Origin of the sequence: Variovorax multivorans, from assembly GCF_051216835.1 — a bacterium.
GTDB lineage: Bacteria > Pseudomonadota > Gammaproteobacteria > Burkholderiales > Burkholderiaceae_C > Variovorax.
The window spans coordinates 1-54863 of sequence record NZ_JBPJZL010000013.1; the positions used below are offsets into that span (position 1 = coordinate 1).

Annotated in this window: 55 protein-coding genes; 19 read left to right on the forward strand and 36 right to left on the reverse strand. The window is 65.8% G+C overall.

Features of this window, described 5'->3' with window-relative positions:
* Positions 1-311 precede the first annotated feature (311 nt).
* The 4 genes from ACSFCA_RS27915 to ACSFCA_RS27930 form a co-directional block, all read right to left on the reverse strand.
* Positions 312-1190 carry a DUF6216 family protein gene (locus ACSFCA_RS27915; RefSeq protein ID WP_435461907.1) on the reverse strand — a complete coding sequence of 293 codons (879 nt, stop codon included), beginning with the start codon at positions 1188-1190 and terminating at the stop codon, positions 312-314.
* Positions 1191-1343: 153 nt separating this feature from the next.
* Positions 1344-1685, reverse strand: coding sequence for a ubiquitination-like system serine protease family protein (locus ACSFCA_RS27920; protein ID WP_435461906.1), 342 nt, complete (start codon positions 1683-1685; stop codon positions 1344-1346).
* Complete coding sequence (locus tag ACSFCA_RS27925; RefSeq protein WP_435461905.1) at positions 1682-3076, reverse strand: ThiF family adenylyltransferase; 1395 nt, start codon at positions 3074-3076, stop codon at positions 1682-1684. Before ACSFCA_RS27925 ends, ACSFCA_RS27920 begins: the two co-directional genes overlap by 4 nt.
* Entirely contained in the window at positions 3073-3783 is a 711-nt protein-coding gene (locus ACSFCA_RS27930; RefSeq protein ID WP_435461904.1) for a multiubiquitin domain-containing protein, read from the reverse strand. Before ACSFCA_RS27930 ends, ACSFCA_RS27925 begins: the two co-directional genes overlap by 4 nt.
* Positions 3784-3941: 158 nt before the next feature.
* Between ACSFCA_RS27930 and ACSFCA_RS27935 the strand changes: the two genes are divergently transcribed.
* Together ACSFCA_RS27935 and ACSFCA_RS27940 are read left to right on the forward strand one after the other, a co-directional pair.
* Positions 3942-4283, forward strand: coding sequence for a helix-turn-helix domain-containing protein (locus ACSFCA_RS27935; RefSeq protein WP_435461903.1), 342 nt, complete (start codon positions 3942-3944; stop codon positions 4281-4283).
* 3 nt (positions 4284-4286) lie between these two features.
* Positions 4287-4850 (forward strand): ImmA/IrrE family metallo-endopeptidase, encoded by a 564-nt coding sequence (locus ACSFCA_RS27940; RefSeq protein WP_435461902.1) that lies wholly within the window; start codon positions 4287-4289, stop codon positions 4848-4850.
* Between the two features lie 334 nt (positions 4851-5184).
* Here the strand turns inward: ACSFCA_RS27940 and ACSFCA_RS27945 are convergent, their stop codons facing one another.
* A complete protein-coding gene (locus tag ACSFCA_RS27945; protein WP_435461901.1) occupies positions 5185-6168 on the reverse strand; it encodes an MBL fold metallo-hydrolase in 984 nt (327 codons plus the stop codon).
* Between the two features lie 41 nt (positions 6169-6209).
* Positions 6210-6959 (reverse strand): NADPH-dependent F420 reductase, encoded by a 750-nt coding sequence (locus tag ACSFCA_RS27950; RefSeq protein WP_435461900.1) that lies wholly within the window; start codon positions 6957-6959, stop codon positions 6210-6212.
* A gap of 55 nt (positions 6960-7014) precedes the next feature.
* Here ACSFCA_RS27950 and ACSFCA_RS27955 point away from each other — a divergent pair, with 55 nt between their 5' ends.
* Positions 7015-7917, forward strand: a complete 903-nt coding sequence (locus ACSFCA_RS27955) for a LysR family transcriptional regulator (RefSeq protein ID WP_435461899.1) — start codon at positions 7015-7017, stop codon at positions 7915-7917.
* A gap of 92 nt (positions 7918-8009) precedes the next feature.
* Here ACSFCA_RS27955 and prpR read toward each other — a convergent pair whose 3' ends face one another.
* Entirely contained in the window at positions 8010-9998 is a 1989-nt protein-coding gene (prpR, locus tag ACSFCA_RS27960; RefSeq protein WP_435461898.1) for a propionate catabolism operon regulatory protein PrpR, read from the reverse strand.
* Between the two features lie 222 nt (positions 9999-10220).
* Between prpR and ACSFCA_RS27965 the strand changes: the two genes are divergently transcribed.
* From ACSFCA_RS27965 to ACSFCA_RS27980, 4 genes are all read left to right on the forward strand, one after another.
* Complete coding sequence (locus ACSFCA_RS27965) at positions 10221-11174, forward strand: Bug family tripartite tricarboxylate transporter substrate binding protein (protein WP_435461909.1); 954 nt, start codon at positions 10221-10223, stop codon at positions 11172-11174.
* Between the two features lie 7 nt (positions 11175-11181).
* The gene (locus ACSFCA_RS27970; protein ID WP_258352077.1) at positions 11182-12057 is read left to right on the forward strand and encodes an isocitrate lyase/PEP mutase family protein; all 876 of its coding nucleotides are present in this window, start codon (positions 11182-11184) and stop codon (positions 12055-12057) included.
* Between the two features lie 14 nt (positions 12058-12071).
* Complete coding sequence (locus tag ACSFCA_RS27975; RefSeq protein WP_258352076.1) at positions 12072-12662, forward strand: cysteine hydrolase family protein; 591 nt, start codon at positions 12072-12074, stop codon at positions 12660-12662.
* 121 nt (positions 12663-12783) lie between these two features.
* Positions 12784-12936, forward strand: coding sequence for a hypothetical protein (locus tag ACSFCA_RS27980; RefSeq protein WP_258352075.1), 153 nt, complete (start codon positions 12784-12786; stop codon positions 12934-12936).
* Between the two features lie 160 nt (positions 12937-13096).
* Here the strand turns inward: ACSFCA_RS27980 and ACSFCA_RS27985 are convergent, their stop codons facing one another.
* Positions 13097-13354, reverse strand: a complete 258-nt coding sequence (locus tag ACSFCA_RS27985) for a hypothetical protein (protein WP_258352074.1) — start codon at positions 13352-13354, stop codon at positions 13097-13099.
* A 321-nt stretch (positions 13355-13675) separates the two neighbouring features.
* Between ACSFCA_RS27985 and ACSFCA_RS27990 the strand changes: the two genes are divergently transcribed.
* The 3 genes from ACSFCA_RS27990 (at position 13676) to ACSFCA_RS28000 (ending at position 16189) form a co-directional block, all read left to right on the forward strand.
* Positions 13676-14200: a hypothetical protein gene (locus tag ACSFCA_RS27990; RefSeq protein WP_093057146.1), complete on the forward strand. Its 525-nt coding sequence runs from the start codon at positions 13676-13678 to the stop codon at positions 14198-14200.
* Between the two features lie 115 nt (positions 14201-14315).
* Complete coding sequence (locus ACSFCA_RS27995) at positions 14316-14807, forward strand: hypothetical protein (RefSeq protein WP_435461897.1); 492 nt, start codon at positions 14316-14318, stop codon at positions 14805-14807.
* Between the two features lie 134 nt (positions 14808-14941).
* Positions 14942-16189 carry a metallophosphoesterase gene (locus tag ACSFCA_RS28000; protein WP_435461896.1) on the forward strand — a complete coding sequence of 416 codons (1248 nt, stop codon included), beginning with the start codon at positions 14942-14944 and terminating at the stop codon, positions 16187-16189.
* A gap of 13 nt (positions 16190-16202) precedes the next feature.
* Here ACSFCA_RS28000 and ACSFCA_RS28005 read toward each other — a convergent pair whose 3' ends face one another.
* From ACSFCA_RS28005 to ACSFCA_RS28020, 4 genes are all read right to left on the reverse strand, one after another.
* Positions 16203-16700, reverse strand: a complete 498-nt coding sequence (locus ACSFCA_RS28005; RefSeq protein WP_258352072.1) for a polyhydroxyalkanoate granule-associated phasin — start codon at positions 16698-16700, stop codon at positions 16203-16205.
* A 235-nt stretch (positions 16701-16935) separates the two neighbouring features.
* On the reverse strand, positions 16936-17907 hold the full coding sequence (locus ACSFCA_RS28010) for a lysylphosphatidylglycerol synthase domain-containing protein (RefSeq protein WP_435461895.1): 972 nt from the start codon (positions 17905-17907) through the stop codon (positions 16936-16938).
* A 19-nt stretch (positions 17908-17926) separates the two neighbouring features.
* A complete protein-coding gene (clsB, locus tag ACSFCA_RS28015) occupies positions 17927-19201 on the reverse strand; it encodes a cardiolipin synthase ClsB (RefSeq protein ID WP_435461894.1) in 1275 nt (424 codons plus the stop codon).
* An 11-nt stretch (positions 19202-19212) separates the two neighbouring features.
* Positions 19213-20007, reverse strand: coding sequence for an endonuclease/exonuclease/phosphatase family protein (locus tag ACSFCA_RS28020; protein ID WP_258352069.1), 795 nt, complete (start codon positions 20005-20007; stop codon positions 19213-19215).
* Between the two features lie 251 nt (positions 20008-20258).
* Here ACSFCA_RS28020 and ACSFCA_RS28025 point away from each other — a divergent pair, with 251 nt between their 5' ends.
* A complete protein-coding gene (locus ACSFCA_RS28025; protein ID WP_258352068.1) occupies positions 20259-20693 on the forward strand; it encodes a serine/threonine protein kinase in 435 nt (144 codons plus the stop codon).
* Between the two features lie 95 nt (positions 20694-20788).
* Here the strand turns inward: ACSFCA_RS28025 and ACSFCA_RS28030 are convergent, their stop codons facing one another.
* The 8 genes from ACSFCA_RS28030 to ACSFCA_RS28065 all read right to left on the reverse strand — a co-directional run bounded on the left by ACSFCA_RS28030 (position 20789) and on the right by ACSFCA_RS28065 (position 29243).
* Positions 20789-21355: a Spy/CpxP family protein refolding chaperone gene (locus ACSFCA_RS28030; protein WP_435461893.1), complete on the reverse strand. Its 567-nt coding sequence runs from the start codon at positions 21353-21355 to the stop codon at positions 20789-20791.
* Between the two features lie 179 nt (positions 21356-21534).
* A complete protein-coding gene (locus ACSFCA_RS28035; protein WP_435461892.1) occupies positions 21535-22608 on the reverse strand; it encodes a flavodoxin family protein in 1074 nt (357 codons plus the stop codon).
* A gap of 81 nt (positions 22609-22689) precedes the next feature.
* Complete coding sequence (locus ACSFCA_RS28040) at positions 22690-23586, reverse strand: pirin family protein (RefSeq protein WP_258352065.1); 897 nt, start codon at positions 23584-23586, stop codon at positions 22690-22692.
* Positions 23587-23630: 44 nt separating this feature from the next.
* On the reverse strand, positions 23631-24401 hold the full coding sequence (locus ACSFCA_RS28045) for a GNAT family N-acetyltransferase (protein WP_258352064.1): 771 nt from the start codon (positions 24399-24401) through the stop codon (positions 23631-23633).
* A complete protein-coding gene (locus tag ACSFCA_RS28050; protein WP_435461891.1) occupies positions 24398-25663 on the reverse strand; it encodes a biosynthetic peptidoglycan transglycosylase in 1266 nt (421 codons plus the stop codon). Before ACSFCA_RS28050 ends, ACSFCA_RS28045 begins: the two co-directional genes overlap by 4 nt.
* Positions 25664-25680: 17 nt before the next feature.
* Positions 25681-26250, reverse strand: coding sequence for a hypothetical protein (locus ACSFCA_RS28055; RefSeq protein WP_435461890.1), 570 nt, complete (start codon positions 26248-26250; stop codon positions 25681-25683).
* On the reverse strand, positions 26231-27160 hold the full coding sequence (xrtQ, locus tag ACSFCA_RS28060) for an exosortase Q (protein WP_435461889.1): 930 nt from the start codon (positions 27158-27160) through the stop codon (positions 26231-26233). Before xrtQ ends, ACSFCA_RS28055 begins: the two co-directional genes overlap by 20 nt.
* A gap of 19 nt (positions 27161-27179) precedes the next feature.
* Positions 27180-29243, reverse strand: a complete 2064-nt coding sequence (locus ACSFCA_RS28065) for a VIT and vWA domain-containing protein (protein ID WP_435461888.1) — start codon at positions 29241-29243, stop codon at positions 27180-27182.
* Between the two features lie 202 nt (positions 29244-29445).
* On the opposite strand from ACSFCA_RS28065, the gene creD reads away from it, so the two are divergent.
* The 4 genes from creD to ACSFCA_RS28085 all read left to right on the forward strand — a co-directional run bounded on the left by creD (position 29446) and on the right by ACSFCA_RS28085 (position 35304).
* The gene (gene creD, locus ACSFCA_RS28070) at positions 29446-30891 is read left to right on the forward strand and encodes a cell envelope integrity protein CreD (RefSeq protein WP_435461887.1); all 1446 of its coding nucleotides are present in this window, start codon (positions 29446-29448) and stop codon (positions 30889-30891) included.
* A 95-nt stretch (positions 30892-30986) separates the two neighbouring features.
* Positions 30987-32180: a glycoside hydrolase family 3 N-terminal domain-containing protein gene (locus ACSFCA_RS28075; RefSeq protein WP_435461886.1), complete on the forward strand. Its 1194-nt coding sequence runs from the start codon at positions 30987-30989 to the stop codon at positions 32178-32180.
* Positions 32181-32204: 24 nt separating this feature from the next.
* Positions 32205-34607 carry a penicillin-binding protein 1A gene (locus ACSFCA_RS28080; protein ID WP_435461885.1) on the forward strand — a complete coding sequence of 801 codons (2403 nt, stop codon included), beginning with the start codon at positions 32205-32207 and terminating at the stop codon, positions 34605-34607.
* An 85-nt stretch (positions 34608-34692) separates the two neighbouring features.
* Entirely contained in the window at positions 34693-35304 is a 612-nt protein-coding gene (locus ACSFCA_RS28085; RefSeq protein ID WP_258352057.1) for a hypothetical protein, read from the forward strand.
* On the opposite strand, the gene creC is transcribed toward ACSFCA_RS28085, so the two are convergent.
* Together creC and creB are read right to left on the reverse strand one after the other, a co-directional pair.
* Positions 35298-36737: a two-component system sensor histidine kinase CreC gene (gene creC, locus ACSFCA_RS28090; RefSeq protein WP_435461884.1), complete on the reverse strand. Its 1440-nt coding sequence runs from the start codon at positions 36735-36737 to the stop codon at positions 35298-35300. The two genes, ACSFCA_RS28085 and creC, sit on opposite strands and share 7 nt — an antisense overlap.
* Positions 36734-37528 (reverse strand): two-component system response regulator CreB, encoded by a 795-nt coding sequence (gene creB / locus ACSFCA_RS28095; RefSeq protein WP_258352055.1) that lies wholly within the window; start codon positions 37526-37528, stop codon positions 36734-36736. Before creB ends, creC begins: the two co-directional genes overlap by 4 nt.
* A gap of 564 nt (positions 37529-38092) precedes the next feature.
* Between creB and ACSFCA_RS28100 the strand changes: the two genes are divergently transcribed.
* Positions 38093-39037, forward strand: a complete 945-nt coding sequence (locus ACSFCA_RS28100) for a YcjF family protein (RefSeq protein ID WP_435461883.1) — start codon at positions 38093-38095, stop codon at positions 39035-39037.
* Between the two features lies 1 nt (position 39038).
* On the opposite strand, the gene cueR is transcribed toward ACSFCA_RS28100, so the two are convergent.
* Positions 39039-39443 carry a Cu(I)-responsive transcriptional regulator gene (cueR, locus tag ACSFCA_RS28105; protein ID WP_435461882.1) on the reverse strand — a complete coding sequence of 135 codons (405 nt, stop codon included), beginning with the start codon at positions 39441-39443 and terminating at the stop codon, positions 39039-39041.
* Complete coding sequence (locus ACSFCA_RS28110) at positions 39440-39634, reverse strand: heavy-metal-associated domain-containing protein (protein ID WP_007833622.1); 195 nt, start codon at positions 39632-39634, stop codon at positions 39440-39442. Before ACSFCA_RS28110 ends, cueR begins: the two co-directional genes overlap by 4 nt.
* Before the next feature lie 130 nt (positions 39635-39764).
* On the opposite strand from ACSFCA_RS28110, the gene ACSFCA_RS28115 reads away from it, so the two are divergent.
* Complete coding sequence (locus tag ACSFCA_RS28115; RefSeq protein WP_435461881.1) at positions 39765-42011, forward strand: heavy metal translocating P-type ATPase; 2247 nt, start codon at positions 39765-39767, stop codon at positions 42009-42011.
* Positions 42012-42021: 10 nt separating this feature from the next.
* On the opposite strand, the gene ACSFCA_RS28120 is transcribed toward ACSFCA_RS28115, so the two are convergent.
* Genes ACSFCA_RS28120 through ACSFCA_RS28140 form a run of 5 tightly spaced genes read right to left on the reverse strand, consistent with a single transcriptional unit; the run spans position 42022 to position 46203 of the window.
* Positions 42022-42504: a GNAT family N-acetyltransferase gene (locus tag ACSFCA_RS28120; RefSeq protein ID WP_435461880.1), complete on the reverse strand. Its 483-nt coding sequence runs from the start codon at positions 42502-42504 to the stop codon at positions 42022-42024.
* A 51-nt stretch (positions 42505-42555) separates the two neighbouring features.
* Positions 42556-43683: a sterol desaturase family protein gene (locus ACSFCA_RS28125; RefSeq protein ID WP_435461879.1), complete on the reverse strand. Its 1128-nt coding sequence runs from the start codon at positions 43681-43683 to the stop codon at positions 42556-42558.
* A gap of 41 nt (positions 43684-43724) precedes the next feature.
* A complete protein-coding gene (locus tag ACSFCA_RS28130; RefSeq protein WP_258352049.1) occupies positions 43725-45002 on the reverse strand; it encodes a beta-ketoacyl-[acyl-carrier-protein] synthase family protein in 1278 nt (425 codons plus the stop codon).
* On the reverse strand, positions 44999-45298 hold the full coding sequence (locus ACSFCA_RS28135) for an acyl carrier protein (protein WP_435461878.1): 300 nt from the start codon (positions 45296-45298) through the stop codon (positions 44999-45001). The genes ACSFCA_RS28130 and ACSFCA_RS28135 overlap by 4 nt, the downstream gene beginning before the upstream one ends.
* 44 nt (positions 45299-45342) lie before the next feature.
* The gene (locus tag ACSFCA_RS28140) at positions 45343-46203 is read right to left on the reverse strand and encodes an alpha/beta hydrolase (RefSeq protein WP_258352048.1); all 861 of its coding nucleotides are present in this window, start codon (positions 46201-46203) and stop codon (positions 45343-45345) included.
* Between the two features lie 137 nt (positions 46204-46340).
* Between ACSFCA_RS28140 and ACSFCA_RS28145 the strand changes: the two genes are divergently transcribed.
* Together ACSFCA_RS28145 and ACSFCA_RS28150 are read left to right on the forward strand one after the other, a co-directional pair.
* Positions 46341-47030 carry a response regulator transcription factor gene (locus tag ACSFCA_RS28145; protein WP_258352047.1) on the forward strand — a complete coding sequence of 230 codons (690 nt, stop codon included), beginning with the start codon at positions 46341-46343 and terminating at the stop codon, positions 47028-47030.
* A gap of 7 nt (positions 47031-47037) precedes the next feature.
* A complete protein-coding gene (locus tag ACSFCA_RS28150; RefSeq protein ID WP_258352046.1) occupies positions 47038-48444 on the forward strand; it encodes a sensor histidine kinase in 1407 nt (468 codons plus the stop codon).
* Here ACSFCA_RS28150 and gloA2 read toward each other — a convergent pair.
* From gloA2 to gstA, 7 genes are all read right to left on the reverse strand, one after another.
* The gene (gene gloA2, locus ACSFCA_RS28155) at positions 48441-49211 is read right to left on the reverse strand and encodes an SMU1112c/YaeR family gloxylase I-like metalloprotein (protein ID WP_435461877.1); all 771 of its coding nucleotides are present in this window, start codon (positions 49209-49211) and stop codon (positions 48441-48443) included. The two genes, ACSFCA_RS28150 and gloA2, sit on opposite strands and share 4 nt — an antisense overlap.
* Positions 49208-49663: a GNAT family N-acetyltransferase gene (locus tag ACSFCA_RS28160; protein WP_435461876.1), complete on the reverse strand. Its 456-nt coding sequence runs from the start codon at positions 49661-49663 to the stop codon at positions 49208-49210. The genes gloA2 and ACSFCA_RS28160 overlap by 4 nt, the downstream gene beginning before the upstream one ends.
* Entirely contained in the window at positions 49660-50145 is a 486-nt protein-coding gene (locus tag ACSFCA_RS28165; protein WP_435461875.1) for a RidA family protein, read from the reverse strand. The genes ACSFCA_RS28160 and ACSFCA_RS28165 overlap by 4 nt, the downstream gene beginning before the upstream one ends.
* Before the next feature lie 62 nt (positions 50146-50207).
* Complete coding sequence (locus tag ACSFCA_RS28170; protein ID WP_435461874.1) at positions 50208-51311, reverse strand: alkene reductase; 1104 nt, start codon at positions 51309-51311, stop codon at positions 50208-50210.
* An 85-nt stretch (positions 51312-51396) separates the two neighbouring features.
* Complete coding sequence (locus tag ACSFCA_RS28175) at positions 51397-53211, reverse strand: acyclic terpene utilization AtuA family protein (protein WP_435461873.1); 1815 nt, start codon at positions 53209-53211, stop codon at positions 51397-51399.
* Entirely contained in the window at positions 53208-53990 is a 783-nt protein-coding gene (locus tag ACSFCA_RS28180) for an enoyl-CoA hydratase/isomerase family protein (protein ID WP_435461872.1), read from the reverse strand. Before ACSFCA_RS28180 ends, ACSFCA_RS28175 begins: the two co-directional genes overlap by 4 nt.
* A gap of 155 nt (positions 53991-54145) precedes the next feature.
* The gene (gstA, locus tag ACSFCA_RS28185) at positions 54146-54754 is read right to left on the reverse strand and encodes a glutathione transferase GstA (RefSeq protein ID WP_258352039.1); all 609 of its coding nucleotides are present in this window, start codon (positions 54752-54754) and stop codon (positions 54146-54148) included.
* Positions 54755-54863: the final 109 nt, after the last annotated feature.

Sequence of the window (54863 nt, forward strand, 5' to 3'; positions counted from 1 at the left end):
CAACCTAAAAAGGAGAACACCAAGCACTTATCCACACCGTGAAGCCTTCAAGCTCACAAAGCGGGTGGGTCAGTATTCAATGGAAATCTAGGGTCAGAGATCGGCGGAATTCAACACTTCTTTAGCATACCGCCCGCGCGGCGCCCATTCATCGATGTGATAGTCCTCACCCTCGCGACAGGCGGCAAAAAGGAAGCTTGAATCGGGGCAGGGTAGCCACATCGCCGCGGCCCAATCGTAGACGTCGGCGGTGCACCACCTAAGTCGATATCTCGCGGGACTACGGCTCAACGAATCAGCCTTCCGCGATCCTACTTTTGGGGCAGAACGAGCTTTGAGATAGTCGAGCTTTCGCGCTGAGTAGAGTCCGTCTTCGGTTCTTCAGACGCGTCTTCGACGCTTTTCTTGAGGCGATACGCCGCGCGCAATTCCTGTACTGTTCCAAAGAGAAGAAAGGCGACGATCAGTGTCGCACTCAGGAACATCGCCAACAACAGGCGCTGAGCGCGCAAGCCCTGTTTCACAAACGCGTTCATGGACGTGACACCAACGTCCTCGGTCAGAGCCTTGCAGATAAATTCTCTATCAGTGGGCGAGAACTCGCCTGACACGCGCTTGGCCGAAGTGGAGCTCAGGCAGACGTCACGTGTAAGCACAGGCCCCTGAGGAAAGAGCGGTGTGGCCGTGTCCCGGCTGATCAGGAAGTAGCGCTTGCTCTCCTTGAATTGGGCGAGTACTGAACTTTTAGTTCCGAGAGAAAAAATCCCCAGGGCGCATATGCCAAGGAAGACGACGAAGACTGCCAGTGCCTTCATCTTTCGGGGAGATGGAAGTTTAGGCCGAATCTCGCAACGGATGAAGTCGAAATAGAAGCCGCACGCACCGATGGCTCGCATCGAGATCTCGCGTGGCTTCGCCCAGTTGATCAAACGATGGGCTTGCGACACCGTGTCGATCGGAATGTTGTACCTTGTCCGAAATACGGCTACGACGGTCTCTTCATCGACATGCTTTTTCACCAAAGGGTCTTCGATCTCGCGTGGTCCGTAGATGATCTGCCAGAGCCTGTGCATGAGAAAGGAATGTGAGCGTCGCGTTCGCGTCGCAATGAGAAGAATGGCAAGCACGGGGAATAGCACACCGATGAGGCTTGCAAGACCTGAAAGTGCGGATACTGAAATGGATCCCATGGATGTTCTCCCTTGAACGCTGATTGAAGAAAAATCACAGCCGCCGAATCCAAATCAGCGAGCTCTCTCGAAAAATCCTGTGTTGATGCCTCACTTGCCGGCAACCCGGCTGAGGTTCCATCGCACGTGGGGAACGCGATCCGCGAAGCGCGGTCAGTCCCTTGCCCAGTGCACATATCCCCCTCGAATAAAGAAATGGCTCTTGCAGCCAACCGTTCTCCAAATGGAGGGTTTCAGTGTCGGATTGCCGCCGGCGATCGAAAGCAGCCAGCGCGGGCTTGCGTCCGGTGTCAGGGGAAGCTGAATGAGTGAACCGCAGCCGCATGGACAAAGAAATGCGGCTTGCCAATACGTGCCACTCTCCCCGATGGCGTAGATCGTCCGGGCGCGAAACGCCTCGGGCAAGTCGTCGCACACCGACAGAGTGAAGCGCTCGGGACCGTGCGCAGTGCCGAAGAGGCGCTTGATCCATCGTTTGATTGTCGCCAGCATCATTGGAGGCCCATCACACCGAGGAGCGGCGTACGGTCCCCAAGCCCGACCATCCTGGAGAACGCGGGACATGCGGCGCCATCGTCTTCACGAAAGCTCGCGTCGGGATCGCTCAGAGAGATCCGGATCGCCGCGAAGTCGCTGTTGGGAGTGATTCGATAGGGATGCAACCTCGCGAGCAGCTCGTTGACGCCCGCCGCGGCGGCGACCATGTTCACAGAGATCACCGCCGGCTGATCAACCCGCACGCCGCGTACATACCCCTCTTTTAAGCGGGTTCGATAGAGCTCCGGGTTGGCGCGCAGCATCAAGGCGGCTTCCAGCTGGGCCATGTCATATTGACCGCGGCTCATCAGGCTGGAGCCGCCGGGCTGAAGGGTGTGAATTGCGGCGGTGACCTGATCGACACCGCCTGCGCCGTCCGCGTCGATCCTCACGCCGACGTCAATGTACGGAATGACGTAGTAGGACGAAATCTTATTGAGCAGGTGCCGCCCATCGATGGAGTCCATGCAGCCCATCAAGATGTCGCAACCCGCCAGCGCGCGGATCACTACGGCACTGTTCAGATCCATTGCGTACGATTCGACGCGTGTGCCCAGATCCATGGCGGCGATGGCCCGCGCCAGCACATCGACCTTAGCTGCTTCTACTTCGGCATCCCGTCGTGTGCTGTTGATGATCCGATTGAGGTTCTTCTCCTCAACGGCTTCAGGGTCAACGAGGACCAGTTCGCCGATCCCGTTGCGTGCGAGCTGTTCGACCACGATGCTGCCAGTCCCAGAGCATCCCACCACCCCGACACGAAGCGCGCGCAGCCGTTGATAGGTGGCGTCGCCAAACATCTGGCCCACACGTCGACCATGCTCCGGTGTCGAGACAATATCGAGGTTTCCCCAGAAGCTGAAGTCATCGGCGGCAACACGGACGGTGTGCACTGCGGGACCGAGGCCACGCGGGCTCACGACACGGCCGAACAATCGGCCGCTCGGCAGCATGATCATGCTCGCAAGAGGCTCTTGCGTATCGAGCCAGCCGTAGATCGACTCGAAAAGCGCCGTGTCGGATTGGTCGTCGGTGGCCGAGAAGTCCTCGAAGCCACCAGGGTGGCTGTGAACCTTGACGACCGCCAACCCCATGTTCATCGCCTTGGCCAGCGCCTCGGTCATCGCCACCGGCGACCAGGTCACGCGATCTGGCGTCCGCACGCTGCAGTCCGAGTAGGGCACCGGTACCACCTCATGGACCAGCAGGAACTGCCTGTCAGGCCACATCGCCCTACCGCAAAGCAACAAGGCAACGGCTTCATTTCCGTCGCCGGGGTACAAGTGCCGCTGTAACGCGCGATGATGTGCGCCGCTGATCGCAAGGTCGACCCGGGGCACCGCGGTCATTTGCGAAGTTCCTCGCACAGCCAGTTGTTGACCAGCGCCATGTGCGTCGATAGATTGTCTTCACCGATCCGCCAGGCGCTGCCAGCAGTGCGGTGCCGGGACCAACGCTGCCAGTCCTTGCCATCGAAGTTATCGCTGGAGAGCGCTCCGATGGCCTTCTTGTCCGCGCGCTGCAGGTGCGGCGAAAAATACGCCATGTCGATCTGCGCGTCGGGGTAGCCGGCCTCGAGTCTGACGTTGATGTCGACGTGGTCCTGGCCGTAGCCTTCGGGCAACGGCCAGTTCTTGAGGACGACACGCCTGACACCGGCCTCGAGCACCGCCTCCCAAGGGCGATTCAGCGAGGCCAGATAGGCCTCGTCGTCGGGCATCAGGTCGAAATGGCGCCGCGGCAGCGGCCCCTCGCCTTCAGTGACCTCTTTCGGGATAGTCATGAAGCGCTCGACACCGGGGTGGAGAAAACTCACCGTTTCTGTGGGCTCGACACGGGTGACCTGTGCACCGATCTTCTGCTGCAGGATGAACTTGTCCGGCGTCTTGCCGGCCAATGCCAAGATCTGCGAACCTGTCATGTGATCGACATCGACCACGAACGATGGCTTGTCGATCCGGATGCGGTACTTCTTGCCGGGTGGGACGGGTTTTTTCGACTTGGCGTAGGCTTCGACGTCGATCTCGTCGTCAGGTTGCTGGTTTTCAGTGCTCACTTTTCAATCCTTTGGAACAGGAAAATGAAGACACCCCGTCGGCCACGAATATTGACCTGCGAAGTACCGCGTGAGACACTGTCGTCTTACGCAAGAGACAGTGTGCCGCGAATCGTTTCACATGTCAAACGCTATGTCTTACAGGAGAAACACCCCGCATGGACTCAACTGCCATCGATGCTCTAGGTCGACGGATCCAGGAGCACCGAGCCGGTAAGGGAATCAGAGAAGCAGCCAAGGAAGCCGGCGTAAGCCCGGCGACGCTGTCCAGAGTGGAAAATGGCAAGGTTCCGGACTTGGAAACCTTCGGCAAGATCTGCCAATGGTTGGGCGATGACCCCGCCATCTATTTGGGCATGGCGCCCAAGACTCCCAATGTGACTCGCGCGCAGGTGCACTTCAAGAAGGGTGCCGCCATCAAGAAAGACAGCGCGATGGCGCTCAGCGAGATGATCATGTTGGCCCACCGAGCGCTTCTTGAAGAAGAGTTTCAGGACTGAATCTTGTTTGAGCGCGGTTTCAAAACATGGTGCGAGCGCTACTCTACGGAAGTTCGCAGTACGCTGGGCTTGGGGCCGGGAGCGCCGCTTGACCCTTTCCGGTTGGCTCAACATCTGGGCATCCGGGTGTGGACACCTCATCAGGTCCCAGGTCTTTCGGAAGAGAAGTTGGCAACGTTGCTGCGAAACGACGGCGTCACGCCAAGCTGTTGGTCGGCCGTCACGATCGTTTTCGGCTCCCGCGTGGTGGTGATTCTCAACTCATCGCACTCCCCGGGTCGGCAGGCAAGCGACCTGACGCACGAACTGGCTCACCGCATTCGAGGCCATCAGACCCATGACGTCGACGTCTCTCCGGACGGCATCATGCTGCTGAGCGGGTACGACAAGCTGCAGGAAGAAGAGGCAGACTGGCTTTCCGCTTGTCTGCTGCTTCCACGAGAGGCGCTTATCTCTATCAAGAAACAAGGCCTCGAGTCGAGCATTGCAGCTGAGCGATTTGGAGTGAGCCAACGCATGCTGAACTACCGACTGGCCACCAGCGGTGTGAACCGGCAGTTTTCTTGAGCTGAAACTGATTCACCTATGTGCGACCAGGCTTAGGAGCAACGCGGCGCTGGGAACCCGTCTCAGAAGGTGCAAGCTGTGTTTGGGGCACGATGGCCCGCCTCTCCAAGTGCCGACGCTCATCGTTGCTTGTTGCACGTTGTCGGCGCTGCGGACTCGACGAAAGTACCCGCGAGAAATTCGTCAGATTTTCTGAGAATGCCTTTGCGGCGATTCTCAAAATAGTTGCCTAAGTGGTTGTTCTACCGAGGTACCACTTGGCATGAATTCTGAGAACCTACAGAGCCTGTTCAGGAGGGACACTCGCACTGAAAACTAGCTTGACACGCGCGCATCACGGGAGCGGCGCTGACGAGGGCTGGGAGAACTCCCGGAAGAGGCCGTCGACGCTGTCGCTGACGATGTCCTTTATGCCCGTCGGGTTGGTGTAGGGAAAGCGTGCGTTGATCCGCTGGACAGTCGCCGCCTTTGCCGAGTCAGTGAAGCCCCCGCGAACAATCTCCTCTGCAGCGATCGCGCGGCAAGTCCTTAAATAGAGTCGCTCGTCATCGAACATAGGCTGCTTCGGACCCGAGGCGCCGTGCCCGGGATGCACGATGGTGACGTTGGGGTACATCGCGTCGAGTCGGTCGATGATCCCAAGCCACTGTCCGGTATGTGCTTCTCTAAGCGGACCGTGAAGCCGATTGAAGATCGCGTCACCGGTGAACAGTTCTCGCGTCGAAGGCAGGTAGTACGCCGTTGTGGCAGGCGCCTCCCCCGCGCCCAATTCGCGCGCGATGATCGTCAGCCCGTCGATCTGCAAGGTCGTGTCGCCGTCGAAAGTTATGCCAGGGGCCACAAAGTCGCGCGGCGTGATATCGGGCGCATCGGCCTGCGTTCCCACGTTCGCACCATAGGTGTCGTTGCGGATCGCATCGGCCGTCGCCTTGGACGAATAAGCGGGGACGCCCGGAAAGGCCTGCCGGAACAGGCCGAGCCCGGTGTAGTGATCCGGATGGGCGTGGGTGATGAAGATCGCACGCACCGGCTTGCCCACTGCCTTTACCGCCGCCAGTGCCTGCGCGGCGTGGACCAAATCGCGTTGAACGTCGATGACGACGAGGCCGCCGCCAGGTGTCTCGATCCAATAGGTGTTGACGGTTCCAGTCCCAGGATAAGTCCACACACCGGTCTTGGATTGCAACACTGTTTGAGCCGACGATTCAGGCGTTCGGTCGGGGTCTGAAGGCTGGGTGGAAGTACCCTGCGCTCCGGCGAGGACAGAAGACATCGCCGCGGCAATTGCGACAGCAGCTCGAAGGCGAGTGAGGTTCATGGTGCCTCCATGGGCTTGATGAGGTGAATCTTCATGCCAGGTCACCGTGGCGCGTCGTAGGTTCCGGGGCTGGCGTCCGTCGCCGTCCATTGCGCGGCGCGTTCCGGTCGGGCCTGTTGCAGCGCCGCCCGGACGCCCTCGACGCCTAAATCCTGCAGGTAGCCGGGCGTGCCCGGTTGTTGGCGCCAGGACTGCGCGATCGTGCCCGCATCCACGGCGTCGAATCCAATGTCGTCCAGCAACCTCGCGACGACAGATTTCTGGCCAACGTCGTCGCCTGAGACCGCGAGCGCAATCCGGTCTGGCGAGCCCGCAGGCCGGCCGTTCTCGAGCAGATGCTGCGCGACGATCGAGTTGAACGCCTTCACCACGCGGTGTCCGAGCCGTTGCTGCACCCAACCGCTTTCAGTCAGGCCGGCTTCGATCTCGGCGATGCGACCGTCGCGCTCGCGCGGGTAGTAGTTGCTCGTGTCCACGACGATCAGGCCGGGCGACGCATCGGCGAACAAATGCGCGGGCAGGGACGCGACCTTCATCATAGGAATGGCCACCATCACGAGCTCGGCACCTTGCACTACCTCGTCGATCGTGACCGGACGCGCTCCGGTCTCGCGCGCGAGCTCCTGCAAGGACGCCGGCCCTCGCGAGTTGGCAATGGCCACGTCATGGCCGCTTGCACGGAAGCGGCGCGCCAGGGCGCCGCCGATGTTGCCTGTACCGATGATTCCGATCTTCATTTCTGTTCCTTCGTGGCTTCGACGAACTGTCGATGAAGTCCAGTGTATTAACATCTGTATCGACAATAATGAGCCATCAGAGCATGAATCTCACAATCAGGAGTAGCGAATGGATCGTCTCGCCAGCATGGCCACGTTCGTCCGGGCAGCGGATCTGGGCTCGTTCGCCGCGGCGGCCTCGGCACTGGCGATGTCGCCACAGATGGTCGCCAAGCACGTTGGCTACCTCGAAGCGCGGCTGGGAGCACGCCTGCTGAACCGGACGACGCGGCGCCAGAGCCTCAGCGAGGTCGGCAAGGTCTACTACGAGCGCTGCAAGTTGGTGCTGGCGGAAGCCGATTGGGCCGATGCGGCGGGCAGCGACGCCACGGGCACGCCGCGAGGACGGTTGCGTGTCAACGCCCCAGTGTCATTCGGCACGCACACCCTGATGCCGTTGGTCTCGATGTATCTGCGCCAGAACCCGGGCGTCGAAGTCGAACTCATCCTGAGCGACCGCTTCGTCGACCTGGTGGAAGAAGGCTTCGAAGCCGTCTTTCGCACCGGGCAGCTGGCGGACTCGTTGCTGGCCGCACGCGCGTTGCGTCCCTTCCGTTTGCTCGCCTGCGCTTCGCCCGCGTACCTGAAAGAACGGGGAACGCCACGTCACCCGAAAGACCTTGAGGGCCACGAATGCCTGGCATTCGTGGGCACGCGCTCGCCGTCGACCGATTGGCGGTTCCTGCGCGATGGCCGTGAAATCGCCATCCCAGCGAGCGGCAGACTGCAGGCGAACAACGCCAACGCCCTGCTCGCCGCCGCGCTTGAAGGCGTCGGCATCGCCTTCATCGCCGAGGATCTCGCACGATCCGCGCTGGCCGCTGGACAGCTGGTACAGGTGCTGCCGGACTACGACACGCTGTCCCGGCCGATGCACCTGCTGTTCCAGGCCGATCGGCGGCAGACCACGAAGCTGCGAAGCTTCATCGACCTGGTCGTTCAGGCGATCGGACAGAAGAGCCACGACGCTTGAAAAGCCTCGCCGCCATGGCCCTGGTGCAGCAGCGTGGCACAGCCGCCTGAGCGAGCCACGCGCGGAGTCGCCCCCGGCGATCGCTCGTGACGCTAGGCGCGCGTGTTCTTTGGCGTGGGGCCAGGGTTCTCTTCATCGCGCAGCCGCCGCCACAGCGTGGCTCGGCTGATGCCGAGGACGGCGCAGGCCTTGGCCTGGTCGCCCTGCACCGATTGAAGCACCTCGCGCACGCGACGCAGTTCGGCAGCGCGTCGTGCGCCCTTCAGCAGGCGTTCGCGCACGGGCGCCGGGCGAGCTTGGGTGCATTCGGGAAATACCTCCAGCAGGCGGGCCCGGTCCAGGTTGCCGGCGGGCGCCAGGTAGCTGTGGCACGCCAGCAGGCGCTCGACCAGGTTTTCCAGTTCGCGCACGTTGCCGGGCCAAGCGTAGCCCGCGGCCAGTTCCAGCAAAGCAGCGAGCCAGGCCGATGCCTGCGCTGCCGGTACGCCAGCCCTGCCGGCGCGGCGGGCCATCAGTTCGCCCGCCAGGAGCGCGATGTCGGCTTCGCGATCGCGCAGGGGAGGCATCTCGATACGCAGCACCGCGAGTCGGTAGTACAGGTCGCGCCGGAAGAGGCCGCGCTCCACCTGGGATGCGAGGTCGGCATGGGTGGCCGCGATCACACGCAGGTCCACCGGCACGGCAGCGGTCGCCCCGAGGCGAAGCACCTCCCGCTCCTGCAGCACGCGCAGCAGCCGGGTCTGCAGCGCCAGGGGCATGTCGCCGATCTCGTCGAGGAACAGGGTGCCCGTGTGGGCGGCCTCGACCAGACCTGTCTTGCCGCCGCGCCGCGCGCCAGTGAAGGCGCCTTCCTCGTAGCCGAACAGCTCGCTCTCCAGCAGGCTCTCGCCCAGGGCGGCGCAGTTCACGGCCAGGAACGGCTGCGTCGCTCGCCGGCTGGCGGTATGAATGCCCTGCGCCACGAGCTCCTTGCCGGTGCCGCTCTCCCCGACGATGAGGACCGTGGCCTCGCTTGAGGCACATTGCGCGGCAAGCTCGCGCACGCGCTGCGCCAGGGGGCTGTTGCCTGTGAATGCCTCAAGCCGGTATCGCGTGGGTGCGCCCCGCTGCCGCTGGTTGGCACGCAGGTGGCGGTCCGCGCGCTGGATCACTGCCGGGTCGCGGCACACGAGCAGCGCGCCGGTGACCTCGCCGCCTTCCATGACGGGGGCGCGCCGAACCACCAGCGTACGCATGCCGATCTGCAGCACCTCCTCGGCCGGGGCCTCGCGCAGGCGCAGCGTGGCGCCAAGGTCCAGCACGGGCTCCACCTCGCCCAGCACGCGGCCCGCCAATTCCTGGACGGAGGCTCCCAGCAGTTCCGCCATGACCGGGTTCAGCGCCTCGATGCGCTGCTGCAAGTCCACCGCGACCACGCCGTCCTGCAGCTGGCCTAGGACGGTGTTCAGCCGTTCGTGGCGTGCCCGCTCGGCAAGACTGTGGCGCGCAAGATGGATGGCGTCCTGAAGCGCCTGGCGCACGGCATCGTCCGAGTACATCAGCACGCTGGCGATGCCGGCTTGCTCGGCCAGGTCGGCGACCAGGCCGGGCGCAACCACTGCCTGGACGCCAGCCGCGCGAAGCGCCTCCACGCAGGCGGGGGCATCGTCGGCGCCCCGATAGCTGAACTGGGCGATGCCCATGCCGAACAGCGCGTCGAGCTGCGCCAGATGCTCCGAGGGACCGTCGAACGACACGAGCCCCACCCGGGGCGAGAGGGCGCGCGCGGCCGCCAGTGCGCGCATCAGGTCGAAGCCGCGTACCTCCACCATGGCCACCGGGATGTCCAGATGCTGGCGCAGCCATTCGCCGCTGGCACCTGCCGCCACCACCGCGTCGACCGGTGCGCGCGCATGCAGTTCGCGCACCGCTTCGACAGCCTCTTCGAAGGCAAGACCAACCAGTTCGATTTGCGCCTGCGCCGCCACCTCGGGTACCAGTCGCATCAGCACGCGGCCCAATCGGTGGCGAGCTACGGCCACGATGCGAGGCCGGCGAGGCACGGCGGACGAATGGGCAGGTGGCAGGACGAGTGCATTCATTCGGCGAATTTTATGATTTCAAAAGTGAAATGAATTTGAAACATCACGCATGGAAAGACTGCCGAGGAAAGTCATAAATTCCTTTTGGATCAATGACTTATATCCAGCGACTTGCGAATCCGGTCTGTGGCATAGCGCTTGCGCACCCTGGATAAGACCTCCCGTGGTCTTGTCTTCCCAAATAACCAGGAGCCAACCGTGAACTTCCGTCGCCTTTCTGCAGTGACATGCGCAACCGCCGCCACCCTGGCTTGCACGCTATCTCCGAGCGTCCAGGCACAAACATGGCCCACCAAGCCGATCCGGCTCGTCGTGCCGTTCTCTGCGGGCGGTGCCAACGACCTGATGGCGCGCGCCGCAGCCGAAGGTGCGTCGAAGCAGCTCGGCCAGCCGGTGATCATCGACAACAAGCCCGGCGCGGGCGCGATCCTCGGTGCCGACGTGGTCGCCAAGAGCGCGCCCGACGGCTACACCTTCCTGGTGAGCGCGGCCGGCGTGGTGTCGAACAGCATGATCAAGAAGAACATGCCCTACAAAGACGACGCACTGGTGCCGGTGGCCATGATCGCGCTGGCGCCCTCGGTGGTGGTGGTGCCGGCCAATGCACCCTACAAGGACCTGAAAGAGTTCGTCGCCGCGTCGAAGAAGGCCGGCAACGGCTTCCACTGGGCCACGGCGGGCACCGGCAGCACGCCGCATTTCGTCGAAGGCATTCTCGAAACGAAGTACGGCAGCAAGCTCGACGTGGTGCCCTACAAGAGCGGCTCGGAGTCGATCACCGCGGTGCTGGGCAACCAGGTCGAGGCGACGTCGGAGGCCAGTATCGTGGTGCTGCCGTACATCAAGAGCGGCAAGCTGAAGGCGCTGGCGGGCACGTGGACGCAACGCATCTCGGCCTACCCCGAACTGCCGACAGCGACTGAAGAGGGCTTCCCCGAGATCCGCATCGCGCACTGGGCCGGCGTGCATGCGCCGCGCGGCACGCCCGATGCCATCCTCGACAAGATGGCCGCCGCGATCGACGCGGCCATGAAATCGCCGGAGACGGCCAAGCGCCTGAAAGACATGGGCATCGAGCCCATCGGCGGCACGCGTGCGAGCTTCACCAAGTTCGTCGACGAAGAGCGCGCAAGGCTCGGTGGCGTCGTGAAGGCCACCGGCATGAAGGAAGACTGAGAACCCAATGAGCACGACCAACGAATCTCCGAAGAAAACCCTGCGCCGGCTGGCCGATGCACGCCGTGGCGTGCTGGTGCCGGGCGCGTTCAACGCGATGTCGGCGCGCGTGATCGAAGACCTCGGCTTCGAGGCGATCTACATCACCGGCGCGGGCGTCACCAACATGTACCTCGGCCTGCCCGACCAGGCCTTCATGGGCCTGCACGAGATCGCCGAGCACACGGCGCGCATCCGCGATGCAGTGAACCTGCCGCTGCTGGTCGACGCCGACACCGGCTTCGGCAATGCGCTCAACGTGCGTCACACGGTGCGCGTGCTCGAGCGGGCAGGGGCCGATTGCATCCAGCTCGAAGACCAGGTCAGCCCCAAGCGCTGCGGCCACTTCTCGGGCAAGGCGGTGATCGACACCGACGAGATGCTCGGCAAGATCAAGGCGGCTGTCGACGCCCGGCAGGACAGCGACCTGCTCGTCATGGCCCGCACCGATGCGGCCGCCGTGCACGGCTTCGAGGCCGCCATCGAGCGTGCGCAGAAGTTCAGCGAGGCCGGCGCCGACATCCTGTTCGTCGAAGCCGTGACACTGGCCGACGAAGTGCGCGCGATGCCCCAGCGGCTGAACAAGCCGCAGCTCATGAACATGGTGATCGGCGGCAAGACGCCGACCTTCGGTGCGCAGGAGCTGGGCGCGCTGGGCTACGGCTTCGTGCTGTACGCCAACGCCGCATTGCAGGGCGCGGTGGCCGGCATGCAGAAAGCGCTCACCGCCCTGCGCGACGACAAGCGCCTGGAGGAAGATCCCGCGCTGGTAACCCCTTTCGCCGAGCGCCAGCGTCTCGTCGGCAAACCCCAATGGGACGCGCTCGAGCGTCTCTACATCTAGGTCAAGGCAATGCCATGAACAGGCTTTCAACCGCAGAGATCCAGCGATCGGCGCTGCTGATCATGGACTACCAGCCCGGCATCCTCGGCTTCCTTCCTGATCCGGCACAGCTGTTCGCGAAGGTCATGCCGGTACAGCAGCTGATGCGCTCGCGAGGCGCGAAGGTGGGCTTCGTGCGCGTGGCTTTCGATGCGGCCGACCTCGAGCGCTTTCCCGGGCACAGCGCCATGGGCGCGCGCGTCAAAGCGGCGGGCGCCCATATGCATCTCGACTCCCCATCGACCGCCGTCCATCCGGATTTGGGCGTCGCGCCGGGCGACATCATTGTTCGCAAGACGCGGGTAGGCGCCTTCTCGACGACCGACCTGCATGCCCAACTGCAGCGCGCGGGCATCGAAACCCTGGTGCTCGCCGGCGTACACACCAGTGGCGTTGTGCTTTCCACGGTTCGCGAGGCGCACGACCTCGACTACCGGGTCATCGTCCTGTCGGACGCGTGCGCCGATCCGGATGCCAAGGTGAACGAGTTCCTGTTGTGCGAGATCTTTCCAAGACAGGCGACCGTGGTCAGTACGGCGGAGTTTTGCGAAGCGATTTCGCCTTAGCTTCGGGCGCCGCGGACACGTCCTGCCGGGCGCTTGTCATTGGAGGTGCAGAGTCGAGACCTGCGAGCCTTCGGTGCAGGGGCCGTCTGAATATTCGGCCGTGCCGGAAGGCGTGACGCACTTGATCACCGCAAGGCGGGCAGGCGTTGCCGCTACGGGCAACACATCGGAGGCGGCGGATGGCGCGGCCGGCAAGGTGGATGCCCGAACGGGCAGTGCGGCCGTGCTCGCCGGTAGCGCATCGCTGGAGCGAGCGGTTGCCAGCGGCGACTGAACAACCGCGGGGACCACGGTCGCCTGGACAGGCGCTCGTGCAGCGCGCTCCCTCAGCAAGTCCGTCAGTGCCACGTAGAAGAGAAACACCGCCAGCAACGCCAGCGCCAGGCACGGCGCCCAATAGCGTTGCGACCCGAGGCCGGTTCCCGGCCGCCCGCTCAGCGCCGCGGCCATGCCAGGCCCCCGCTCTGCAACGTCCCCGCCAGCTTTGCGATTCCGCCAGTACCGCTGGCCGCGCGCCCGATCAACGCACCGCCCGCTGCGCCCGCCACGATGCGCGTCAGGAACGACCGGCTGCGGCCCGCCGCCAGCAGCAGCAATACGCCCGCACCCAGCACCACGAAGTGCTCGCCCGGGTAATCCGCCCGCTGGGCGTCCACTTTCTTGAACTCTTGGATCGTCGATTCGAGGGTCATGGCTGAAGCTCCGTGTGTCCGTTCAGCAGTTCATATCGCGCGCCGCGATGCACCGCTGTAGGCGCGCACCCCTGCACGCTTGCGGATTCAGACGCCAAAACGCCGCATAACGCAGCGAAAAGGCACGGATCAGGGTTTCCGTGAGGTCTGTTAATAAAAGTAGCCCACACGCACGTCACACGGCCGTCATCAGCTATGAAAACAATAGCATTCAGTTCCAATCCGAAGATCGTTCCTCGTAAACGCTATATCTAGCCCGACTCTTGCTAAGCAAAATCCTCGACGGATTTCACGTCACGCAAGATCGAGGACCACACAGCAATGAACCCTACGCGTCTCCGCCGGCCCCTGGCCGCGCTGGTATTGGGCGGTACAGCAGCATTCCTCGGGGCCGTGACTTCGGCTCATGCGTTCTCGAACCCGCCCATCCAGGTGGCGCAGGGCATCGAATACATGTGCGGTGGCGCCGCCAGGGATGAAGCCGCATTCATGGAAATGGTGTCGCCGCGCTGGGCCGCGACCATCGAATTCGGCGTGAGCGACGGCAAGGGCGCGCAGGTGGCCGGCTTTCCGGCCAAGGCCTTGATCGAAGTGCGCCAGAAATACACGGGCCAGGTCGTGATGGACGTGCAGTCGCAAGGCCCCTACATGCTGGCGCGCCTCAATCCGGGCGCCTATGACGTGAACGTGACGCTCGGCGGTCTCACGCTGACGCAGTCGCTGGTGGTGATTGCCGGCATGCCGGCGCGCACGTCGTTCGTCTGGCCGTCGAATTTCGACATGGCTTCGGTGACGCCGGCGCTGCCGCAGACGCAGGCTCTCGCGCAAACTTCCGCCGCCCGCTGAGCGGTCGGCCGCTCCGCTACTACCCGGCTAGCGGGCCGGTCAGCCTTTCCTAAGCCACGCGCCGCACAGTGGCACCGTGGCTTCTCGCCACGACGACCAGGAAAGGATTCAGATCATGCCCCCCCGTTTTCCATCATCGCGCACGATGCGGCCGCTGGCGGCCGCGGTGTTCTGCGGCGCCGTTCTGCTCGGCGCGCTTTCGTCGGCCCAGGCGGCTGTGAACCCGCCGATATACATGGCGCACGGCGTCGAGTACATGAGCGGCGGCATCGGCAGTGACGAGGCCCAGCTGATGGAGACGGTGTCGCCGCGCTGGCCCGCCACCTTCGAGTTCGCTGTCAAGGAAAGCAAAGGCGCCGACTTCGCGGCCAATGTGCACGTGACGGTGCGCGACAGCAGTGGTGTCGCGCTGCTCGACAACGTGGTGTCGGGCGGCCCGTTCATGGTGGCGCGGCTGGACCCGGGCAACTACGAGGTCGAGGCGCGACTCGGCAGCCAGGTGCTGAAGCAGCCGCTGCACGTGCTGCAGGGCGCGCCGACCAAGGCGACCTTCGTCTGGCCGGCGGGCACCGACATGGCTTCGGCCAGCACGCGCACGGTGCAGTAGCGCGACGAAAGTGGGCGCCGGCACCGCATCCGGCCGGCACCCGCTTTGTTAACGCCACCGGGCCACAATGCCTGCTATCCGGGCGCCTTGCGCTATAGAAAAAATAGCGATTGCGGCGCCTCCCGGTATCTTGAATGCGCGGCATGCGCCTTGCAGGTGGTGTATCCCGGGCAGTGCCCGAACCCATTGCCCCGATGCCGATCCGTCCCCTGAGCGCCCTGACCGCGCTGTTGCATGTCTATATAGCGCTGCGCCTGCTGCCCGCGCTGGCCATGCTCACGCCCGCATGGCCGTTGGCGCTGCTCGCGCTGGTGGTGTCGGCGGTGACGATTCCGCTGCCTTTCGCATCGCGCCGCATCGGGCGCGATGTCTCCACGGGCGAGGTACTCAAGTGGGTCGGCCTGATCAGCATGGGCTGGTTCTCGTCGATGTTCGTGCTGACGCTGGTGCGCGATGCAGGCCTGCTGCTGACCTGGCTCGCGAGTGCGCTGGGCGGCGTGCAGGTGCAATGGAACGCCCTGCGGCCATGGAGCGCGCTGGCGGTGCTGGCGATGGCCACGGCCACGTCGGTAATCGGTTTTCTCAATGCGCGCCGAACGGCCAGCGTGAAGCGGGTGGATGTGCCCATCCAGGGCCTGCCGCAGGCGCTCGAAGGCTTCACCATCGCGCAGCTCAGCGACATCCACGTGGGGCCGACGATCCGCAGCGCCTATATCCAGCGCATCGTCGATGCGGTGAACCGCCTCGGCGCCGACGCCATCGCAATCACCGGCGACCTGGTCGACGGCACGGTGCCTGAACTGCGCGAGCACATCGCGCCGCTGGCCGGGCTGCGCGCGCGCCACGGCACCTTCGTGGTCACGGGCAATCACGAGTACTACGCAGGCGCGCATGCCTGGATCGACGAGCTGCGCCGGCTGGGCCTGAAGGTGCTGCTCAATGAACACGTGGTGCTGCAGACGCGCAACGTGCGTGGCGCGCAGACCGACGAAGAGCTGTTCGAAAGCGCGCTGGTGCTGGCCGGCGTGACCGACTTCACCGCCGGGCACTTCGATGCTGCGCATGCCAGCGATCCGCACCTGGCGCTGCACGACGCGCCGCCGCTGGTGCACACGCGCGTGCTGCTCGCGCACCAGCCGCGCAGCGCCGTGCTGGCTGCAGCGGCCGGCTACCAGCTGCAGCTGTCGGGCCACACGCACGGTGGCCAGTTCTTTCCGTGGAACCTGTTCGTGCCGATGCAGCAGCCCTTTACGGCGGGCCTGCACCGACTGCACGACATGTGGGTGTACGTGAGCCGGGGCACCGGCTACTGGGGCCCGCCGAAGCGCTTTGGCGCCCCTTCTGAAATCACTCTGCTGACGCTGGTGCCGGCAAAGCCCTGAGGGGCTTCCTTGGTCAGGATTCCAGCTCGGCCAGCCGGCGGGCGTTGGAGGTGGCCGCTGCGTGGATTGGCTTGAGGCCTTCACGCGCTATGCGTACCGCAATGCCCGGAAACTGGCTCGCGGCGTTGACCGTGTCGGCCGCCGACTGCACGAATGCGTCGCCATGCGCAGCCGCCTGGGCTGGCGTGACGCTGCCCGCCAGCGAGAAGAAAGCCGTCGTGCTCTGAACCCATTGCTGCAGCACGCGGTTGGCGAGCGAGAAATGGCTGCGGTGCCACTGCTTCACCATCGCAATGCCCGATTCGCTCGCGGCCGCGAGCTTCTCGTCGCCCATGAGCTGGAATTCCGCCAGGTCGGCCGCGCTGGGCGCAAGCCCGGCCTTGGCGATGCGCTCGGTCCGGATGCGGATCACCGAGCCGGAGGACAGCAGCATCTCGTTGGTCTTGAGCGCCAGGTCGAGCCACTGCATGAGCGGATTGGCCAGACGGGCCGCGGATGTAAGAGATGACATGTGGGGCAGTGCGATTTCGCTTGGAGGAGGTCGGACCACTATAGGCTTCGCAGGCTGCAGATGTTGCAGTGCAGCAAACCTGACTCCGCATTTTTGTTGATCAAGTCCCGCTTTCCGATGTGGAAATTACGTGCTGATCGAATATCGAACGCGGCGGAAACCAATGATGCCGGCTTATTCCCACTTCATGCATTCAGAAGTCACATCGTGAGATGCACCAGCTGCGCTACGCCTGTCACTTCTGGCGCCTTGGCCTGGCCGGCACGCGCAGCCGCTTGGCCCTCGCTTCTGTGACCAGGTAGCCCAGCGTGGCCACCACCAGAGGCAGCAGGTAGTAAAGACCGCGATAGGCCAGCAGCGCGCCGAGCAGCTTCGCTTGTGGCACCTCGTGCGCGAGCAGCGCCACGAACACCGCCTCGAGCACGCCAAGCCCCGCCGGCACATGGGTGATGACGCCTGCCACGGCCGCCACCAGCAGCACCGCGAGCACATGCGCGTAGCCGACCTGTCCCTGCAGCAGGAACCAGATCACGCCGCCCATCAACGACCAGTTGGTGCACGACATGGCCAGCTGCAGCAGCGCCATCGGCAGCCCCGGCACCTTGAACGCATGGCCGCGCACGCTCCAAGTGCGCCCCTGTGCCGTGGCGCACAGCACCAGGTAGGCAAGCGCCGCCATCAGCAGCACCGCGCCGAGGATGCGCAGGCCCCCGCCGTCGATCTTCCAGTTGGGCGGCAGCGTCATCGGCCAGAAGCAGAAGGCCGTGCCGGCCACCACGAGGTAGCCGAGCCAGTTGGTCAGCATGCTGAAGCCGAGCACGCGCGTGATGGTGTCGTTCGCAAGACCCAGGCGCGAATAGAGCCGGTAGCGGAACGCCACGCCGCCCACCAGCGAACCGAGGTTGAGGTTGAAGGCGTAGCTGATGAAGGTCACGCCCATCACCGTGCCCGTGCCAAGCCGGTGCCGCGTCAGGTACCGGCCCAGCAGGTCGTACGTGCTGTAGAGCGCGAAGCTGCAGGCAGCCAGCGCGCCGGCCGCGAGCAGGAAGATCAGAGGCAGCGCGCGAATGGCGTCGAGCACCTCTTCCCAGTCGATGGTGCGCGCCTGCCGCACGAGCAGCCACGCGATCAGCGCGAAGAAACCCCACATCGCCGCGCGGCGGGCCCAGGGCCACCAGCTGTGGCGGGAGAGTGCCATCGTGCTCATTGCGATGCGGCCTTTCCGCTCAGGCGGTTTCCGTCTGCGTAGCACCGCCGGCCGGATTGCTGCGGCCGGTGTCGCGCCGGCTCGCAAGGTCGGTGGCCTCGGCCGGCGTCAGGCGCGGCACGTGGCGCGGCAGGCGGCCCAGGAGGGCCGGATACCAGCGCAGGATGTGGAAGACGAAGAAGCTGCGCACCAGCCGCCAGCCGCTCCATTCGCTGGCGAGGTCGGTCGCCTCCACCTGCTTGCAGCTGTGCTGCATCAGCTGGTCCATGCGCTCCCACAGCACCTTGTTGAAGGCTTCATCGCGCACGATCACGTTGGCCTCGAGGTTGAGCGACAGGCTCAGCGGATCGAGGTTGCTCGAACCCACGGTGCTCCACTTGTCATCCATGAGCGCGACCTTGCCATGCAGCGGGCGGTCGCAGTACTCGTAGATGCGCACACCGGCGTGCAGCAGGTGGTGGTACAGCATGCTCGCGGCGGTCTTCACGATCGGCATGTCGGGCTCGCCCTGCAGGATGAGCCGCACGTCCACGCCGCGCCGCGCCGCGCGCCGCAGCTCCTTGATGAAGCGGTAACCCGGAAAGAAGTACGCATTGGCGATCACGATGCGCTCGCGCGCAGTCCGGATCGCGGCGCGATAATGGCGCTCGATGTCGTTGGTGTGGCGCCGGTTGTCGCGCGTGACGAACATGGCTTCGGCCTCGCCGGCGTGCACTTGCCCGGCGCGCGGCGCCTGCTTCAGCCGGCGGCGGAACCAGCCCGCGCCCTTGCCGCCGAGCGCGATGGCGCGCAGTACGAACTGGTGGATATCCGCCACGATCGGCCCCGCGAGCTCGACCGCGTAGTCCTGCTTGGCCTTGGGACCGAAGTCGAGCATGTGGTCCGCCGAGTAGTTGATGCCGCCGACGAAGGCGCGCTCGCCGTCGATCACCACGATCTTGCGGTGCATGCGGCGAAACACATTGAGCCGCTGGCCCATGAAGCGCTGCGCCGGGTCGAACACCCGCACCTTCACGCCGGCCGATGTCAGGCCCTCGATGAACTCGCGCGAGAGATCGGGCGAGCCGAAGCCGTCGATCAGCACATCGATCTTCACGCCGCGCTGCGCCGCTTCGCGCATGGCGGCATGAAGTTGCAGGCCGACCTTGTCCTCGAACAGGATGAAGGTCTCGACGATCACCTCGCGCCGCGCCTGCCTGATGGCGTCGAACACGCGCGGAAAGAACTCCTCGCCGTTCTCCAGCAGCTCGATGCGGTTGCCGCCAATCCAGTGGTTGTTGTTGTTGTTGCTCATGGCTTGCCCGCTCACAGGTCGATGTCCGCCACCAGCGGGGCGTGATCCGACAGATGCGACCACGGCCGGCGCGGCAGCACCACGGGCGCGTGCACGCCGGCATTGCGCACGTAGATGCGGTCCAGCTGCAGCACCGGAAAGCGCGCCGGAAAGGTCCTGGCCGCGCGGCCGTTGGCATGCACGAACACCTCGCGCAACGCGGCGCCTTTTTCCAGGATGTCGTGCGCGCGGCCGCGCCAGTCATTGAAGTCGCCCGCCACGATCAGCGGCGCATCGGACGGCACCTCGTCGCGCACGATGTGGCACAGCAGCTCCAGTTGCTGCTCCCGGTGCCCCTCGGCCAGCCCGAGGTGCGCACAGATCACGTGCACGTCGACGACGCGGCCCGGCAGCCGCAGCACGCAATGCAGCAGGCCGCGCTTCTCGGGGCCGCTCACCGACACGTCGTGGTTGCGGAAATGCACGATCGGGAATTTCGAGAGCACCGCGTTGCCGTGGTGGCCTTTCGGGTACACCGCGTTGCGCCCATAGGCGAACTGCGGCCACATGGTGTCGGCCAGAAATTCGTAGTGCGGCGCCTCGGGCCAGTTGTTCACCCTGCGCGAATGGCGCGAGTGGGTGCCCAGCACTTCCTGCAGGAACACGACGTCGGCCCCCACGGTGCGCACGGCATCGCGCAACTCGGGCAGGATGAATTTGCGATTGAGCGCGGTGAAGCCCTTGTGGGTGTTCACCGTCATGACCTTGAGCGAGGTCGGCAAGACTGGCGCGGCCGCCGCGGCGTCGGGAATGGGCGAAGAAGACATCGTTGTGCGAGTTGTACGTGGCCCAGCGCGCACTGACTGTAGGAACGCGCCACCTTCTTTGGCCCCATTCGCCCCATTCGCCCCTTTCGCTGCGCGGCGGCGGGCTCCCCATGGCGGCCGGCTCCTACAGGCAGGCCTGCCGCACCCCCACACGACGGGGATTTCACCGCTCCTACGGTGAATTCAGGGCTTGAGAAAAGCAGCCCGCGTTTTCATCCATCGACACCGACACAAGCCACAAGGAGAAAGTCATGAAGCAAGTCACTTTTCGCGCCACGGTTCTCGCCGCGCTGCTGGGCACGGCAGGCATCGCCCTGGCCCAGACCACGTCCATTCCCGCCCAGCCCGATGCATCGGTGGGCGGCGAGGCTAGCACCATGACGCCGGCCGGCGTCGCCAACCCGCCGCAGCGCCCCGACAACTCGATGCCCGCATCGCGCGAGGCGGTGAAGGCCGAGGCCCGCGCGCAGAACCGCAGCAACGCCACCACGATGGTGCCAAAGGGCGAGGCAACCACCATGATCAACCACCAGCCCAACGCCATGCCGCAGCCGACCGGCGAGATGTCGCGCGCAGAGGTCAGCCAGACCGGGCGCAAGGTCAAGCCGCAGTTCGGCCAGAAGGGCGAACGCCCGAACGTGGTGACCAACCCGACGGACAAGGCCGGCACCGGCACGCCGGATTGATCGACAAGGCCGCCCGTCAATGAAAAAGCCCGCAGCGCGAAAGCGTTGCGGGCTTTTTCTTCGACAGCGCCGTCACCGGCGCGTCGCAGCGGGGGTCAGCCCTTGGCGGGCGCCGGCGCACCGCGGTGGCCGTCATGACCGCGATGGCCATCGTGGCCACGGGGGCCGCCGAAGTGCGCGGTCTCGGCGTCGAAGGTCTTCTGCTGCTCGGGCGTCAGCGCGGCATAGAAGGTCTTCGTGGCATCGGCACGCTTGGCGAACATCGCGCTGCGCTCGGCCTGGCGGGTCTGCATGCGTTCCAGGCGCTCCGGCGTGGTCAGCTTGGCGAACTCAGCGCGGTCCATGTGCGGGCGCGGACCGGCGGGCGGCTGCGTCGCGGTGGTGAAGGAGCTCCATGCGCCTTCCTGTGCCGAGGTGAGCTTGAGCTTTTCCTTCAGGGCGGCAAGACGCTTGGCGCGGTGCTCCTGCATGCGCTCCATGCGCTTGGCGGGGTCCATGCGCTTGTGCTGCGCCTTGGGCGCGGCGGCGCTGTCGGCCTGGGCCACCGCGGCGGCGGGTGCGGCTGGAGCGGCTGCCGGCGCTTGAGCGAAGGCGCCCGAAGAGGCGAGGGCGGCCGAACCCAGCAGGCTGGCCCAGACGATGCGTTGGCGAAGAGAAATCATGAGAGTTGCTTCCTTTCGAAGAAGCCCGCCACCGATGGGCAGCAGGTGAGACGAAGTGTGGAAGAGCTCTGTGTCGCGCCAGTTAGCCCTGCGTGAGCTTGCGTAAAGAATGATGAACCGCGACCGCTGGAGCAGCCGCGCAGCGTGACTTTTTTCCTGGATCACTCAGCCTACTCGCCCTACTTGGGCCGCGGCCGCTTCAGCCCGCGATCGGGCACCTGCAGCTTGCCGGCGCGCAGGTCGCCGACGGCCCGCACGACGGCGCGCGCCACGTTGCGCACTTCTTCCTGCACGTCGGCGTCGGCATCGAGCGCGTCGTGGCTGGTGGCGTAGGGCTCGTAGTAGCCGATGTAGCGATCGAGCCGCGCCTGCGTGCCGGCGTCGACCAGGCCCATCCAGTCGAGCCAGTCGCAGAGGTTGCGCCGCAGGCCCTCGACGCCGGCCACGTCGCCGTGCACCACCACGCCGTAGACGCGGCCGTCGAGATGCTTGGGGTAGCCCCAGCCTTCCAGCTCCAGCGCCTTGGCTTCGTCGGGTTTCTTGCCGTGCGTGCTGGTGGGGTCGGGGTTGCCGCCGTCGGCACAGACCAGGCGGTCGATCATGAGCTTCAGCGGGCTCGTGGCCTGGTACCAGTGCGTGGGCGTGAGCAGGATCACGCCGTGCGCGGACACCCAGCGTTCGTAGATCTCGTTCATCCAGTCGCCGGTCTGGCGCAGCGAATGGTTCGGGTAGCAGCTGCAGGGCCAGTGGCACAGCGGCATGGCGGTGGAGGCGCAGCCCTTGCAGGGGTGGATCTGCAGGCCGTATTCGGAGGTGACCAGGCTCAAGTCGAGCAGGTCGGTTTCGATGCCGTTGCCGTCCAGCACTTCGCGCGCGAGTTCGGCCAGGCGCCAGGTCTTGGAGACTTCGCCGGGGCAGGTGCCGTCATTGCGCGGCGAGCCGTTCACCAGCAGCACGCGCGAAGGCGTCTGAGGCTGGCCCCACGCAGCCTGCGCTGCGTCGATGCGCGCCTTCGCTTCGAGCCAGTCGACGGAAAGTTCGTATTCGGGGTCCGCATAGCCGGGGCCGGCCTTGCGGGTGACGGGCGCCTTGCGGCCTTGCCGATAGGCCTCCCATGCGATCAGCTCGATGCGTCGCAGCGAATCTGTCTCGGCCTGGAAAGCCGGGTCCTGGAAGGGCTGCATGAAGCGTTCGTGGAACTGGGCGCGCTGCAGCGTGTCGGGCGCCTGTCCTTTCCGGATCGTGGAGGGCATGTCCGCAATCTAGGCGGCTCCTGCTGCGGCCGGACCCGTGCCCGATGCCGACTTTCGGTAGGCGGGCGACTACAGGCCCGATCAGCCCAGCTTGCCGTTCTGGAAATCGTGCACGGCTTGCTTGACCTGCTCCTGCGTGTTCATCACGAAGGGCCCGTATTGCACGATGGGCTCGTGCAGCGGCTTGCCGGCGATGAGCAGCGCGCGCGCCGGGCTGTGGTTGGTTGCGCCGGCGCGCAGCACCACGCCGTCGCTGCCCGCATCGTTGGCCAGGATCGCCATGCGCCGCGTCGGGATTTCGCTGCCCGCGATCCACAGCGATTCGCGGAACACATAGACCAGCGCGTTGTGATCGTCCGGCAGCGGCTGCGCGAACTCGGCGCCCGGCGGCAGCGTGATGTCGAGGTACAGCGGCTCGGTGTGCTCGCGCCGCACCGCGCCCTCGATGCCGTGACTCGCGCCAGCGATCACGCGCACGTGTGCGCCGCCAGCGGTAGTGAACTCGGGAATTTCTTCGCTCTGGACGTCGCGATACCAAGGCTCGCGCATCTTGTCTTTGGCCGGCAGGTTGAGCCACAGCTGAAAGCCTTCCATCAGGCCTTCCTCCTGCTCGGGCAGCTCGCTGTGCACGAGGCCGCGGCCGGCGGTCATCCACTGCACGCCGCCGTTCTCCAGCAGTCCTTCGTGGCCCTCGCTGTCGCGGTGGCGCATACGGCCCGCGATCATGTACGTGACCGTCTCGAAGCCGCGGTGCGGATGGTTGGGAAAGCCGCCGATGTAGTCGCCCGGGTTGTCGCTGCCGAAGGCGTCGAGCATCAGGTAGGGGTCAAGCCGCTTCTGCAGGGGCTGCTGCAGCACGCGGGTGAGTTTCACGCCGTCGCCGTCGCTGGTGGAAACACCGGCCACGATGTGGTCGATGCCGCGCGGTGTGGCGACGGGATCGGTAGGGTGGTTGGCGTGGTGGTTGGCATTCATCATGCGTCCATGGTGGCACTAACGCGCCTGCCGCGCCACCCGCCCCGTCAAGGCCACTGCTGGCGCTGCCAGTAGTTGTACTTCCAATGCGTCTCGAAGCCCGCCCGGCGGTAGAGCGACAGCGCCGGGTGGTTGTGCGCATCGACCTGCAGGAACACCCGCTCGAAGCCGCGCGCAGACGCGGCCTGCGCCAGCCCGGCGAGCACGCGCCCCGCAAGGCCGCGCCCGCGCTGCGCCTGATCGGTGCGCATGCCGTGCACGCTGGCCCAGCCATGCCCGAACGCCATCGCGCCGGCCGCCAGCGTGCGGCCGCCTTCGCGCACGCTGGCATAGAGCGTGCCCTTGGCCCGCGACAGCATCCGCACGCGATGGGCGCCGTCCACCGGATCGAAGCCCTCGCCGAGGAACAGCGCCGACCACGCGTCGTCGGGCGCGCGGTCGACATCGGCCAATGCACCGCCTGGCGCGACCACCTGCCGCATGCGCTGCACCGACCCGATCTGCACGCAGGTCGGGCTGTCGCCGATGTAGTGCCGCCGCTCCAGCTCGGCGCGCAGCCCGTCGAAGCAGGGTGCGTCGGCCAGCCGCAGCGCGGGCACGACCTGGCGGCTGTCGTAGCGGTCTTCGATGCGGTCGAGCGTTGCGTGATCGACCGCGCTGCGGTGCAGCGGCACGGCTGATCTGGCGCGCTTCACGGTGCCGCCGGCAAAGGGCAGCAGCCAGCCGTCGAGCTCCTCGGTCAGGTCGGGCGACACGGCCGCGATGGTGGCGCGCTCGATGGCTTCGATGTCGGTGACGTTCAGTGTCATGGTGTTCATGGCATGGCCTCCGGCGCCGTGAACTTCGCCGCTGCCACGCCCTTGAGCAGCGCTTCGCGCTGGTTCCGGCTGATACCGCGGATGCCCTCGGCAACCCACTTGATGCGGTCGGCGTCGATGTGGCCGTCGCGCCGCCATTGCTCGAGCACGGCCTGCGGCTTGTGCAGCATGGCGGCAAGCCACACGGCCTGCGCCGGTTCGAGCGTGCGTGCGCTGCGCTTGAAGTAGCGGCGCGCCGCGGCCTCGGCGCCGCAGATGTTGCCGCCCCAGGGCGCGTTGTCCAGGTACAGCTGCAGGATGCGGGCCTTGCCCAGCGTCTGCTCCATCTCGACCGCGTAGAGCAGCTCGCGCAGCTTGCGCTCAGCCGTGCGGTCGCTGCCAGTCACCAGCAGCTTGGCCAGCTGCTGCGTGAGCGTGCTGCCGCCGCGCCGGATCTGGCCTGGCTTCTGGTTGTTGTCGATCGACGCGAGGATCTCGGTCAGGTCGTAGCCGCTGTGGGTGAAGAAGCGCTGGTCTTCCGCGGCGATGACGGCGCGCGCCAGCCAGCTGTCGTTGGCGAGCTTGGCCGAGGGGCCGCAGCTGGTGCGCGCGTTGAGCATGGCCTCGGTGCCCAGCCCCTCGACGGTGAACTGGCTGATGACGGGCTGCACCGCAAAGGTGGCCTCGGGCAGCACGAGCTGGCCGCGCAGCGCCAGCGTGCCGCCGATGCGTGCGCGCTGCAGCTCGGGCAGGGTGGGCACCAGCACCGCGTACCAGCGCGCGATGGGCGCGTCCTGCACGCTGGCATTCAGATGGATGTTCTTCGGCGTGAGCCTGCCGTCCCAGTTGCCTTGCAGCCGGGTGGTGTCCGTGCCCTGGGGCGTGGCTTCGAAGGTGCCGTTGAGCGTGTTGCCGTCGCGCTTCACGGTGGCGACCAGGCGCTCGACCCGGATCGGCTGGGTGCCGAGCGCCGGAACCTCCGCGCTGCAGGGGGCGCACTGCATTTCGAGCAGATCGCCGGCCGGCTTCCAGGCGAAGCGCACGGTGCCGAAGCTGGTGTCGAGCGAACGACCGTCGAGGTAGGGCGCGAACCACGACGAGGTGGCCACGCGCACTGCGGTCGGAATGCCGATCTCGAAATTCAGCGGCCCCGCTTTCACCGTGGTGCTCCACTCACCCGCAGCCGGCGCAAGCGCCAGCTTGACTATCAAAAAGATAGCTACACACGCCGTAATGACCAAGGCCAGCAGGCCGTAGAGCACGAATCGCAGGATCTTCTTCAAGGCACGTTCTCGGATCGTCAGATCGGTTTTGCTACCGTGACAGCTTGCCACGGCCCATGGGATTGGCCGCTGGCCGCTGCCCAGTACCAGCTTGAAGTGTCTGTGAAAGCCGTGCCCCGGGCATCGACGATGCGCTCGCAAACGCGGATTTTTTGTGCACCGTGCCGTTGCGCAACAAAACAGCGCCACATGCGCTCCTGCGCGTCGCGTTCCAGGCGCGCCTGTTCGATGCGGTAGCCCAGCGCGCGGTAGCAGTCCGTCGCCGGGTGCAGCATGCGTGTGGGCTGCGCCACCTCGCGCATCACCAGGGTCTGAGTGCCGTCGGTCATGCGGCCGATGGCACCCGGGAAGCGGTCGGCAAAGCGCTGCTCCACGTCGCTCAGGGCCAGCGGGCGCAACGGAACACCATCCCACTCGCCAGGCCATTCGTGCGACATCACTGCAGCGACCGGTTCGGCCGGTGCGCGCACAGCCGCGGTGGCCGACCACAGCACGCACAGCACCATCGCCAGCGCAAAAGCTGTCTTGTGGCCGATGCGGTTGATGAAATGGTTTGCAAACCAACGTTCAAAGAACGGTGTCGACATGGCGGCTTCCTTGGGTGGTGATCAGGCCTGGAATGGGGTGTTCGGCAGCTTGGGGTTCGGACCGGGCCGGCACCATGAGGCGGGCGATGGCACCGCACACCACGGCCAGCACCAGCAGGCCCAACGCGTTGTGCGCCCACGGCGCAAGCGGATGGCCGGCGCCTTCGAAGGCAATCAGCACGCTGTTGCGCACGATGTTCCCGGCCAGCACGAAGAGACCGACCATCGGCAGGCGGCGCATGAAGGCGCGGTCGCTGCGGCGCGCCCACAGCGCGACGGCACAGGCCGTGAAGTAGCCGAGCCACACCATCTGCACGCCCGAGCAGGGCGCATCCACGATCACCAGCCGGCCGTCGATCATCAGGCTCGTGCCTTCGCGCGCCACGTCGAAACCCGGTGCCAGCAGCCAGCGGCTGACTTCGGCCGTCAGCACGCGCAGCGGATAGCCGGCATAGAACTGCAGCGATGACAGCAGCGGCAGCGCCAGCACCGCAAGGCCGGCCACCGGAAACGCCGCCACGCGGCGCGGCAGGAAAGCCAGCAGCCCGCAAGCCAGCGCCAGCACGGCCACCAGCCCGGCCGCAAGCGGCGGCAGCGCGGGCACGAAGCCGAGCCCCGTGCGCAGCAGCGTCGCGAACACGGTGCCAGCGCCAGCCAGCGCGAGCCAGCCCAGTCGCGGCGAGGCACGCAGTTCGCGCCGGCGGTTCCAGGTCAGTGCCGCGAGCGCGACCAATGCCAGAAGGCCCATCGGATCGTCGGAGCCGTCGCGCATGCGCTGCACCATCCAGACCCAGGTCGGCATCAGCGCAAGAAACTGCAACCCGAGCCAGCCGGCGGCCGGCGTGCGGTCGATGTGGATGCCCCAGTCCACGATGCGCGGGTGGCGGTGGGCGAGCGTTGCCAAAGACATTTTTCTTCTCTCTTTTTGTTCAGGCGGTGAAACGACGCGCGTCATTGCGGCGTGCACGGCGGCGCAGCATCGCGAGCATCGACAGCACCACGGCGATGGCGCCGAGCGTTTCGGGTTCGGGCGTGCTCGGCACTTCGGCGCCTAGCGCGAGATTGCTCACGCCCTGCGGCATCGGCAGCGGCTGGTTCACGCCCACGCTGTCTTGCGGCGCCACGTTGCGCACCACCTTGTCGACGGCGATGAAGCTCGTGTATTGCGTGAGCAGGCTGTACTTCAGGCCAAGCTCGGTGATGCGTTCCTTGAAGGCCGTGCCGCCCTCCAGCGTTTCCTGGTCGCTGAGGCTCTGGATGCGGTGGCGGGCCCACAGCGTGCGAAGCGCGGCCGTGTCCTGGCGGGTGCGATCGTCGATGCGCACTTCCTGGCGGTACGGGCCGCTGGCGCTCTGGCCTTCGATGATCACGCGGCCTTTCGCTTCGCCACGCCATTTGCCGAACACGATCACCGGGCGTTCGCCGAGCACGTCGGGCAGGGCCTGCGGTTCCACGTCGTACACATCGAGCCCGCCAAAGGTGGCCTTCACGCTGGTGAGCACCGGCGACTCGACCATGCGGCGAAAGCGCGCGGCCTGCTCGGGGGCCTGCACCGGGTCGGTGATGATGAAGGGCTCGCCCATGCCGGCGCGTGCAATGCCTTCCATCAGGCTGCGATTGACCGACGAACCGATGCCGAAGGCGAACACATTGGCCTTCGAGAGGTTGTTGCGCACCAGCTCGAAGGCTTCGCGCTCGACCGTCACGTAGCCGTCGGTCACCACCACCACCGAGCGCGACACGTTCTCTTCCTTGGGCTCGGCGTACGCGCGCTTCAGCGCGGGAATGAGTTCGGTGCTGCCGCTGCCGCTGTAGTTCTGGATGGTGGCGAGCGCCTGTTCGATGTTGGCGCGCGTGGCCGGCACCGACTTGGGCGAGAGCATCTTGTTGCTGCCCGAGAACAGCAGCACGTTGAAGGTGTCGCTGGGGCGCAGGCCACCGATCAGGCGTTCGAGCACCGTCTTCGCGGTGTCGAGCGGAAAGCCGTGCATCGAACCAGAGATGTCGACCACAAAGATGTAGTCGCGCGGCGAGATGGCGTTGGCGGCCACGGCCTTGGGCGGCTCGACCATCGCGAGGAAGAAGTTCTCCGCGTTCTCGCCCTGGCCCTTGTAGAGCATCAGGCCCGATTCGATCTTCTCGCCAGCCAGGCGGTAGTCGAGCACGAAGTCGCGGTTGTCGGCAGGGCGGCCGTCGGCCTTGAGCGCGATGTCGGCGTGCTGGTCTTCGTCGCTCTTCTTCACGTCGATGGTGTGCGTGGCCGAGCGGATTTCCTTGATGCCCATCGGCGTGTCGATGCTGGCCTTGAGCCTGAAGCTGGTGCTCGGCGCCACACCCGCGGGCAGCGTGGGCTGAGCGACCCATTTGGCTTGCGCGTTCTCCGATTGCGGCGAGTTGTAGCGCGGCCCAACCACCGTCGGGAACACGAACTGGTAGTTGCCCGACTGCGGCACCAGCAGCTCGGTGTAGCGCAGTTCCACCTTCACGTCATCGCCGGGCAGGATGTTGGCGACATTCATCTGGAACACGTTGGGCAGGTGCTGCTCGAGCAGCGCGGCGGTCTTGCCTTCCTTCTTGGCGGCGTCGTATTCGATCTGCGCCTGCTGCTTCTCGCGGATCTGCGCGGTGATGAGCCGGTCGGCCAGGCGCACGTTGAGGCCGCTCACGGCGGCCTTGGTCGAGCCGGGGAAAACGTACTTCGCTTCGATGGCGCGCTGGCCTTCGTTGCGGTAGGTCTGCGTGACCGTCACGTCGGCGATCACGCCCGAGATCTTCACCGAGACCTCGGTGCCCTTCAGCGGCAGGCGGTCGACCGATGGATCGTCGCTCTTCACGAAGAAATACGGGCTCTCGGTCTTCAGGCGCGGGCCGGCGGGCGCTTCCTGCGCATGCGCCGGGCGCACGCCCATGGCAATGAAGCCCGCAGTCGCCAGGCTCACGGTGGCGAGCCAGAGCCAGCGGCCGGGACGTGGGGTGGTGATGTGGGCATCCATGGCGGGGGTCCTTGTCCGTGCGAACTTGCACAGCCGCAACTGTCGGCACCACACGAGAAGGCAGTTGGAAGGCTTCTTGAAGTCGGAAACACCCGTGCCTGGCTCTGTGAAGTCTGTGTGAAGCGAAGCGGCGCGCACGCTTCACACGGCCTTCGGATCGCGCGGTGAGCATCGCGGCTTCGCTACAGACGAGGAGAAAAACATGCTTCAGTTGTTGAAGGCCCTTCAGAGCTCGGTGCTGGCCAAGGTCGCCGGCCTGTTCTTCCTGCTGCTGCTCCTTTGCATTCCGTTGGGGGAGATCGACTCGATCAACCGCGCCCGCGGTGAGAGCCAGCGCGAGGCGGCCGACGAGCTCGCCGCCACCTACGCGGGGCGCCAGACGATGGTCGGGCCGCTGCTGTTGGTGCCGTATGTGGAGCGCTGGATGGAGCCGCTGCGCGACGCGCAGGGCAAGGTGATCGGCCAGGAGCCGCGCAGCAAGGAAATGGCCCACGTGGTGTTTCCTGAGAAGCTGCACATCGAAGGCACGATGGCGCCGCAAGAGCGCTACCGCGGCATCTTCAAGATTCCCTTCTACACGCTCAACGCCACGCTCACGGGTGGCTTCACGGCCTTCGACCCGAAGGCCGTGCCGCACAGCGAGTCCGACTCGAGCATCGAATTCAAGGCGCCTTTCATTGCCTTCAACGTGAGCGACCTTCGCGGCCTCGACGGCTCGCCCGCGATGACGGTGAGCAGCGAGACACTGCGCTTCAAGCAGCGCGTGCCGGGCCTGGCCGACGGCGCATGGTTTGCAGACGGCATCCACGCGCCGCTCACCGGCGCAGCGCTCAGTGCATGGCAGGCCAACACGCCGATCGCGTTCGAAATGAAGCTCGGCCTGGTCGGGCAGGACACGCTTTCCATCGCGCCCATCGCCGAGGAAACGACCGCGCACCTGACCTCGCCCTGGGCGCACCCCAGCTTCGGCGGCCGCTTTCTCGCGGCCGAGCGCAGCGTGACGCCGCAGGGCTTCGACGCGCACTGGCGCGTGTCTTCGCTCGTGACTTCGGCGCGCGAGCAGGTTCGCGCGGGTCTCTCGGGTCGCAGCAATGCCGCTGCCGAAGCAGCCACCACCCAGGCACGCCAGAACATGGGTCCGCTGCAGACCTTCGACGTGTCGCTCGCGCAGCCCATCAACGTCTATTCGATGAGCACGCGCGCCGGCAAGTACGGCGCGCTGTTCATCGGGCTGGTGCTGATGGCCGCCTTCATGTTCGAACTGTTCCGCAAGCTGCGCCTGCATCCGATCCAGTACGGCCTGGTCGGCCTGTCGATCGCGCTGTTCTTCCTGCTGCTGCTTGCACTGTCGGAGAAGTTCGCGTTCTGGATGGCGTATGCGGGCGCTGCCACCGCGAGCGTTGCGCTGCTGGCCGTGTACTTCAGCGCGGTGCTGGGAGGCTGGCGGCGCGGCCTGTCCTTCGGCGCCTTCGTGGCGCTGCTCTATGGCGCGCTCTACGGCCTGCTGGCTTCCGAGAGCAACGCACTGCTGCTCGGCGCGCTGCTGATCTTCGGCATGTTGTCCACGCTGATGCTCGTGACGCGCAAGGTCGACTGGTATGCGCTCTCGCGGCGCGTGGAACCGGCACCGGAAGCGCAGGCGGCATGAGACTGCTGCGGGTCATCGCGAGTGCATCGGGCTGGCTGGCCCTGGCCACGCTGTGGTTCTGGGCCTGGCACCTGAAGGACCCGCACCTGCGCTTCATGCGCGCGTGGGAACTGCCCTTGCTGTTGGCGATGCTGGTGGCCAGCATCACCATCGCCTGGAGGTTTGCGCGGGGCAACTTGCGCCCGGTCGCTCTGGGCCTGGCGTTCGCGGGCTTACTGACGGCACTGTGCAACGAGGCGGCCTCGCACCAGCACCGGGCCGAAGTGAATGCATCGGAGGGCCCGCTCGCACAGGCGCTGGGCGCGCATTTCATCGTCGGGTATGACGATGCAAAAAACCTGCGCGAGCTGGCCCGAAAGGGCCTGATCGGCGGAATCTTCGTAACCGGCCGCAATGTAAAGGGCCGCAAGGCCGCTGAACTGCGCAATGAGATCGAAGGCCTGCAAGCATTGCGCCGCGAAGCTGGCCTGACATCGCTGATCGTCGCAACCGACCAGGAAGGCGGCTCGGTCTCGCGCCTCTCGCCGCTGGTCGAACGCCAGCCCTCACTCGCCTCGCTGCTCGACGCCGACGTGCCCGACAACGAACTCGCGCAACGCGCCCGTGCCTACGGTGCGCAACAGGGCAGGGCGCTCGCCGCTTTAGGCATCACGCTCAATTTCAGCCCGGTGGTCGACCTGCGCCCCGGCCGCGCACCGGGCCGCTGGGACTTTCACACCCGCATCGACGAACGCGCGATCTCGGCCGACCCCGCCATCACTGCGCAGGTGGCGCTCGCTTACGAACTGGGCCTTGAATCCGCAGGCGTCCGCGGCACGCTGAAGCACTTTCCCGGCCTGGGCGGTGTAGCCGAGGACACCCATCATTTCGCCGCCGAACTGCGCACGCCGGTCGCCCAGCTCGCGGCGCACGACTGGAAGCCGTTTCAAGACGTGTCGAAACATTCGGATGCCGCGATCATGCTGGGCCATGTCATCCTTGTAGAGTTCGACGCCGAATATCCGGTCTCTTTCTCGCGCAAAATCGTGCAGCGGGTAATTCGAGGCGAATGGGGCTACCAGGGCCTGCTCGTCACCGACGATCTCACGATGGGCGCAGCCTACAACCGCGGTCTTTGCGATGCCACCGTTCGCGCCCTTGGCGCCGGCGTGGACCTGTTGCTGATCGCCTTCGACCACGACAAGTATTTCGATGCCATGCATTGCGCGCAGCAGGCAGCGCGGCAGGGCACGCTCGACCTGCCGATGCTGGAACGCAGCGGCGCGCGGCGGCTCCAATCCTTTCGCTAGCAGACAAGCAAGCAGCCAACTCTTATGTTCAAACGCTCAAGCTCCAAACCTTCCGACGACGGCAACGCGGCGTCCAACGAACCCCGCGCGCCGTGGAAGCGCATTGCCGGCTGGGGCGCCATCGCGGTCGGCTCCGGCGCGCTCGTGGTGCTGGTCGCAGCCATCGTCGCGGTGGTCGCCATCTATCCGAAGCTGCCCGATGTGTCCGAGCTTTCCGACTACCGCCCCAAGCTGCCGCTGCGCGTGTACTCGACAGAAGGCCAGCTGATCGGCGAGTTCGGTGAAGAGCGCCGCAACCTCACGCCCTTCGCCAACATTCCGAAGGTCATGAAAGACGCGGTACTGGCTGTGGAAGACGCGCGCTTCTACGACCACGGTGGAGTGGACTACAAGGGCTTCCTGCGTGCAGCGGTGGCCAGCCTGAAGGGCGGCCGAAAGCAGGGCGCGTCGACCATCACGATGCAGGTGGCGCGCAACGTGTACCTGAGTTCGGAGCGGACGATGAGCCGCAAGACCTACGAGATCCTGCTGGCGCTGCGGCTCGAACGGCAACTCACCAAGGACCAGATCCTCGAGATCTACCTGAACCAGATCTACCTGGGCAATCGCGCCTACGGCTTTGCGGCCGCCGCCGAAACCTATTTCGGCAAGCCGCTGCAGAACGTCACCATCGCCGAAGCCGCAATGCTGGCCGGCCTGCCGAAGGCGCCCGGCGCCAACAACCCCGTGGCCAACCCGCGCCGCGCGCGGGCGCGCCAGCTCTACGTGATCGACCGCATGCAGGAAACCGGCTTCATCACCGCCGACCAGGCTGCAGAAGCCAAGAAGGAAGAACTGCACCTGCGCGACGCCGCCGATCCGAACCGGCTGCATGCCGAGTACGTGGCCGAGACGGTGCGCCAGATGATGTACGCGCAGTACGGCGACAGCATCTACACCAGCGGCATGAAGGTCTACACCTCGCTCGTGGCGGCCGACCAGACGGCAGCCTACAGGTCGCTGCGCAAGGGCATCATGGACTACGAGCGGCGCCAGCCCTACCGCGGCCCCGAGAGGTTCGTCGACCTGCCGACCGAGCAGAAGGAAATCGACGAGGCCGTGGACGATGCACTGGCCGAACACCCTGACAACGGCGACGTGGTCGCGGCCGTGGTGCTCGACGCGAACGCGAAGGAAATCAGCGCCGTGCGCGCGAACGGTGAAACCATCCAGATCACGGGCGACGGCCTGAAACCCGCGCAGTCGGGCCTCGCTGCGAAGGCACCGCCGAACATCAAGATCCGCCGCGGCGCGGTCATCCGCGTGGCCAAGACGCCGAAGAACACCTGGGAAATCACGCAGCTGCCTGAGGTGGAAGGCGCTTTCATCGGCATGGACCCGCGCAGCGGCGCCATCAAGGCACTGGTCGGCGGTTTCGATTTCGGCAAGAACAAGTTCAATCACGTGACGCAGGCTTGGCGCCAGCCGGGATCGAGCTTCAAGCCCTTCATTTACTCGGCAGCACTCGAAAAAGGTTTCACGCCCGCAACCGTGGTGAACGACGCGCCGCTGTACTTCGATGCCAGCGCCAACGGCGGCCAGCCTTGGGAGCCGAAGAACTTCGAAGGCACCTACGAAGGCCCGATGCCGTTGCGCACCGCGCTGATGAAATCGAAGAACCTCGTCACGCTGCGCGTGCTGGAGTCGATCGGCGCGCCCTATGCGCAAGACTGGATCACCAAGTTCGGCTTCGACAAGGACAAGCACCCAGCGAATCTGCCCATGGGCCTGGGCGCCGGCTCGGTCACGCCGATGCAGATGGCGGTGGGCTATTCGGTGTTCGCCAACGGCGGCTACCGCGTCAATCCGTACCTGGTCACGCGTGTCACCGACATGAGGGACAAGGTCATCATGGAAACCGAGCCGCCGGTGCTCGACGAAGCGCGCCGCGCCATTCCTCAGCGCAACGCCTTCATCATGGATTCGCTGCTGCAGAGCGTGGTGAAGAACGGCACCGGCTTCAAGGCACACCAGGCCCTGAAGCGCGACGACCTCTACGGCAAGACCGGCACCACCAACGATTCCTTCGACACATGGTTCGCGGGCTTCCAGCCGACCATGGTCGGCATCGCGTGGATCGGCTACGACACGCCGCGCCAGCTCGGCGTACGCGGTGAAACCGGCGGCAGCCTGAGCCTGCCGATCTGGATCGGCTACATGCAGACCGCGCTGCAGGGCGTGCCCGTGACGCAACCGGCGGAACCGCCTGGCGTGGTGAACGTCGACGGCGAGTGGTACTTCGACGACTTCACGCCGGGCCACAACGTGGCGAGCCTGGGTCTGGAAAGCGAAGCGCCGCCACCGCCGGCCGAAGAACTCACGGGTGCGCCCATCGGAGCGCCGCCGGTGCCGGAAGAACGCAACAGGATTCTCGATTTCTTCCGGTAAGTCGCAGAGCTGAAAAGCGAAGGCGGGTCGCGGTGCCTACACTCGGTGCTGCTTCCCGCCTTCTCTTTTTCTTCTCCACGCATCCATGGAAATTCTTACTCTGGTGGCTCTCTTTGCCGCCGGCTTCTACATCCTCAAGTCCAGGGAACAGCGCATGCGCATCGCGCTGCTGGCCAGCCACCTCGGGCGCTACCAGATCGAGAGGCTGATGGAGAGCCTCACCTCCGGCTACATGCGCTGCCTCGGCGAAGACGACGCCGAGCGCCGCCAGCAGATCTGGCACCTGCTCGACGCCACCGAGGAAAAGCTCTCTGCCCAGTTCGACAGCTTCGCCGCCGAGTTCTCGCGCATGCCCGAACCCGCCACGCGCGTGAGCAAGCTGCCGGTGGCCATTCCGCTGTTCACGCAGTTTTTTCCGGCCTCGACCTTCGACGTGCGCCAGGCCCTGCTCATCCATGCACGCGGCGTTGCCGGCGTGATGCGCAACGAAGCCGGACGCACGCCTAAATCGAAAGCCTTCACCATGTCGGCCGAGCTGTTCCTGATGCAGCACACCTGCCACTGGTATTGCCGCTCGAAAACTGTGGCGTCGGCTCGCATGATCGGGCAGCACCAGACGCAGTATTTGCAGGCGCTCGGGGCTGTGAGTCCGGAGACGCGCAGCGCCTATTGCGCGCTGATTGGGCGCCCTCAGTGATGTGACAGCAACGGCAGCGTAAGCGTCGCCACGGCGCCACCGCGCGACGCGTTGCCCAGATCGATCCGGCCGCGGTGCAATGCCGCGATCTCCTTCACGAACGCCAGCCCCAGCCCCGTGCTCTTCTTCTGGCTGTGGGGCCTGGCGAGCGAATAGAACTTCTCGAAGACTTTTTCCTGCGCGTACTCCGGAATGCCCGGGCCGTGGTCGCGCACGCTCACGCGGGCCAGCTTCGAGGTCGTTTCCAGCGTGAGTAGCACTTCGCTGTCGCGCGGTGAAAAATCGATGGCGTTGTCGAGCAGGTTGCTGATGGCGCGGCGCAGCAGGAACGGGTCGCCTTCGGTGCGGGCATCGTCGCGAATGTTCACGAGCAGCTTGATGTTGCGCTTGGCTGCCGCAGGTTGTGCGCTGGCAGCGATGTCCTCGATCAGCGAAGCCAGCGCGACCGGTTCTGTGCGGTCCAGCGTGCGCCGCGTCTCGAGCGCGGTGAGCTCCATCATACGGTCGACGATTTCCTGGATGCGTTGCGTCTCGCGTTCGATGTTCTTCAGGAAACGTTCGCGCTCGGCATGCGGCATCGACGGCTCCTGCAGCAGCTCGGCCGCGCCGCGAATGGCGGAGAGCGGGCTTTTCACTTCGTGCGTGAAGGTCTGCACATAGTCGGCCACGTAATTGCGGCCGGTGAGGGCATCGCGCATTTCGCTGAAGCCGGTGCGCACACCGTCGACCGCGCGGCGTGCCATGCGCACCAGGCTCAGGCTGTGCTGCGCGCGTACCCAGGTCCAGTAGTCGCGGATCAGGCCGAAGGGCCGCACCAGCCAGATCGAGACGATGAGCGTGAGCAGCAGCAGCGCGAGTGCCGAGCCGACGCCCACCCAGATGGTGCGCACGCGGGCGTCTTCCACGAACTGGCCGAAGCTCTGCACCGGCTTGCCCACGCTGACCATGCCGACGATCTCGTTGTTCCAGCGGATCGGCGCGCCCACGTACATGACCGAAGTGCGCGGATCGCCGTCGACATCGCGCGAGGTGCGCGCGCCGTACAAGCCAGCCAGCGTGCGGCTCACGTCGGCCCACTGCGAATAGTCGGCGCCCAGGTGCCTGCCGAGCGAGTCGAACATCACGCGGCCATTGCGGTCGGTGACGTACACGCGCAGCTCGACGCGGCTCTTGTGCAGGTTGTAGATCTGCGCCGAGAACTCGCGTGCGTAGACGGTGCGAAAGAGAGGCTCGAGCCGCGCCGTGTTGATGGCACCGGCGATCACGTCCTGCTCGACCAGGCTGGCCACGAGCTGAGAAGTTTCGACCAGCGATTCTTCGGCCGACTCGCGGTAGCGCGGGTCGATGTCGGAAACGACGCGGTACAGCAGGAAGGCGATGCCCGCCGTGTAGATCAGCAGGATGCCGATGAAGATCCGCGTGCGCCGGGTCACGACGCCTTGGCGGGCAGTTCTTCGTTCAGTGCGTAGCCGGTGCCGCGCAGCGTGCGGATCGGCTCGACCTCGGGCGCGATCGCCTTGAGCTTGGCGCGCAGGGTCTTGATGTGCGCGTCGACCGTCCGGTCGAAGCTGTCGCTGGAATCGTCCCAGACCAGTTCGAGCAATTCGTCGCGCGTGAAGACGCGGCCGGGCCGTTGCACCAGCAGTCTCAGCAGGCCGTATTCGTAACGGGAGAGTTCCAGCAGGCGTCCGTAATAACGGATTTGCATGCGCTCGTTATCGAGCGAAAAGGGCATTGCAGGTGCCTGTGGGCTCGCTGGAGGCGTCTGGGCCGGGATTTGATGGGGTATCCCATGGTTTGGAGCTGCACCCGTCGTGGGGGCTCCTGAGCCGTTTCGGGCGCTGCGCCGCAGGATGGTCCGTACGCGAGCGACGAGTTCACGCGGCGAAAACGGCTTGGCGATGTAGTCGTCAGCGCCCAGTTCGAGGCCCACCACGCGGTCTATTTCGTCGCTGCGGGCCGTCAGGAACACCATGGGCACCTCCGGGCCGCCCATCGACTGGTTCAGCGCCTGGAGGCGCTTGAAGAGCTCGAAACCGTTGAGATCGGGCAATCCGATGTCCAGGATGGCCAGCGCCGGCGGTTCCTGCGCGAACTGGGCGATGGCTTCTTCGGCCGTGGCGCACCAGACTGGGATGAATCCGTCGCTCTTGAGGACGTACTGCAGCGTGTCTGCGATGCCCGATTCGTCTTCGGCAATCAGGATCCGGGGTTTGAAGCTCATCCACGAATGTTACCGAGGGGAGTGGATCGGGAGGACCGGTTTTGTTCAAAGGCGCCGTCGACCGGCGCGGCCGTTCGCGGCTTTTTTTTCGCGCGCAGCTTTCCCTTTCCCTGTCTTCTTATTCTTCTTATTCAAATTAGTAGTAGTAGATAAGGGTTGCCCTCTTCTGTGGACATGCCGCTTTTTTCGTTATGTGACAAGCACTTGTCATGGCTCTGTCACTGTGCGCAGCTGCGCTTCCGGTTTGTACCCGCCACATGAACAACATTGGGTAACCGATCCGGCCTGTGGATAAGCCATGGCTTGTTCAAAAACTGTCCCCAGAGTTGTGCTTTGACTCCTTCCGGAAAATCTGCGAAAGGGGGTTTTTCCCCGGAGAAATTCATTGCTGAAAATTTGGGCGATCTGTAGATTTCCCTTTCAGATCAATGAGTTGCAACGCCACTACACAGAAGTGCCAACGTTATCCACAGAGTTACTCAAGGTTTGTGGGGAGAAGCTCGCCGGAACCTTCCGGCCCGTTCAGCGACCGAACCAGATCATTCATATTGCGAAATGTTGAACATGACACCTTCAGAAACAAAGTCGATCGTGACCCTGAGCCTGCTGGCTGCCTTTGTCGATGGCGAAAAACACGAGCGCGAACGGGCCGAGATCAAGCGGATTGCCGAGGGCCTGTCGCAGGCCGACGGCCTGAACCTGCCGACGCTCTACCAGGACGTGCTGATGAAGCGCGTGTCGCTGGCCTCGGTGGCCGGCGAGCTCAAAAGCAGCGAAGCCCGGCAGCTCGCCTACGAGATGGCGGTGTGCGTGTGCGATGCGGACGGCACGCAGTCGGAGGCGGAGCGCATGTTCCTGGCGGATGTGCGCACGTCGCTCGGGCTGGATGCTTCGGCGGCCGCGTTTTCGCAGCAGGCCGAGGAAATTGCGGCGGTGCCTGTTGCTGCCGCTGCCGGCACTGCGGTCGCGGTGCCATCGACGCCGAATACGCCCGACACCGCTGAGCTCGACAAGTCGATCCTCAACGCCGCCATCCTCAACGGCGCGCTGGAGCTGCTGCCCGAGACGCTCTCGACCATGGCGATCATTCCGCTGCAGATGAAGCTGGTCTACCGCATCGGCCAGTCGTACGGCTACCAGCTCGACAGCGGCCACATCAAGGATTTCCTGGCCACGGTCGGCGTGGGCCTGACTTCGCAGTACCTGGAGCAGGCGGGGCGCAAGCTGCTCGGCGGCCTGCTGGGCAAGGTTGGCGGTGGCCTGTTGCGTGGGTTGGGCAACCAGGCCGTGAGCTCGGGGATGAGCTTTGCTTCGACCTACGCGCTGGGCCATGTGGCCAAGCGCTACTACGCCGGCGGCCGCACGCTCTCGACGCAGATGCTGAAGGACGCGTTCTCAGGCGTGGTGAAGGAAGGGCAGAGCCTGCAGACGCAGTATCTGCCGGCTATTCAGGAAAAGGCCCGCACGCTGGATGCGGGCAAGGTGCTGTCGCTGGTGCGGGGCGCCTGATCTAGACCTTGCTCAGGTCGTCGAGGATGGGGCAGTCAGGCCTCGAATCGCCGTGGCAGCAATGAACCAGGTGGGCCAGCGTATTGCGCATGGATTGCATGTCCGCAATGCGCTGCTCCAGTTCACCGAGGTGCTTCTCGGCGATGCGCTTCACGCTCGAGCTTGCGCGCCGACGGTTGTTCCACAGCCCGACCAGTTCCGCGATTTCTTCCATCGAGAAACCCAGGTCGCGTGAGCGCTTGATGAAGCGCAGCGTGTGGATATCGGCCTCACCATATTGGCGGTAGCCGCTTTCGGTGCGCGCCACCGCCGGCAGCAGCCCCAGCCCTTCGTAGTGGCGGACCATGCGGGCCGACACGCCGGAGCGCTGCGCCGCTTCGCCGATGGCGACAGAGCCCGTCGTCATTGAACCGCGTAGCCCGCGTTCTCGATCGCGGCCACGATGTCCTTGCGCGGCTGTTCGCTCAGCACGTCGACATGACCCGTTTCCAGATCGACCGTGACCTGCGCTTCGGGATCCACCGTTTGCACCGCGTTCTGTACTGCGCTCACGCAGTGGCCGCAGCTCATGCCCGTGACCTGGAATTTCTGGCTCATCGTGGTAGCTCCTTGAAAGTGATTGATTGAGGACGCAAGTTTGAACCCTCTCACGATGTCAATGTCCAGCGCAGGGGCACTGAATTTCTCCGCTTGACCTTGCCATCGTGTGAGGCTTTAGCCTTGGCACATGGAAAAAGTTCTGCAGCACCAAACTCCCGGCACCACCACGCTCGACCTCTCGGTCGGCGGCATGACTTGCGCCTCATGCGTGATGCGTGTCGAGCGTGCGCTTAAAAACGTGCCGGGCGTGCAAGACGTGAGTGTGAATCTCGCGACCGAATCGGCCCGCGTTGTGACAGGCGGCAGCGAAGACATGGACGCCCCGCTGCGCCGAGCCGTACGCGCGGCGGGGTACGAGCCGCGCGCAGCGAGCACCGCGGCCGACGAAGCAGCGCTGTCGCCGTGGCACGGCTTTGGCCCGGTCGCTGTCGGCCTGGCGTTGTCGATTCCCTTGCTGGCACCGATGCTCGGCGATCCTTTCGGACAAGACTGGATGCTGCCGCCATGGCTGCAACTGCTGCTCGCGACGCCGGTGCAGTTCTGGCTGGGCGCGCGCTTCTATCGCGCGGGCTGGCATGCGGCAAAGGCGCGCACCGGCAACATGGATTTGCTGGTGGCGCTCGGTACCAGCGCAGCCTTCGGCCTGTCGCTCTGGCTCTGGTGGCGCGCGGCCACCGGCGAGCATGCGGGCCACGGTGCGATGCCGCACCTGTACTTCGAGGCTTCGGCGGTGGTGATCACGCTGGTGCTGCTCGGCAAGTGGCTGGAGGCGCGCGCCAAGCGCCAGGCCACGTCGGCGATCCGTGCGTTGCAGCAGTTGCGGCCTGAAGTGGCTCACCTGGTCGGCGCGCGCGGCAAGGAAAGCGATGTGCCGTTGGCCGAGGTAATGGTGGGCGACCGCCTCGCGGTGCGCCCTGGCGAACGCGTGCCAGCCGATGCACGCGTGATCGAAGGGCAATCCGAAGTCGATGAATCGATGCTCACTGGCGAGCCGCTGCCCGTGGCCAAGGGACCGGGCGATGCATTGACCGGCGGAGCAGTGAACGGCGACGGCCGCATGGTCATCGAGGTGAGCGCGGTCGGTGCCGAGAGCGTGCTCGCGCGCATCATCCGGCTGGTCGAAGATGCACAAGCAGCGAAGGCGCCGATCCAGCGGCTGGTGGACAAGGTTGCGGCCGTGTTCGTGCCGGTGGTGCTGGTGATCGCGCTTGTCACACTGGCCGGATGGCTGGTTGCGGGCGCGGGCATCGAGACTTCGCTGATCCACGCTGTGGCAGTGCTCGTCATTGCCTGCCCGTGTGCGCTGGGCCTCGCAACGCCGGTCGCGGTGATGGCTGGCACGGGCGTGGCGGCGCGTCACGGCATTCTTATCAAGGATGCGCGCGCGTTGGAAATCGCGCACCGCGTCGACACCGTTGCATTCGACAAGACAGGCACTCTGACGGTCGGCCGACCGGTGCTCACTGCACTGGTGCCCGTCGCGGGCACCGATGCCAGTGAAGATCAATTGCTGGCGACGGCCGCCAGCCTGCAGAGCGGCAGCGAGCATCCGCTGGCCAAGGCAGTGCTGGCCGCTGCGGTGCAGCGCAACGTGCAGGTGCCTGCGCTGGGTGTGATGCAGGCGTGGCCAGGTCGCGGTGTGCGTGGTGAGGTCAGCGGCGTGCACTGGGCCATCGCCAGCCTGCGCTGGTGCCGTGAACTCGACGCGATGCCCGACGACGCTGCGGAAGTCGAGCGTCTGCAGTCTCAAGGTGCCACGGTGTCCGCGCTGTTGCGCTTCGACGAAACCGGCGCCGCGCACGTGCATGCATTGTTCGCTTTCGCCGACGAGCCCAAGCCACAGGCTGCCGAAGCTATCCGCACGCTGCGAGCACGCGGCCTGCGCGTGGTGATGATCTCGGGCGACAACCTGCGTGCAGCGCAAGCCATGGCGGCGCGGCTGGGCATCGCCGCCGAAGACGTGCGCGCCGATGTGCTGCCGGCCGACAAGGCGGCGCAGGTCGCTGCATTGAGGAAGAACGGGCACGTCGTGGCGATGGTCGGCGACGGCGCAAACGATGCACCCGCGCTGGCCGCGGCCGACGTGGGCATCGCGATGGCGCCTTCGGGTGGCGGCACCGACGTGGCGATGGAAGCGGCCGGCATCACGCTGATGCGCGGCGATCTCGCGCTGGTGGCGCAGGCCTTCGAGCTCTCTGCGCGCACGGTCGCGAAGATCCGGCAGAACCTGTTCTGGGCCTTTGCCTACAACGTGGCCGGCATTCCGCTCGCGGCCTTCGGTTTGCTGAGCCCTGTGGTGGCTGGTGCGGCCATGGCGCTGTCGAGCGTGAGTGTGATGGCCAACGCGCTGCTGCTGCGGCGCTGGAAGCCCTGACGATGCCTTCTCAGTCGAACAGCAGCGCCATCACGTATTCATCGACGTAGTTCTCTTCGCCGGCCCGCTTGTAGTACCTGCGCAGCGTGCCTTCGCGCTCGAAGCCCAGCTTCTCGTAGAAGCGCAGCGCGGGCGCGTTGTCGCTTTCGGCGAAGAGCTCGATGCGCTTGACACCAGCAGTCTTCAGTGTGTCGATGGCCTCGCTGACCATGGCGAGCGCAATGCCCTGGCCATGGAATGCAGGATCGACAGCGAGCGTACCGAGGCCGGCCACATGATGAATGCGGCCCGGATAGCGCGTGGCGCGGTAGAAGCCTGCGATGCGTCCTTCGCGTTCGTAGACGTAGAAGCACCGGGTGTCGAGCAGTGCCTGGTAGACGGCGCGGAAATCTTCGATCGGCATCGGGTCGTAGCCGAGGAAGCGCACGACCTTCTCGTGCATGTAGAGGGCGAAGACGGTGTCGATGTCTTCAGGTGTGGCCAGCCTGTGCATGATCGAATGTTCCCGGTGCGATGAGAGCGCCGAGCATACATAGCGAGGCCGTCAGGCGAGCAGTACTGCCGAGATCCCCAGCAAGGCCAGTTGCGCGCACCAGGCCCATCGCAGCCGCAGTTGCGAGTCGAGCACAGCGCCAATGGACCAGAAGCCGCCGACGGCCAGCGCAAGCAGGCCCAGTCCCGTCTGGAATGCGAGGTCGTCGGCGCGCCACAGAAAGGCCAGCGTCACGCCGACCCAGCACGCGAAGTGAATCGAGGCCGAAGCCACCTGCGGGCGCGTCAGCGCCGGATCGTGAATGTGCATCGCTTCTTCCAGCGAAAAGGGCGCTTCGGGAAACCGTTGCGCCACGTCGGCCGGTCGCCAGCCGGGCGGCTTGAACCACACGGCGATCTTGTCCTGCCAGCGCTGCGTGTACCAGGCGTCTCGCAGCAGCGGCGCATACGGGCCGAGGATCGCGCGCATCGGGTCGAAGCTCGCAAGCGCCTTGCGCGTGCCGTAGACACAGCGCTCTTTCTCTTCGGCAAATGTGCCGAACATCCGGTCCCACACCACGAGCATGCCGCCGTAGTTGCGGTCCACATAGCCGTCGTTCACCGCGTGATGCACGCGATGGTTCGATGGCGACGAGAACACGCGGTCGAACCAGCCGAGCTTGCCGATGTGCTCGGTGTGAATCCAGAACTGATAGACCAGCACGATCAGCCCTGCAAGGCCGAACTGCTCGGGAGGAACGCCCACCACTGCCATCGGCAGGTAGAAGGCCCAGCCCAGAAAGGCCACGGTGCTTTCCTGCCGCAGCGCGGTGGAAAAATTGAAGTGCTGGCTCTGGTGATGCACCGAGTGCGCGGCCCAGAACACGGCCGACTCATGACCCGCGCGATGCAGCCAGTAGTCGAAGAAGTCGAACAGCAGCACGGCAACGATCCAGCCCACAACGCTGTCCCAGAAGCTCGGCCGTGTCCAGATCGCGACCAGTGGATAGACCATTGCGTAGAGGCCGATCTGGAACAGCTGCGTGCACACCGAAAGCGCCTGGCTCAGCAGTCCCTGGCTCAGGCTGCCGAGCGTGTCGCTGAAGCGGTAGGTGTTGCGCCGCTTGAGCCAGCCCCATGCGAACTCGCACGCCATGAGCAGCGCGAACACGGGCACGACGAAAACAACCAGCCGGTGCACCGCGTTCGTTTTTTCAGGAAGGGTTCAGCGAATCTTCAGCGTCAGGATGCGCGGCCGGCCACGATGACCGCGTTGGTGCCGCCAAAAGCGAAGGAATTGGACAGCGCGTAGCGGATGCCCTTGGCCTCGCGTGCCTCGCCTTGCACGAAGTCGAGATCGAATGCAGCGTCGGGCGTCTGCAGGTTGGCGATGGGCGGCAGCGTCTCGCGCGCCAGTGCGCGCAGCGCCGCGATGAGCTCGATCGCACCGCCGCCGCCGAGCACGTGGCCGTGGATGGCCTTGGTCGCGCTGACCGGCGTGCTGTTGCCGAACACCTCACGGATCGACGCGGCTTCGGCTGCATCACCGGCGGAGGTGGCCGTGCCGTGCGCGTTGATGTGGCCGACGTCGGAGGCCTCGATGCCTGCGTCGCGCAGTGCGGCGCGCATCGCGCGCACCTGGCCTGGGGCGTCGGGGTTGGTGATGTGCGTGCCGTCGCAGTTGGTGGCGTAGCCCGCGAGCACGAAGGGCGCGGCTTCGGCGCCGCGTGCGGCCGCATGCGCTTCGGATTCGAGCACCAGCGCGGCCGCGCCTTCGCCAATGGCAAAGCCCGCGCGGTCACCCGAGAATGGGCGGCAGGCGGAAGAGGGCGCATCGGCTGGCGGCGGAGCCATCACGCGCATCGCGTGCCAGCTGGCCATCACGCCGGGCGTGAGCATGGCGTCGTGGCCGCCGACGATGGCAACGTCGATCCAGCCGCCGCGAATGGCGCGCATCGCTTCGCCGATGGCCACGGCCGAGGAGGCGCAGGCACAGGCGTATGCAATGGCCGAACCGCGCGCGCCGAAATGCAGTGCGAGCTCGGCCACGGCGGCGTTGGGCATCACGGTAAGCACGGTCGTCGGGCGCATGCGGCGCTGTTCGCCATAGAGCGCACTGGTGGTGTTGTCGAAGGTGCCGGCGCCCGCGAGGCCGCTGCCCCAGAAGATGCCGAGGCGGTCGCGGTCGATGGTGTCGAGGTCGAGCCTGGCTTCGCCGGCCGCGTCCTGTGCGGCAGCCAGCGCCATGGCGGTGCCGCGGTCCAGCGGCAGGCGCGAGGTGCTGCGCACGCCGTTCGAATCGAAGTCACAGGCGGCAACGGCGAGCAGCATCGGGTCCATGCCCTTGATCTCCAGCGTCTGCGCGCGCACGGCCGAACGACCCGCGAACAGCGCCTCGTCGAAGGCCTCGACAGTGCGGCCGATGGGCGTGACGAAACCGATGCCGCTCACGCGCACCGGCGCGGAGGCGGCGCGTGCGGCCGAAGCGGCGAGCGCGGCGTGGGCTGCACCGCTGCTCATGCGGTGGCTTCGGCGGGCTGGGCGGCGGCTGCGCTGCCGGCACTTTCCGTGTCGATCACTTCGCACAGGCGCTGCAGCGTGATGCCGGCTTCGCGCGGGTCGAGGCGATCTTCGGGAATGCGCAGGTGGAAGGCGTCTTCGACGGCGAAGACGAACTCCATCAGCGCGAGCGAGTCGAGGCCGAGGTCGGACAGCGCGGTGTCCGGCGAGATGGCCGAGCGCTCGACGCGGAAGTCGGCCTCCAGGATCGCGGCGATGCTGTTGAAGGTGGGCGAAGAAGCGTTGGAAGAAGACATGGAAATGCTTTCCTTTCGGGCGTGATCGAACGTTGTCGAAGGTGTCAGGCGTACAGCGGATGCTCGGGCATCGTGCCATGCGCCACTGCATCGACGAACGACACTGTTTCGCGCACAACCTGTTGACGATCGTTGTCGATTGTGATCATGTGGTAGCTGTTGGCGACCACCACAGTGCGGAAGGCGCGGCAGCGCAGGCCGCGCGCGAGGATGCCGAGGTTGGCCACGCTGGCCACTTCGTCCTGCTGGGCGTGCAGTGCGAGCACGTTGTCGCATCGCACGCTGTTGAGGTTGCGGCGCACGTGGCGGATGAGCCGGTCGTGCTCGCGCAGGTGGCCCACGCCGATGACGGAGCTGCCGGCGCGCGAGACCTTGCGGTGGCGCAGCTCGCGCTCGATCCAGGCGCGTACGCGTTCGTTCTTCACGCCGTAGGGTGGGCGTTCGCGGTATTGCCAGAGCCGGCCGAGCGGCGTGTAGAAGGCCAGCGGCAGCAGGAACTGCGTGCGCGGAATGGCCCAGCCGTCGAAGCGCAGCGTGGTCGACATGAGCACCAGCGCATCGACTTCGCTGCCGCAGCGGATGGCTGCGCCAAGGGCCAGCGAAGAACCGGCGGAAATGCCGACCAGCATCACGCGGTCGTGCTGCTGGCGCAGCGCCTTCACCTGCGCCTGGATCTCGTCGAGCCAGCGTTCGTACGGCGCCGCGCGCTGCAGCGGCGCATTGGCATCGAACGAATAACCCTCGATCGACAGCGGGTGCACCGAGTAGCCGCGGCTGCGCAGGGCGGACTGCACGGTCAGCAACTCGTCAGGCGTGCTGCATAAACCATGCAGCAGGACCACGGCGGTGCGTTGCACCTCCGGAGGCACCAGGCTCAAAAGATCGGAGGGTTCACGCGCGCTCATCGTGTGGCGTCGGCCATGAAAATGGCCCGTATTTCATCTTGCTGTCGTATGCTCATGTTGCGTTTATCGCTTGGAGCGACTGACCGGCCGCTGACCCGTCGTTCGCAAGGCAGATCACCCCCAACCACTCAATAACCATGCGAATTCTGCTTGTCGAAGATGACGCCGTTCTGCGCGATGTGATGGTGCGCAGCCTCGCGGATGCCGGCCATCGCGTCGACGTGTCGACCAACGTCGAAGATGCCGATCACCTGTGGCGCGTGCAGCCCTTCGATGCCGTGCTGCTCGACCTCAACCTGCCAGCCACCGCGAGCCCCACCAGTGGCCTCGCGAGTGGCCTCACCGCGCTGCGGCAGGCGCGTGCGCGCGGCGACCGCACTCCTGTGCTGGTGCTCACAGCACGCGGTCGCACCGAAGAGCGCATTGCCGGCCTCGATGCGGGCGCCGACGACTACCTCGGCAAGCCCTTCGACCTGGCCGAAGTCGAAGCGCGCCTGCGTGCACTGGTTCGCCGCGCCAAGGGCACCGAAGATATCGTGCTGCTGGGCCAGCTGAAGCTCGACCGCAAGGCACGCCGCTTCTCGACCGCGGGCGGTCCGCTCGACCTGCCGGCGCGCGAGTTCGAAGTGCTGTGGGAGCTCATGAGTCCGCCGGGCCGCACCGTGAGCAAGCGTGCGCTGTCCGACAAGCTGTCGAGCTTCGACGAATCGCTCGGCGACAACGCGCTCGAGGCCTTCATCTCCCGCCTGCGCAAGAAGCTGCAGGGCACGGGCGCGAGCATCCGCACGCTGCGCGGCATCGGCTACCTGCTCGAAGCCGAGGTGTGATCCGCGCGTGACCGAGCCGCAGCAACAGCCGACTGAAACGCAACCCGCGGCCGTCGTGCGCGCGCCGTCGCTCACACGGCGCGTGCTGCGCAACGTGCTGGTGCCGCTGGCGCTCACGTGGATGGTCGGCGCAGTCATTGCACTGGTCATTGCCAACTACTTCTCCGAGCAGGCCTTCGACCGCGGCATGCTCGACGATGCCTATGCGCTGTCGGCCAACGTACAGGCAGGTGAGCGCGGCATCGAGCTGCTGCTGACGCCGCGCGAAGTGGCCACCGTGCTCTTCGACCAGGTCGACAAGGTGTACTTCGCGGTGCAGCGGCTCGACGGCTCGCTGATCTCGGGGCAATCGGGCCTGCAGGCGCCGCTGCCGGTGGATGGTTCGCGCTACCGCTTTTCCGACATCCGCTACGAAGGCGGCACGCTGCGCGCGGTGGTGCTCGAGCATGACGCCGAGCCCGACATCAGCATGCCCTACCGCGTGATCATTGCGCAGACCACGCTGAGCCGGACCGCGCTGGTGCGGCAGTTGCTGGGCTATGCGCTGGCGCCGCAGATCGTGCTGCTGATCCTGCTGGCGGTCTGGCTCTGGTACGGCATTCGCAGCGATCTGCGCCCGCTCGCCGACCTTCAGCGTGCGCTCGACAGGCGTGACGTGCGCGACCTGTCGCCGGTGGCGGTGGCGCAGACTTCGCGTGAGCTTCAGCGCCTGGGCAATGCGGTCAATTCACTGTTCGAGCGGCTGGGCAACAGCGTGCAGGCGCAGCGCGAGTTCGTGGGCAACGTGGCGCACGAGCTGCGCACGCCGCTGGCGGGCATTCGTGCGCTGGCCGAATACGGCCTTGCACAGCAGGACACGACGGTGTGGCGCGAGCAGCTCGAGCGCGTGTCGGAGCGACAGGCGCGCGCAAGCCACCTGATCGACCAGCTGCTGGCATTGGCACTGGCCGAGGAAGCGCGCACCGAGCTCAAGCGCGTGCCTGTGCGGCTCGACGTGCTGGCCGAGCAGACGGTGTTGCGGCACCTCGCGCGTGCCGATGCGCGCGGTGTAGACCTCGGTGCGCGCGGCCTCGACGACGGCGTGGTCGTGCATGCCAACGAGGCGCTGGTAGAAGGCATCCTCGACAACCTGATCGACAACGCGCTGCGCTATGGCGGGCGCACCATCACCGTCGAGCTCGCGGGCCGCACGCTGAGCGTGATCGACGACGGGCCCGGCATTCCGCTCGAAGCGCAACGCGCCCTGATGCAGCGCTGGGCGCAAGGGCCCGCAGGTGAGAAGCTGGGGCAGGGCTCGGGGCTGGGGCTGTCGATCGTGTCGCGCTATGCGGAGTTGCTGGGTGCCGAACTGCGGCTCGAAGCGGCCGAGCCCACCGGCCTGCGTGTCAGCGTGGCGTTCGGCGAGGCAATCTAGAGCGTTTGGAGCGGCGTGCCCTGGTGAAAGGCCATGCGCCAGCGGCCGGCGCGGCGTTGCCACAGCGAGCTGCGCAGCGAGTCCGCGGCGGGGCGCTGCGCAATGGCTTCGCGGTGCGCGCGATAGGTGACCAGCGCCACATCGGGTGCCATGCGCAGCACGCGAAAGTCCGACATCGTCCGCTGCGAAAACGCCTCATCGCGCAGCGCTTCGATGATGGCGGCCCGCGTCCACACCGTGCCCGAGACGCCCAGTTCATGGAAGTCGTCGTCGAGCAGTTCTTCGAGTCGTGCGGCGTTTGTGCGCACCTCGCGAAGATGCAATGCGCCTTCGAGCTTGAGCAGCAGCGCATCGAGATCGTCGTCGGGCACGGCCTCGTAGAGTTCGAGCGGAAGGCCGTCGGGATCGGCGAAGAAGGTGAAGCGCCGGCCCGTGAATTCGTCGGTGCGCAGCGGCTCGACGGCAATGCCTTGTGCTGCGAGTTCGTCGGCCGCGGCCTGCACGTCGGGCACCTCGAAAGACAGGTGCCGCAGTCCTTGGGCCTCGGGCCGCGTGAGACGTGGGGGTGCGTCGGGAAAGGAGAAGAGTTCGATCTGCGAGCCGTCTGGCAGTGCCAGGTCAAGCTTGTACGAATCACGTGCGGCACGGTAGTTTTCGGCGATCACGCGCAGGCCGATCACCTCGGTGTAGAAGCGCTTCGACACTGTGTAGTCGGCGCAGATGATCGCGACGTGATGGATGCGGGCCAGCTGCATGGCGGTGCTCACTTCAATGGCTTGCGCAGGAAGATGCGGGTGCGTTCCGCGAAGGCGAGGCGCTTGTATTCGACGTAGCCGATGCGTTCGTAGAGAGCGCGGTTCTCGGTCATCTTCTCGTTGGTGAAGAGGTAGATCGAGTCGTGGCCTTGTCGCAGTGCTTCCTGCTCGGCGAGTTCGAGCAGTGCGCGACCCACGCCGGTGCCCTGGTGCTGCGGCAGCACCGCGATCACATCGATCAGGAAGCCTTCGTCGGTGACGTCGAGCACCAGTGCGGCGATGGTTTCGCCATGCTGCGCGGCGACCCAGACCTGCGCATTGGCGATGGCCGCGCTGTAGTCTTTGGTCATCGGAATCGGCGTGAGGCCCAGGCGCGGAATGTAGTGGCGGAAGGCCTCGACGGCACAGGTGGCGACGGATGTTGCGTCACTGTCGGTGGCGCGCCTGATGGTCCACGTCGTCATGCGTCGAATTCCACTTCGCCTTCGATTTCGACCGGGATGTTGAACGGCAACTCTGCCATGCCCACGGCGCTGCGCGAATGCGCGCCGATGTCGGGTCCGAAGAGTTCGAGGATCAGGTCCGAGAAGCCGTTGATGACGGCCGGCTGTTTGTCGAAGCCGGGCGCCGAAGCGACCATGCCGAACACGCGCGTCCAGGCGGTGATGCGGTCGAGATCGCCGAGCGCGCGCTGCAGGCTGCCGAGCATGGCCAGTGCCGTAAGGCGAGCCGCTGCATAGCCTTGCTCGATGGTTACCTCGCGGTCCAGCTTGCCGAGCGGCGCGGCGATGGTGCCGTCGGCATTGAGCGGGCCGTGGCCCGAGATCAATGCGCGGCGGCTGACGATGCGCACGAACTGGAAGGGCAGCACGACGCCGGGTGGCGGCGTCACTGTCGGTGGAAGAACGAGGCCGAGCGCGGCCAGTCGTTGCTCGATGCGGGCCATGGCATTTCTCTCCTGGGGCGGACACAAAGCGTCCGCCGCATCTTGCCATGGCCTTTTCCGGATTACGCCAGTGCAGGGTAGTCCGTGTAGCCCTTCGCGCCGCCGCCGTACATGGTGGCCTTGTCGAGCTCGTTGAGCGGTGCGTTCTCGCGCAGGCGGCGCACGAGGTCGGGGTTCGAGATGAAGGGCTTGCCGAAGGCCACGAGGTCGTCGCCTTCCTTCAGCGCTTCTTCGGCCAGCGGGCGGTCGTAGCCATTGTTGACCATCCATGCACCCTTGCCGCCGGCTTCGCGGTAGGCGGCCTTCAGCGCTTCGTAGTCGAAGGGCCGGTCTTCGATCTCGCGCGGGCCACCGGTGGCGCCTTCGATGATGTGGATGTAGGCGAGGTTGAGCGTGGCGAGCTGCTTCACCACGTAGGTGAACAGCGGCTGCGGGTTGCTGTCGTGCACGTCGTTGGCCGGCGTCACGGGTGACAGGCGGATGCCGGTCTTGCCGCCGCCGACGGCATCGACCACGGCGCGCGCGGATTCGAGCAGCAGGCGGGCGCGGTTCTCGATGCTGCCGCCGTAGTCGTCGGTGCGCTTGTTGCTGCCGTCCTTGAGGAACTGGTCGAGCAGGTAGCCGTTGGCGCCGTGCAGTTCCACGCCGTCGAAGCCTGCGGTTTCGACAGCGCTGCGGGCGGCCACCGCGTAGGCGTGCACGATGCCGGGCAGTTCACCAGCGTCGAGCGCGCGCGGCTCGGAGGTTTCGACGAAGGTCGGCACGCCGTCCTTGATGAGCACGGTCTTGGTCTTGGCGGTGATGGCCGAGGGGGCGACGGGCTTGCCGCCACCGGGTTGCAGTTCGGTGTGCGAGACGCGGCCCACGTGCCACAGCTGCACGACGATCTTGCCGCCCTCGGCGTGCACGGCGTCGGTCACGCGCTTCCAGGCGTCGAGCTGCTCGGTGCCGTAGAGGCCGGGCACGTCGGCATAGCCCTGGCCCTGGTGGCTGATGGCGGTGGCCTCGGTGATGAGCAGGCCGGCACTGGCGCGCTGGGCGTAGTAGGTGGCGGCGATGTCGGGCGGGACCGCGTTCGGCGAGCGGTTGCGCGTGAGCGGCGCCATCACGATGCGGTTGGCGAGCTTCAGGTCGCCGGCCTGTACGGGGTCGAAAAGGGTGGACATCGTGCGATCGAAAGCAAAGTTGAAAGAGGCGCAAGGCTAAGCGCCCGGCCTCAACCCTGCTGTCGCACGGTTGTCCCGATTGGTGCTAGGCAAGCAACGCCAGCAGCGCCGGGCTCACGCGCAGGGGCATGGCCAGCAGGATCTGCCCCATGCCCTTGCCAAGGGGGTCGTTGCGCAGCGAGGCCATGCCGCCGCCGCCCAGCGCTTGCTCGCAGACGAAGTTGAAGGCGTCGATGCCCGGCACCTCGTAGCGCGTGACGCGGCCTTTGACGAGGTGCGCGAGCCATTCGGCCACGCGCGCTTCGGTGAGCTGTTCGCGCAGCAGCGGCAGCAGGGCAGGGTGGCGCGCGATGATGCCGATATTCGAGGTGTCGCCCTTGTCGCCGCTGCGGGCCCAGGCCAGGCGTATGAGAGGCACCTCGATGACGTCGAGGGCGACGGGTGCTTCATGCGTTTCCGGGGCTCTGGCAGGCGATGGAATGGGAGCTGATGCGGAAACCTCGCTGCGCGGAACATCGACGCGTTCTCCATCGATGGCCACCGTGGCCTCGACCTTCGACTTGTCGAGCAGGAACGCGTACTGCCGGATCGACGGCGACACCGAAGCGCGCCCACCACCCGCACCCGTGGTGCCGGGCGCCCACGACGTGCCCGCCGGTGCGACCTCGCGTGCGAACAGCTCCAGCGCTTCCTTGCGCGGATGCGTCACCGCGAGCCGCAGCACCGCTTCGCGCGTCTGCAATGCCTGCGCATGCGGGCCGTAGCACGACTCTGCGCCCAGCACTTCGAGCTGCGTGCCGCTGTACGGCCCGAAGCCGTATTGCGAGAACAGCGCTCCCGTGCGCGCGAGGATCGCCTCGCCCGTGCGCTTAGCCTTGGCCACCGCATCGAAGCCCACGATGGTGAGCTGCGCCGCCGTCTTGAAGCCGTCGACATACGTGGCGCTGACCTTGTAGCTCGCCGTTGGCCCATGGCCGCGTGCGCCATGCACCCGCACGCGGTGCTCGCCGGCCTGCTCGATGCGCACTTGCGTGAAGTCGGCCACCACGTCGGGCAGCAGGTAGGCCGCGGGGTCGCCGATCTCGTAGAGCATCTGCTCGCCCACCACGGCAGGCGTGAGCTTGCCGCCGGTGCCCGCGGGCTTGGTGACGACGAAGCTGCCATCGGCGCTGCACTCGACGATGGGGTAGCCGATGTTCGGCCAATCGGGCACGGTGTCCCAGTCGGTGTGCAGGCCGCCGGTGGCCTGGCAGCCACATTCGATGATGTGGCCCGCGAGGCTGCCGGCGGCCAGCAGGTCGTAGTCGCCCGGCTGCCACTTGAATTCGTGCATGAGCACGCCGAGCGTGACGGCGGAGTCGACACAGCGGCCGGTGATGACGACCTGCGCACCCGCATCGAGCGCGGCCTGTATCGGCCGTGCGCCGAGATACGCATTGGCGGTGAGCACGCGTTCGGGCAGCGGGGCGCCGCTTTGCAGTTCGCGCACGGGTGGTTGCGCCTGGCGTAGTTGCGGCAGCAGCGGGGACACGTCGTCGCCGCTCACCACGGCGATCTTCAATGCGATGCCCTGCTCGGCGGCCAGCGCGGCGAGTGCGTCGGCGCAGCCTTGCGGGTTGACGCCGCCTGCGTTGCTCACCACGCGGATGCCTTGTTTCACGACGTCCGTCAGCACGGCTTTCATCGCCACCGACACGAAATCGGTCGCGTAGCCCAGCTCGGGCTTCTTGAGCCGTGCGCCGGCGAGGATCGACATGGTGAGCTCGGCGAGGTAGTCGAACACGAGGTAGTCGATCTGCCCGCTGCCCACGAGCTGCGGTGCGCCCACGCTGCTGTCGCCCCAGAAGCCCGATGCGCCGCCGATGCGGACGATGCGTTCGTTGTTGTTGCTGCTGTTCATCGGCCAATCCATTGCGGCTTGCGCTTCTCGCGGAAGGCGAGTTGTCCTTCGGCGGCGTCTTCGGTGAGTGCGAACAGGCCGATCTGGCTTTCGGTGAAGGCCATCGATTCCTCGAAGGCCATCGCCTCGATCTTCTTCATTGTGTAGAGGCCGCGGCGGATGGCGGCGGGCGACTTGTCGAGCATGCGGCCGAGCAGCCAGGCGACGCTTTCGTCGACGTCGTCGCTCACGCGGTTGACGAGATTCAGTTCGAGCGCCTGCGCGGCGGTGATGGGTTCACCGGTGATGCACATCTCGGCCAGCACGCGGCGTGGCAGCAGGCCGCCGAGCACGCTGAGCACCTGCGCGGGAAAGAGGCCGACCTTTACCTCGGGCAGGCCGAACACGGCCTGGCTGCTGGCCACGGCCATGTCGCACATCGCCATGATCCCCATGCCGCCGGCCATGCATGCGCCGTTGACGCGCGCGATCAGCGGCACGGTCGATTGCCGGGCCTGGCGGAACAGGTTGGCGAAGCCCTGGTAGGGCGCGGCGTAGTCGAACTTGAAGGAGGTGCCGCTCTGCAGGTCGGCGCCGGCGCAGAAGGCGCGCGTGCCGGCACCAGTGATGACCACGGCGCGCACGGCGGTGTCGCTGTTGGCACGGGCCAGTGCGTCGCTCAGGCCCGCGAGCACTGCGCCGTTGATGGCGTTGCGGCGCTCTTCGCGGTCGATGGTGAGCCACATGACGGGCCCGCGCATCTCTTCGCGCAGTTCGACGGGGGGAGGGGTTTCGGGCATGGCGCGGGTTCCTTCTTCGGTCGGCTGAAGTTCTGCCCGTAGCCTGACCCGAAAAAAAAGCCGCATCGTGCGGCTTGTGGCTGAAGCGGTCCGGGTTTTCCCCTAGAGGGCATCCGGCCGCTTCAATGCTTCTGCACGCTTTCGCGTGCTTCGGCTTACTTCAGCAGGCCTTCAGCCTTCATTGCGTCCTGCACGGCGGGGCGGGCGCCAACGCGTGCGTGCCAGGCCTGCAGGTTGGGGAAGTCGGAAATGTCCACGCCCGTGGGCTTGGTCCAGTTGGTGACGGTGAACAGGTAGCCGTCGGCCACGCTGAAGTGGTCGCCCATCAGGTATTGCTTGTTGGCCAGCTCGCCGTCGAGCCACTGGAAGCGCGACTTGAGCTTGTCCTTGAAGATGGTCTTGGCTTCTTCGGGCATGTTCGGGTTGAACAGCGGGCTGAAGCCCTTGTGCACTTCGGTGCCGATGAAGGTCAGCCACTCCTGCAGGCGGTAGCGCTGCAGGGTGCCGGCTGCGGGCGCGAGGTTCTTGGTGGGTGCGAGGTCGGCGATGTACTGCAGGATGGCCGGGCCTTCGCGCAGGCGGGTGCCGTCGTCGAGCTCGAGCATCGGCACGTAGCCCAGCGGGTTGATGCCGTAGTAGTCGGTGCCGTCCTGCAGCTTGTGGCTCTTGGTACTGGCCAGCACGGGTTCGACGGCAATGCCTGCTTCGTGCAGCGCGATGTGGGGCGAGAGCGAACAGGCGCCGGGCGAGTAATACAGCTTCATTCGAAAAACTCCAATGGATGACGAGGTTGATTGATTGTTGTGGGAGACCGCAGCGGATGCTAGCGGGTTTGGCTGCCTCGCGTTTTTGTCCTACGGTCGCACGCGCGAG

Coding starts and splice junctions, on each gene's coding strand:
- ACSFCA_RS27970 (WP_258352077.1), top strand. CDS start 11,182: ATGAGCACGACCAACGAATCTCCGAAGAAAACCCTGCGCCGGCTGGCC.
- ACSFCA_RS28040 (WP_258352065.1), bottom strand. CDS start 23,586: ATGATGAATGCCAACCACCACGCCAACCACCCTACCGATCCCGTCGCC.
- ACSFCA_RS28145 (WP_258352047.1), top strand. CDS start 46,341: ATGCGAATTCTGCTTGTCGAAGATGACGCCGTTCTGCGCGATGTGATG.
- ACSFCA_RS28035 (WP_435461892.1), bottom strand. CDS start 22,608: ATGCCCTCCACGATCCGGAAAGGACAGGCGCCCGACACGCTGCAGCGC.
- ACSFCA_RS27950 (WP_435461900.1), bottom strand. CDS start 6,959: ATGTTAATACACTGGACTTCATCGACAGTTCGTCGAAGCCACGAAGGA.
- ACSFCA_RS28020 (WP_258352069.1), bottom strand. CDS start 20,007: ATGTCTTCTTCGCCCATTCCCGACGCCGCGGCGGCCGCGCCAGTCTTG.
- ACSFCA_RS27990 (WP_093057146.1), top strand. CDS start 13,676: ATGAACCCTACGCGTCTCCGCCGGCCCCTGGCCGCGCTGGTATTGGGC.
- ACSFCA_RS28010 (WP_435461895.1), bottom strand. CDS start 17,907: ATGAGCACGATGGCACTCTCCCGCCACAGCTGGTGGCCCTGGGCCCGC.
- ACSFCA_RS28065 (WP_435461888.1), bottom strand. CDS start 29,243: ATGGATGCCCACATCACCACCCCACGTCCCGGCCGCTGGCTCTGGCTC.
- ACSFCA_RS28080 (WP_435461885.1), top strand. CDS start 32,205: ATGTTCAAACGCTCAAGCTCCAAACCTTCCGACGACGGCAACGCGGCG.
- ACSFCA_RS27985 (WP_258352074.1), bottom strand. CDS start 13,354: ATGACCCTCGAATCGACGATCCAAGAGTTCAAGAAAGTGGACGCCCAG.
- creB (WP_258352055.1), bottom strand. CDS start 37,528: ATGAGCTTCAAACCCCGGATCCTGATTGCCGAAGACGAATCGGGCATC.
- ACSFCA_RS28160 (WP_435461876.1), bottom strand. CDS start 49,663: ATGACGACGTGGACCATCAGGCGCGCCACCGACAGTGACGCAACATCC.
- ACSFCA_RS28085 (WP_258352057.1), top strand. CDS start 34,693: ATGGAAATTCTTACTCTGGTGGCTCTCTTTGCCGCCGGCTTCTACATC.
- ACSFCA_RS28130 (WP_258352049.1), bottom strand. CDS start 45,002: ATGAGCAGCGGTGCAGCCCACGCCGCGCTCGCCGCTTCGGCCGCACGC.
- ACSFCA_RS28115 (WP_435461881.1), top strand. CDS start 39,765: ATGGAAAAAGTTCTGCAGCACCAAACTCCCGGCACCACCACGCTCGAC.
- ACSFCA_RS28100 (WP_435461883.1), top strand. CDS start 38,093: ATGACACCTTCAGAAACAAAGTCGATCGTGACCCTGAGCCTGCTGGCT.
- ACSFCA_RS28110 (WP_007833622.1), bottom strand. CDS start 39,634: ATGAGCCAGAAATTCCAGGTCACGGGCATGAGCTGCGGCCACTGCGTG.
- ACSFCA_RS27915 (WP_435461907.1), bottom strand. CDS start 1,190: ATGGGATCCATTTCAGTATCCGCACTTTCAGGTCTTGCAAGCCTCATC.
- prpR (WP_435461898.1), bottom strand. CDS start 9,998: ATGAATGCACTCGTCCTGCCACCTGCCCATTCGTCCGCCGTGCCTCGC.
- ACSFCA_RS28055 (WP_435461890.1), bottom strand. CDS start 26,250: ATGTCGACACCGTTCTTTGAACGTTGGTTTGCAAACCATTTCATCAAC.
- ACSFCA_RS27945 (WP_435461901.1), bottom strand. CDS start 6,168: ATGAACCTCACTCGCCTTCGAGCTGCTGTCGCAATTGCCGCGGCGATG.
- ACSFCA_RS28045 (WP_258352064.1), bottom strand. CDS start 24,401: ATGAACACCATGACACTGAACGTCACCGACATCGAAGCCATCGAGCGC.
- clsB (WP_435461894.1), bottom strand. CDS start 19,201: ATGAGCAACAACAACAACAACCACTGGATTGGCGGCAACCGCATCGAG.
- ACSFCA_RS28030 (WP_435461893.1), bottom strand. CDS start 21,355: ATGATTTCTCTTCGCCAACGCATCGTCTGGGCCAGCCTGCTGGGTTCG.
- ACSFCA_RS28165 (WP_435461875.1), bottom strand. CDS start 50,145: ATGGCCCGCATCGAGCAACGACTGGCCGCGCTCGGCCTCGTTCTTCCA.
- ACSFCA_RS28135 (WP_435461878.1), bottom strand. CDS start 45,298: ATGTCTTCTTCCAACGCTTCTTCGCCCACCTTCAACAGCATCGCCGCG.
- ACSFCA_RS28175 (WP_435461873.1), bottom strand. CDS start 53,211: ATGAACAGCAGCAACAACAACGAACGCATCGTCCGCATCGGCGGCGCA.
- cueR (WP_435461882.1), bottom strand. CDS start 39,443: ATGACGACGGGCTCTGTCGCCATCGGCGAAGCGGCGCAGCGCTCCGGC.
- ACSFCA_RS28005 (WP_258352072.1), bottom strand. CDS start 16,700: ATGTCATCTCTTACATCCGCGGCCCGTCTGGCCAATCCGCTCATGCAG.
- creD (WP_435461887.1), top strand. CDS start 29,446: ATGCTTCAGTTGTTGAAGGCCCTTCAGAGCTCGGTGCTGGCCAAGGTC.
- ACSFCA_RS28075 (WP_435461886.1), top strand. CDS start 30,987: ATGCGCGCGTGGGAACTGCCCTTGCTGTTGGCGATGCTGGTGGCCAGC.
- ACSFCA_RS28120 (WP_435461880.1), bottom strand. CDS start 42,504: ATGCACAGGCTGGCCACACCTGAAGACATCGACACCGTCTTCGCCCTC.
- ACSFCA_RS28180 (WP_435461872.1), bottom strand. CDS start 53,990: ATGCCCGAAACCCCTCCCCCCGTCGAACTGCGCGAAGAGATGCGCGGG.
- ACSFCA_RS28170 (WP_435461874.1), bottom strand. CDS start 51,311: ATGTCCACCCTTTTCGACCCCGTACAGGCCGGCGACCTGAAGCTCGCC.
- ACSFCA_RS27925 (WP_435461905.1), bottom strand. CDS start 3,076: ATGACCGCGGTGCCCCGGGTCGACCTTGCGATCAGCGGCGCACATCAT.
- ACSFCA_RS27920 (WP_435461906.1), bottom strand. CDS start 1,685: ATGATGCTGGCGACAATCAAACGATGGATCAAGCGCCTCTTCGGCACT.
- ACSFCA_RS27935 (WP_435461903.1), top strand. CDS start 3,942: ATGGACTCAACTGCCATCGATGCTCTAGGTCGACGGATCCAGGAGCAC.
- xrtQ (WP_435461889.1), bottom strand. CDS start 27,160: ATGTCTTTGGCAACGCTCGCCCACCGCCACCCGCGCATCGTGGACTGG.
- ACSFCA_RS28025 (WP_258352068.1), top strand. CDS start 20,259: ATGAAGCAAGTCACTTTTCGCGCCACGGTTCTCGCCGCGCTGCTGGGC.
- ACSFCA_RS27995 (WP_435461897.1), top strand. CDS start 14,316: ATGCCCCCCCGTTTTCCATCATCGCGCACGATGCGGCCGCTGGCGGCC.
- ACSFCA_RS28140 (WP_258352048.1), bottom strand. CDS start 46,203: ATGAGCGCGCGTGAACCCTCCGATCTTTTGAGCCTGGTGCCTCCGGAG.
- ACSFCA_RS27955 (WP_435461899.1), top strand. CDS start 7,015: ATGGATCGTCTCGCCAGCATGGCCACGTTCGTCCGGGCAGCGGATCTG.
- ACSFCA_RS28000 (WP_435461896.1), top strand. CDS start 14,942: ATGCGCGGCATGCGCCTTGCAGGTGGTGTATCCCGGGCAGTGCCCGAA.
- gstA (WP_258352039.1), bottom strand. CDS start 54,754: ATGAAGCTGTATTACTCGCCCGGCGCCTGTTCGCTCTCGCCCCACATC.
- ACSFCA_RS27975 (WP_258352076.1), top strand. CDS start 12,072: ATGAACAGGCTTTCAACCGCAGAGATCCAGCGATCGGCGCTGCTGATC.